Source organism: Silvimonas soli, from assembly GCF_030035605.1.
GTDB lineage: Bacteria > Pseudomonadota > Gammaproteobacteria > Burkholderiales > Chitinibacteraceae > Silvimonas > Silvimonas soli.
Map to the genome: position 1 here is coordinate 173,015 of NZ_CP106736.1, position 57,671 is coordinate 230,685.

General features: G+C 56.8%; 55 protein-coding genes (2 of these 55 running past the window's edge). 26 read left to right on the plus strand and 29 right to left on the minus strand.

Translation table 11 applies throughout. The annotated features are described in order from the left end of the window. From N7220_RS00710 to apaG, 3 genes are all read right to left on the minus strand, one after another. Positions 1-336, minus strand: the 5' portion of a protein-coding gene (locus tag N7220_RS00710; protein WP_283149554.1) for a protein-L-isoaspartate(D-aspartate) O-methyltransferase. The gene continues 324 nt to the left of window position 1, outside the view; only the first 336 of its 660 coding nucleotides appear in the window; it begins with the start codon at positions 334-336; its stop codon lies beyond the left edge, outside the window. After that, a complete protein-coding gene (gene surE / locus N7220_RS00715; RefSeq protein WP_283149555.1) occupies positions 333-1,076 on the minus strand; it encodes a 5'/3'-nucleotidase SurE in 744 nt (247 codons plus the stop codon). Before surE ends, N7220_RS00710 begins: the two co-directional genes overlap by 4 nt. A 223-nt stretch (positions 1,077-1,299) precedes the next feature. After that, positions 1,300-1,683, minus strand: a complete 384-nt coding sequence (gene apaG / locus N7220_RS00720) for a Co2+/Mg2+ efflux protein ApaG (RefSeq protein ID WP_283149556.1) — start codon at positions 1,681-1,683, stop codon at positions 1,300-1,302. 118 nt (positions 1,684-1,801) lie between these two features. Between apaG and rpe the strand changes: the two genes are divergently transcribed. Then, positions 1,802-2,488, plus strand: coding sequence for a ribulose-phosphate 3-epimerase (gene rpe / locus N7220_RS00725; RefSeq protein WP_283149557.1), 687 nt, complete (start codon positions 1,802-1,804; stop codon positions 2,486-2,488). A 17-nt stretch (positions 2,489-2,505) separates the two neighbouring features. Beyond that, positions 2,506-3,165, plus strand: coding sequence for a phosphoglycolate phosphatase (locus N7220_RS00730; protein WP_283149558.1), 660 nt, complete (start codon positions 2,506-2,508; stop codon positions 3,163-3,165). A gap of 88 nt (positions 3,166-3,253) precedes the next feature. On the opposite strand, the gene N7220_RS00735 is transcribed toward N7220_RS00730, so the two are convergent. Both N7220_RS00735 and N7220_RS00740 read right to left on the minus strand, forming a co-directional pair. Then, positions 3,254-3,751 carry a dihydrofolate reductase gene (locus tag N7220_RS00735; RefSeq protein ID WP_283149559.1) on the minus strand — a complete coding sequence of 166 codons (498 nt, stop codon included), beginning with the start codon at positions 3,749-3,751 and terminating at the stop codon, positions 3,254-3,256. 129 nt (positions 3,752-3,880) lie between these two features. Further along, positions 3,881-4,618, minus strand: coding sequence for an SDR family oxidoreductase (locus N7220_RS00740; RefSeq protein WP_283149560.1), 738 nt, complete (start codon positions 4,616-4,618; stop codon positions 3,881-3,883). Positions 4,619-4,718: 100 nt separating this feature from the next. Between N7220_RS00740 and N7220_RS00745 the strand changes: the two genes are divergently transcribed. The 3 genes from N7220_RS00745 to serB all read left to right on the plus strand — a co-directional run bounded on the left by N7220_RS00745 (position 4,719) and on the right by serB (position 7,394). Then, positions 4,719-5,660, plus strand: a complete 942-nt coding sequence (locus tag N7220_RS00745) for an AraC family transcriptional regulator (RefSeq protein WP_283149561.1) — start codon at positions 4,719-4,721, stop codon at positions 5,658-5,660. Positions 5,661-5,736: 76 nt separating this feature from the next. After that, the gene (locus N7220_RS00750; protein WP_283149562.1) at positions 5,737-6,438 is read left to right on the plus strand and encodes a UPF0149 family protein; all 702 of its coding nucleotides are present in this window, start codon (positions 5,737-5,739) and stop codon (positions 6,436-6,438) included. A 116-nt stretch (positions 6,439-6,554) separates the two neighbouring features. Beyond that, positions 6,555-7,394: a phosphoserine phosphatase SerB gene (serB, locus tag N7220_RS00755; RefSeq protein ID WP_283149563.1), complete on the plus strand. Its 840-nt coding sequence runs from the start codon at positions 6,555-6,557 to the stop codon at positions 7,392-7,394. A 104-nt stretch (positions 7,395-7,498) separates the two neighbouring features. Here serB and N7220_RS00760 read toward each other — a convergent pair whose 3' ends face one another. Next, positions 7,499-9,124, minus strand: coding sequence for an EAL domain-containing protein (locus N7220_RS00760; RefSeq protein WP_283149564.1), 1,626 nt, complete (start codon positions 9,122-9,124; stop codon positions 7,499-7,501). 338 nt (positions 9,125-9,462) lie between these two features. Between N7220_RS00760 and N7220_RS00765 the strand changes: the two genes are divergently transcribed. Further along, complete coding sequence (locus N7220_RS00765) at positions 9,463-9,822, plus strand: translation initiation factor Sui1 (protein WP_283149565.1); 360 nt, start codon at positions 9,463-9,465, stop codon at positions 9,820-9,822. Here N7220_RS00765 and N7220_RS00770 read toward each other — a convergent pair. After that, a complete protein-coding gene (locus tag N7220_RS00770) occupies positions 9,819-10,694 on the minus strand; it encodes an EamA family transporter (RefSeq protein WP_283149566.1) in 876 nt (291 codons plus the stop codon). The genes N7220_RS00765 and N7220_RS00770 overlap by 4 nt on opposite strands. Positions 10,695-10,811: 117 nt before the next feature. Here N7220_RS00770 and N7220_RS00775 point away from each other — a divergent pair, with 117 nt between their 5' ends. The 6 genes from N7220_RS00775 (at position 10,812) to N7220_RS00800 (ending at position 18,468) form a co-directional block, all read left to right on the plus strand. Continuing rightward, positions 10,812-11,210, plus strand: a complete 399-nt coding sequence (locus tag N7220_RS00775; RefSeq protein WP_283149567.1) for a DUF2946 domain-containing protein — start codon at positions 10,812-10,814, stop codon at positions 11,208-11,210. Positions 11,211-11,361: 151 nt separating this feature from the next. Further along, on the plus strand, positions 11,362-11,853 hold the full coding sequence (locus tag N7220_RS00780) for a copper chaperone PCu(A)C (protein ID WP_283149568.1): 492 nt from the start codon (positions 11,362-11,364) through the stop codon (positions 11,851-11,853). A gap of 188 nt (positions 11,854-12,041) precedes the next feature. Beyond that, positions 12,042-12,872 (plus strand): iron uptake transporter permease EfeU, encoded by an 831-nt coding sequence (gene efeU, locus N7220_RS00785; protein WP_283149569.1) that lies wholly within the window; start codon positions 12,042-12,044, stop codon positions 12,870-12,872. A 92-nt stretch (positions 12,873-12,964) separates the two neighbouring features. After that, on the plus strand, positions 12,965-14,158 hold the full coding sequence (efeO, locus tag N7220_RS00790) for an iron uptake system protein EfeO (RefSeq protein WP_283149570.1): 1,194 nt from the start codon (positions 12,965-12,967) through the stop codon (positions 14,156-14,158). A 169-nt stretch (positions 14,159-14,327) separates the two neighbouring features. Further along, positions 14,328-15,620, plus strand: a complete 1,293-nt coding sequence (gene efeB / locus N7220_RS00795) for an iron uptake transporter deferrochelatase/peroxidase subunit (protein WP_283149571.1) — start codon at positions 14,328-14,330, stop codon at positions 15,618-15,620. 181 nt (positions 15,621-15,801) lie between these two features. Then, a complete protein-coding gene (locus N7220_RS00800; RefSeq protein ID WP_283149572.1) occupies positions 15,802-18,468 on the plus strand; it encodes an MGH1-like glycoside hydrolase domain-containing protein in 2,667 nt (888 codons plus the stop codon). Here the strand turns inward: N7220_RS00800 and N7220_RS00805 are convergent. Then, entirely contained in the window at positions 18,465-19,133 is a 669-nt protein-coding gene (locus N7220_RS00805; protein WP_283149573.1) for an HAD hydrolase-like protein, read from the minus strand. The two genes, N7220_RS00800 and N7220_RS00805, sit on opposite strands and share 4 nt — an antisense overlap. 590 nt (positions 19,134-19,723) lie before the next feature. On the opposite strand from N7220_RS00805, the gene N7220_RS00810 reads away from it, so the two are divergent. Genes N7220_RS00810 through N7220_RS00830 form a run of 5 tightly spaced genes read left to right on the plus strand, consistent with a single transcriptional unit; the run spans position 19,724 to position 25,035 of the window. Beyond that, positions 19,724-20,857 carry an AI-2E family transporter gene (locus N7220_RS00810; RefSeq protein ID WP_283149574.1) on the plus strand — a complete coding sequence of 378 codons (1,134 nt, stop codon included), beginning with the start codon at positions 19,724-19,726 and terminating at the stop codon, positions 20,855-20,857. Between the two features lies 1 nt (position 20,858). Beyond that, entirely contained in the window at positions 20,859-22,400 is a 1,542-nt protein-coding gene (locus N7220_RS00815; RefSeq protein ID WP_283149575.1) for an efflux transporter outer membrane subunit, read from the plus strand. Further along, positions 22,400-23,545 carry an HlyD family secretion protein gene (locus N7220_RS00820; RefSeq protein WP_283149576.1) on the plus strand — a complete coding sequence of 382 codons (1,146 nt, stop codon included), beginning with the start codon at positions 22,400-22,402 and terminating at the stop codon, positions 23,543-23,545. Before N7220_RS00815 ends, N7220_RS00820 begins: the two co-directional genes overlap by 1 nt. Continuing rightward, positions 23,535-24,590, plus strand: coding sequence for a DUF2955 domain-containing protein (locus N7220_RS00825; RefSeq protein WP_283149577.1), 1,056 nt, complete (start codon positions 23,535-23,537; stop codon positions 24,588-24,590). Before N7220_RS00820 ends, N7220_RS00825 begins: the two co-directional genes overlap by 11 nt. Position 24,591: 1 nt before the next feature. Then, complete coding sequence (locus tag N7220_RS00830; RefSeq protein ID WP_283149578.1) at positions 24,592-25,035, plus strand: ion channel; 444 nt, start codon at positions 24,592-24,594, stop codon at positions 25,033-25,035. 44 nt (positions 25,036-25,079) lie between these two features. On the opposite strand, the gene N7220_RS00835 is transcribed toward N7220_RS00830, so the two are convergent. The 6 genes from N7220_RS00835 to dcd form a co-directional block, all read right to left on the minus strand. Next, positions 25,080-25,481, minus strand: coding sequence for a gamma-glutamylcyclotransferase family protein (locus N7220_RS00835; RefSeq protein ID WP_283149579.1), 402 nt, complete (start codon positions 25,479-25,481; stop codon positions 25,080-25,082). Beyond that, positions 25,468-26,925, minus strand: a complete 1,458-nt coding sequence (locus N7220_RS00840) for a chitinase N-terminal domain-containing protein (protein ID WP_283149580.1) — start codon at positions 26,923-26,925, stop codon at positions 25,468-25,470. The genes N7220_RS00835 and N7220_RS00840 overlap by 14 nt, the downstream gene beginning before the upstream one ends. Positions 26,926-26,966: 41 nt before the next feature. Further along, on the minus strand, positions 26,967-28,652 hold the full coding sequence (gene recJ, locus N7220_RS00845) for a single-stranded-DNA-specific exonuclease RecJ (protein WP_283149581.1): 1,686 nt from the start codon (positions 28,650-28,652) through the stop codon (positions 26,967-26,969). A 61-nt stretch (positions 28,653-28,713) separates the two neighbouring features. Beyond that, on the minus strand, positions 28,714-29,709 hold the full coding sequence (locus N7220_RS00850; RefSeq protein WP_283149582.1) for a hypothetical protein: 996 nt from the start codon (positions 29,707-29,709) through the stop codon (positions 28,714-28,716). A 62-nt stretch (positions 29,710-29,771) separates the two neighbouring features. Further along, positions 29,772-30,815, minus strand: coding sequence for an L-glyceraldehyde 3-phosphate reductase (mgrA, locus tag N7220_RS00855; RefSeq protein ID WP_283149583.1), 1,044 nt, complete (start codon positions 30,813-30,815; stop codon positions 29,772-29,774). A gap of 324 nt (positions 30,816-31,139) precedes the next feature. Continuing rightward, positions 31,140-31,715: a dCTP deaminase gene (gene dcd / locus N7220_RS00860; RefSeq protein ID WP_283149584.1), complete on the minus strand. Its 576-nt coding sequence runs from the start codon at positions 31,713-31,715 to the stop codon at positions 31,140-31,142. A gap of 228 nt (positions 31,716-31,943) precedes the next feature. On the opposite strand from dcd, the gene N7220_RS00865 reads away from it, so the two are divergent. The 3 genes from N7220_RS00865 (at position 31,944) to N7220_RS00875 (ending at position 34,626) form a co-directional block, all read left to right on the plus strand. Beyond that, positions 31,944-32,402, plus strand: coding sequence for a peroxiredoxin (locus tag N7220_RS00865; protein ID WP_283149585.1), 459 nt, complete (start codon positions 31,944-31,946; stop codon positions 32,400-32,402). Between the two features lie 81 nt (positions 32,403-32,483). Next, complete coding sequence (locus N7220_RS00870; protein WP_283149586.1) at positions 32,484-33,893, plus strand: PhoH family protein; 1,410 nt, start codon at positions 32,484-32,486, stop codon at positions 33,891-33,893. Between the two features lie 433 nt (positions 33,894-34,326). Beyond that, on the plus strand, positions 34,327-34,626 hold the full coding sequence (locus N7220_RS00875) for a hypothetical protein (protein WP_283149587.1): 300 nt from the start codon (positions 34,327-34,329) through the stop codon (positions 34,624-34,626). Between the two features lie 93 nt (positions 34,627-34,719). On the opposite strand, the gene N7220_RS00880 is transcribed toward N7220_RS00875, so the two are convergent. Next, the gene (locus tag N7220_RS00880; RefSeq protein WP_283149588.1) at positions 34,720-35,082 is read right to left on the minus strand and encodes a cupin domain-containing protein; all 363 of its coding nucleotides are present in this window, start codon (positions 35,080-35,082) and stop codon (positions 34,720-34,722) included. Positions 35,083-35,364: 282 nt separating this feature from the next. On the opposite strand from N7220_RS00880, the gene N7220_RS00885 reads away from it, so the two are divergent. Beyond that, a complete protein-coding gene (locus N7220_RS00885) occupies positions 35,365-36,432 on the plus strand; it encodes a type II asparaginase (protein ID WP_283149589.1) in 1,068 nt (355 codons plus the stop codon). A gap of 366 nt (positions 36,433-36,798) precedes the next feature. On the opposite strand, the gene dnaB is transcribed toward N7220_RS00885, so the two are convergent. Continuing rightward, on the minus strand, positions 36,799-38,211 hold the full coding sequence (dnaB, locus tag N7220_RS00890; protein WP_283149590.1) for a replicative DNA helicase: 1,413 nt from the start codon (positions 38,209-38,211) through the stop codon (positions 36,799-36,801). Positions 38,212-38,363: 152 nt separating this feature from the next. Here dnaB and N7220_RS00895 point away from each other — a divergent pair, with 152 nt between their 5' ends. The 4 genes from N7220_RS00895 (at position 38,364) to N7220_RS00910 (ending at position 40,241) form a co-directional block, all read left to right on the plus strand. Further along, complete coding sequence (locus N7220_RS00895) at positions 38,364-38,792, plus strand: type II toxin-antitoxin system RatA family toxin (protein ID WP_283149591.1); 429 nt, start codon at positions 38,364-38,366, stop codon at positions 38,790-38,792. 30 nt (positions 38,793-38,822) lie between these two features. Continuing rightward, a complete protein-coding gene (locus N7220_RS00900; RefSeq protein ID WP_283149592.1) occupies positions 38,823-39,140 on the plus strand; it encodes an RnfH family protein in 318 nt (105 codons plus the stop codon). Beyond that, positions 39,137-39,358 carry a DUF1737 domain-containing protein gene (locus tag N7220_RS00905; RefSeq protein WP_390901537.1) on the plus strand — a complete coding sequence of 74 codons (222 nt, stop codon included), beginning with the start codon at positions 39,137-39,139 and terminating at the stop codon, positions 39,356-39,358. Before N7220_RS00900 ends, N7220_RS00905 begins: the two co-directional genes overlap by 4 nt. 214 nt (positions 39,359-39,572) lie before the next feature. After that, the gene (locus tag N7220_RS00910; protein WP_283149593.1) at positions 39,573-40,241 is read left to right on the plus strand and encodes a YiaD family glycine zipper/OmpA-like lipoprotein; all 669 of its coding nucleotides are present in this window, start codon (positions 39,573-39,575) and stop codon (positions 40,239-40,241) included. A 70-nt stretch (positions 40,242-40,311) separates the two neighbouring features. Here N7220_RS00910 and N7220_RS00915 read toward each other — a convergent pair whose 3' ends face one another. Next, positions 40,312-40,737 carry a DUF4124 domain-containing protein gene (locus tag N7220_RS00915; protein ID WP_283149594.1) on the minus strand — a complete coding sequence of 142 codons (426 nt, stop codon included), beginning with the start codon at positions 40,735-40,737 and terminating at the stop codon, positions 40,312-40,314. Between the two features lie 244 nt (positions 40,738-40,981). Between N7220_RS00915 and N7220_RS00920 the strand changes: the two genes are divergently transcribed. Continuing rightward, positions 40,982-42,163 (plus strand): AGE family epimerase/isomerase, encoded by a 1,182-nt coding sequence (locus tag N7220_RS00920; protein WP_283149595.1) that lies wholly within the window; start codon positions 40,982-40,984, stop codon positions 42,161-42,163. An 89-nt stretch (positions 42,164-42,252) separates the two neighbouring features. Here the strand turns inward: N7220_RS00920 and N7220_RS00925 are convergent, their stop codons facing one another. The 12 genes from N7220_RS00925 to N7220_RS00980 form a co-directional block, all read right to left on the minus strand. Next, a complete protein-coding gene (locus tag N7220_RS00925; RefSeq protein ID WP_283149596.1) occupies positions 42,253-43,275 on the minus strand; it encodes an adenosine deaminase in 1,023 nt (340 codons plus the stop codon). A gap of 254 nt (positions 43,276-43,529) precedes the next feature. Next, complete coding sequence (locus N7220_RS00930; protein ID WP_283149597.1) at positions 43,530-44,324, minus strand: thymidylate synthase; 795 nt, start codon at positions 44,322-44,324, stop codon at positions 43,530-43,532. 57 nt (positions 44,325-44,381) lie between these two features. Further along, on the minus strand, positions 44,382-46,457 hold the full coding sequence (locus tag N7220_RS00935; protein ID WP_283149598.1) for a sensor histidine kinase: 2,076 nt from the start codon (positions 46,455-46,457) through the stop codon (positions 44,382-44,384). A 38-nt stretch (positions 46,458-46,495) separates the two neighbouring features. Further along, positions 46,496-47,071: a transcription elongation factor GreB gene (gene greB, locus N7220_RS00940; RefSeq protein WP_283149599.1), complete on the minus strand. Its 576-nt coding sequence runs from the start codon at positions 47,069-47,071 to the stop codon at positions 46,496-46,498. A gap of 42 nt (positions 47,072-47,113) precedes the next feature. Continuing rightward, on the minus strand, positions 47,114-48,370 hold the full coding sequence (gene rluB / locus N7220_RS00945; RefSeq protein ID WP_283149600.1) for a 23S rRNA pseudouridine(2605) synthase RluB: 1,257 nt from the start codon (positions 48,368-48,370) through the stop codon (positions 47,114-47,116). 156 nt (positions 48,371-48,526) lie between these two features. Further along, positions 48,527-48,976, minus strand: coding sequence for a hypothetical protein (locus N7220_RS00950; RefSeq protein ID WP_283149601.1), 450 nt, complete (start codon positions 48,974-48,976; stop codon positions 48,527-48,529). 164 nt (positions 48,977-49,140) lie between these two features. After that, entirely contained in the window at positions 49,141-51,675 is a 2,535-nt protein-coding gene (gene mutS, locus N7220_RS00955; protein WP_283151463.1) for a DNA mismatch repair protein MutS, read from the minus strand. 289 nt (positions 51,676-51,964) lie between these two features. Beyond that, positions 51,965-52,999, minus strand: coding sequence for a threonine aldolase family protein (locus N7220_RS00960; RefSeq protein ID WP_283149602.1), 1,035 nt, complete (start codon positions 52,997-52,999; stop codon positions 51,965-51,967). 217 nt (positions 53,000-53,216) lie between these two features. Next, on the minus strand, positions 53,217-54,686 hold the full coding sequence (gene xylB / locus N7220_RS00965) for a xylulokinase (protein WP_283149603.1): 1,470 nt from the start codon (positions 54,684-54,686) through the stop codon (positions 53,217-53,219). 48 nt (positions 54,687-54,734) lie between these two features. Next, a complete protein-coding gene (gene dalD / locus N7220_RS00970) occupies positions 54,735-56,132 on the minus strand; it encodes a D-arabinitol 4-dehydrogenase (RefSeq protein WP_283149604.1) in 1,398 nt (465 codons plus the stop codon). A gap of 122 nt (positions 56,133-56,254) precedes the next feature. Next, complete coding sequence (locus N7220_RS00975) at positions 56,255-57,358, minus strand: ABC transporter ATP-binding protein (RefSeq protein WP_283149605.1); 1,104 nt, start codon at positions 57,356-57,358, stop codon at positions 56,255-56,257. 263 nt (positions 57,359-57,621) lie between these two features. Continuing rightward, positions 57,622-57,671: the 3' portion of an HAD family hydrolase gene (locus N7220_RS00980; RefSeq protein ID WP_283149606.1), read on the minus strand. The gene runs 616 nt beyond the window's last position; the window shows 50 of its 666 coding nt (coding positions 617-666); its start codon lies off the right edge, out of view — the gene reads right to left on this strand; the stop codon is at positions 57,622-57,624.

Genomic DNA, 57,671 nt, shown 5'->3' on the forward strand with positions numbered 1-57,671 from the left:
GACTGTTTTAAAGAACTGCGCCAGCACCGTGGTCTGATAACCGCAACCCGTACCAATTTCGAGCACACGTTCGCGCTGTGCCACGCCAATCGCCAATTCGGTCATGCGCGCCACAATATATGGCTGGGAGATGGTCTGGCCATGACCGATAGGAAGCGACATATCGTCATACGCTTTGTGTGAAATCGCTTCATCCACAAAGGCATGCCGCGGCACCTCGCCCATGATGCCCAGCACTTCGCTACTGACAATCCCCTGGCTTTTCAGCCGCTCGATCATGCGGGTGCGCGTGCGGGCAGAGGTCATGCCCATGCCAGGGACATTACTGAAATTCATGCGCATAGCCATTTCGATACCGTATCCAGTTCCGAATATGCAGTGAGATCAACAGAAAGCGGCGTAATCGAGACATAACCATTGGCCACAGCGTGAAAATCGGTGCCTTCCCCCGCCACCGCCGCACTGCCCACCGGCCCGACCCACCAGATCGGGTCGCCGCGCGGGTTCTGGTCCTTGATGACCGATGCGGCCCGATGGCGACGACCCAACCGGGTTACTTTGCGGCCCAGAATGCGGTCGTATGGCAAATCGGGGATATTGACGTTCAATAACGCCGGTGTCTCAAACGGGTGCGCCAGAGTATGGGCGATCAGTTCGCTGGCCACTTGCGCGGCGATCTCGAAATGTTGTGGATTGCGTGACGCCAGCGAAAACGCAATGGCCGGCACACCCAGCAGATAACCTTCAGTGGCCGCGGCGACCGTGCCGGAATAAACAGTGTCGTCGCCCATATTGGCGCCGTGGTTAATACCGGACACCACCAGATCGGGCAGTTGATCCATCAGGCCGGTTGCCGCCAGATGCACGCAATCGGTCGGGGTGCCATTCACGTAAAAGAACCCGTTAGGCGCCCGCCGAACATTCAGCGGTCTATCCAGCGTGAGCGAATTACTCGAACCACTGCGGTCACGCTCGGGTGCGCAAACCATTACCTCGTGCTCGTCCGCCAGCGCCGCAGCCAGAGCTGCGATACCGGTGGCGAAATAACCATCGTCGTTGGACACTAATATGCGCATGCGGCCTCCACTGCGCCGTATTCTAGCTGCATGGGACGTTACGGCGAAGCAGCGCAGGCATGAGCGTTGCGTATTCCGGCTTTACCGGAAATCGCCAGCATGCATTACAGGCCAAAACGGATAGATATTGCACAAATGTGCAGCAGATAATCTGCAGTGACTGGCCCGCGTAGCACGTGGTTTACCTGCGCTGCGGGCTGGCTGATTGTGGGGTGATAGTTGATTAATGCAGCGTGCGTGGCACCGACAGCAAAAACTCGGGGATCTGCGCATCAAACAAGGTGCCGTCGGCGGTGCGCATCTGATAAGTGCCGCGCATGGTGCCCACCGGCGACTCCAGCGTGGTACCGCTCATATATTCAAAGGATTGCCCCGGTTCCAGCACCGGCTGTTCACCGATAACGCCCAAGCCGCTCACTTCCTGCTCGCGCCCTTCCATGTCACGGATGATCCAGTGACGTGAAATCAACTGGACAGTGGCTGTGCTGCGATTGGTGATGGCAATGCGGTAGGCAAACACGTAGTGGTCTTCCGCTTCGTCCGATTGCTCGGCCACGTAAGACGCGTTGGGGACTATTTCAATGACAAATTCTGGCTTTTCGCTCATGGGTCCAGCCTGCAGTTGAGTTCTTATTCAGGCACATCTTAGCAGCCTGGCCCAACGGACGGCATGCCGAATGAGATACAATCCGGGCCATAGTCTCATAAATCTCACGGAGTTCTTCATGGCCGAATACCGCATTGCCCCCAGCATTCTATCCGCCGACTTTGCCCGACTGGGTGAAGAGGTGCGTAACGTGTCGGAAGCTGGCGCCAGCCTGATCCACTTCGATGTCATGGACAACCATTACGTCCCCAACCTCACCATTGGCCCGATGGTGTGTGAAGCCATTCGCCCGCATACCAATCTGCCCATTGATGTGCATCTGATGGTGCGTCCGGTTGACCGCATCATTCCTGATTTTGCGAAAGCCGGTGCCAATATCATCACTTTCCACCCGGAAGCCTCCGATCATGTTGACCGCTCGCTCGGACTGATTCGCGAGCACGGCTGCCAGTCCGGTCTGGTGTTTAATCCGGCCACCTCGCTTGATCATCTGGATTACGTGCTGGACAAGGTCGATATGGTGTTGCTGATGTCGGTAAACCCGGGCTTTGGCGGTCAGGCGTTTATTCCGGAAATGCTGGAAAAAGCCCGCCAGGCGCGCGCCAAGCTGGATCGCTACAAAGATAAAACCGGTCGCCACATCCATCTGGAGATCGACGGTGGCGTGAAGGTCGACAATATTGGCGAGATTGCTGCTGCGGGCGTCGATACCTTTGTAGCGGGCTCGGCCATTTTTGGCCACCCGGATTACAAAGCCATCATCGCCGCCATGCATGGCGAGATTAACCGCCACGTCGGCAAGTAAGCAGTAAAGGTTCTGGTATGGACATCAAAGCCTTTGCATTTGATCTGGACGGCACGCTGGTCGATTCGATTGCCGACCTCGCGCGCGCTGCCAACGCTGCCCGCGCCGATATGGCGTTGGCACCGCTGGCGCAAGCCACAGTGGCCAGTTATGTCGGCGATGGTGCCAGTTCTCTGGTTGCCCGCACGCTGGCCGACAGTCATGCCGCCGAGTACACCGGCACCGCGCTGCAAAAAGAAGCCATGGCACTGTTTGATCGCCACTACAAACAAGGCTTGTCGATCGACACCACGTTCTACCCGCAAGTGCAGATGACGTTGTCACGGTTGCATGAGCTGGGATTTCCGCTGGCCATTGTTACCAACAAACCTGAGCGCTATACGCTACCGCTGCTACGTGAGCTGGGCGTGAGCGAACGGTTTGAGGTGGTGGTTGCGGGCGACACGCTGACCGAAAAAAAACCTTCGGCCATGCCGCTGCTGCATGTGGCGCAGGCGCTCAATATCAGCCCGGAAGAAATGTTAATGGTCGGGGATTCCAAAAACGACGTCCTGGCCGCACACGCCGCTGGTTGCCCCGTAGTTGCCGTGAGCTATGGCTATGGCAGCAATCTGGACGATCTGGGCGCGGATCGGGTGATCCATCATTTTGCCGATCTGCTGGAATTTGTGGATTAAGCCACCGGCGCGGGCTGCAAAAACAAAAAGCACCGATTTAACGGTGCTTTTTTAATATCCAGCGTATCGACTTGCCAATGACGAGGCGTCAGCCTTTGCGCCGGTAATCCACCCACGCGTAGGTCACGCCGCTAGCCTCATCCACGCCCTCTTCACGCTGCGTCGGCTGCCACACGGCACGGTCGAACTCCGGGAAAAACGCATCGCCTTGCGGGGCCAGTGCGACCTCGGTCAGATACAGCACGTCCGCTATCGCCAAGGCTTGGCGGTAGATTTCGCCACCGCCAATCACAAATACGCTTTCAACGTCAGGGCACGCCGCCAGGGCCGCTTCGATGCTGGGGTAGGCTTCAGCGCCCGCAGCTTGCCAATCCGTCTGGCGCGTTACCACCAGATTGCGACGCCCCGGCAGCGGGCGACCCAGTGAATCCCAGGTTTTACGGCCCATCAGAATCGGGCGACCCAATGTCAATGCCTTGAACCGTTTGAGATCATCCGGCAAGCGCCATGGCAGGCGGTTTTCAATGCCGATGACACCATTGGTGCCCAGCGCGGCGATCAATGCAACTTCTGGCTTGTGGCTCATATACAGCTCCGGGCAGGCAATGCGGTTCTCACAGACAAGGCGGCATTTTGGGGGAAGCCGCCGCTCACGGCAACGCTCTGCCCTTTTTTAAACCGCACCACCCAGCCCAAGGGCACTGCGGTTTTGAGCTTACCCGGCCAATGCCAAGGCATCTGCGCCCGCCGCGATCCGCATCGGGCTGGCCGGATCAGTCGCTGCCCGCCATATCGCTTTCGCCACATCCTGCGCGCGCGTCACTGCCGATGACTGCGCCCATTGGGCAAACACCTGCTGTGCCAGCTCGGCGTAGGCCTGCGGGATGCCATCCTTCATCCGTGATTGAGCGTTTTCACCAAATCGCGTTTCCGGAGCCCGACCAGGAAGCACCAGGCCAACCCGGATATTGAATGGCTGCAGTTCCAGCGCCAGCGACTCAGTAAACGCATTTACCGCGGCCTTGCTGGCGGTATAAACCGCAAGCAGCGGCAGTGGCAGCAATGTCACGCTCGACGTCACATTGACGATCACGCCGGCCTTGCGTTGCCTGAACTGCGGCAGCACGGCCTGCGTCATTGCTATCGTACCCAGGGTATTTGTTTCGAACACCTCACGAGCGGTTTGCATGGCGATGCCCTCAAGCGCGCCTAACACCCCGATCCCGGCGTTATTGACCAGCACATCAATTGGTCCGGCTGCTTCAACGGCATGGCGAATGCTTTGCGGGTCGCTGACATCAAGGGCGATTACCCGCAGGTTCGCGCTGGCTGGCAACAGGTCTGTGCGTGGCGTACGCATGGTGGCGATAACGGTCCAGTTGCGGTCCAGAAAGTAGCGAGCGGTTTCAAGGCCAAAGCCGGATGAACATCCGGAGATCAGAATGGTTTTCATGGGGGATTCCAGAGAGTGGTTGGCAGCACCAACACGATAGATCGCAGCAACCGGACTTGCTACACTCATAAATCCAGATTTCATTTGCAAGAGTCCAATCATGGTTGATCCTCTCACCCAAGTCGTTGCGCTACTGCAACCAGCCGCAACCGCAGCAAAAATGGTCAGCGGCAGCGGACGCTGGCGGGTCCGGCGCACGGAATCCGGCCAACCGTTCTACTTCGTCATTCTTGAAGGGTCTTGCCGCCTTGCGTTTGATGGCAGTGAACCTCTCGCCCTGCAGGCAAACGACTTTGTGCTGATCCCGGCGGCGTACGACTTCACCATGTCCAGCCTTGAGCCCGTGACCGCTGAAGACGCGCAAGCTGCACCCGTTGCCTTGGCCGACGGCAGGTTCAGACTTGGCCCGCCCGATGCCAGGCCAGATGTGCAATTACTGGTGGGTCACTGTGTTTTTGGTTCGCCAGATGCAGCCTTGCTGGTATCGCTGCTTCCGCAGCTGGTGCATGTTCGGGGCGAGAGTCGGCTAACGACCTTGGTGCAACTGGTGGGCGAAGAATCCCGCGCGCAAAGACCAGCACGGGATGTCATTCTGTCCCGCCTGCTGGAGGTGCTGTTTATGGAAGCACTACGCTCCACAGCGGGCACGGCCGCATCGCCCGGACTGCTGCGTGGGCTGGCCGACGAACGCCTGGCAGTTGCGATCCGGCATATGCACGAAAGCCCTGCCCAGGCATGGACCGTTGCCCAACTGGCCAATGAGGCCGCGCTCTCGCGCTCTGCCTTTTTTGAGCGCTTCAGCCACACCGTGGGGGTCACACCGATGGATTACCTGCTCTCCTGGCGCATGGCCATGGCCAAAAATCTGCTTTGGCGCCAACAACTCGCCATTGCCGAAATCGCCGACCGCGTGGGTTATAGCTCCGCCAGCACATTCAGCGTTGCTTTCACCCGCCACGTCGGCCTGTCGCCAGCGCGATATGCGCGCGAACAAGCGCAGTCGCCAGTCACACCAGAGCCCGAAGCCGTAGCGCTGGGCTGAAAACGCGCCCGCAACGCGGAAACTGCCATTGGCGCTGGTACAATGGCGGATTGAATGAGCTTCCTGGATGTTTGTGATGACGCTGCAACCGCTTGACGATACCGAATTCGACCGCCTCGATACCTTTTTGATGTGCCCGCGCACGCCAGAAGCCACCATGGATCTGGAAATGCTGGACGGTTTCCTGGTGGCGCTGACCATCGGGCCGGAAGAAGTCCCCGAGGATGAATGGCTGCCCGCGGTATTTGACGGCCATGTACCCGAGTTTTCGGATCAGATTGAAGCCGACGACATTCTGGATCTGATCCGCCGCCACGCTGCCACAATTCGTCAGGCGTACTCGGTGAAAAGCCGCAGCAATATGGGCGAAGAGCCGCTGTACTACCCGTTGATCCTGAACGACGAAGGGATGGACGAAAAGTGGCAAGACACCGTTGGCCAGTATTGGGCTGCAGGTTTTCACGCCGGGATCGCCGTGCGCGAAGAGCCTTGGCAAGCCTTGATGGACGAAAGCGATGATTTCTATGATCTCATCGCTAAAATCCTGGTGGTCGAACTGGGCCATGACCCGGATAACGAAGACGAAAAATTCACCATCAAACAGCGCGAAGAACGGCTGGATGAACTGCCTTGGCTGGTCGAAGAACTGATGTTCCTGTGGCTGGAAAAGAAGTTTGGCAAGGTAGAAACCGTCAAACGTGATGACGCCAAGGTGGGTCGTAACGACCCTTGCCCTTGCGGTAGCGGCAAGAAATTCAAAAAGTGTCACGGCGCCTGATTGGTGTCGGCCTGCGCCCCGGCGATGACTCGTCGGGGCTGCGCATGACGCAAAGTACGCATCTGTTTTATCGGTAATCCAAACTTTTCCATCCTACTTTTTCAGACCGGCTGCCCATGTACCGTCTCGTGATTCAGGCTCCAGAAGTCGACACCCCCAACCTCAAGCAACTGGCTCGCCTCTCTGGCGCAGGTGAAATCCAGGCTATCCATCAGCAGGCTTTCCGGCTGATCGGTGCCGATATCGCCAACGAAGAAGCCGTCGCCGATTTCTGCGAATCCGCTCAATACGATTGGGCGTTTATTCCGGAAGACCATGGCGTACGCGATATTGGTCTGGTGGTGATGGATATGGATTCGACGCTGATCACCATCGAATGTATTGATGAGATCGCCGATATGGTCGGCATCAAGCCACAGGTTTCGGAGATCACCGCCGCCGCCATGCGTGGCGAAATTGATTTCCGCGAAAGCCTCACTCGCCGCGTGGCTTTGCTGGCCGGGCTGGACGCCAGCGCCTTGCAGCGCGTTTACGATGAGCGCCTCAAGCTCATGGCTGGAGCCGAGGCCATGCTTAAGGGTTTTCAGGCCGCTGGCGCCAAGACCTTGTTGATCTCCGGTGGCTTCACGTTTTTCACCGAAAAACTGCAAGCCCGGCTGAAGCTCACCCAGACCATTGCCAACGAGCTGGAAATTGTCGATGGCAAGCTCACTGGCCGCGTGCTCGGTGACATTGTCGACGCCGAGCGCAAAAAAACCGAGTTGATCCGCATGCGCGATGAACTCGGTTTGCGGGCCGACCAGGTTGTGGCCATGGGCGACGGTGCCAACGATTTGCAGATGCTGCACGCAGCGGGTTTTGGGGTGGCATGCCATGCCAAGCCGAAAGTCCAGGCCGAAGCGCCGTACTGCATTAACCATGTCGGGCTGGACGGCGTACTTAATTATTTCTTGTGATGGCCGGACATTTGATGGCTCGCCTGTAGTCGATATGGTCCGAAAAAAGCACCGCGTTGTCGGTGCTTTTTTCATTGCAGCTGATTAACCTCACCGCTTGGGTTCTAAGTCTCAGGTGTGACGCGCACATCGCCGGGTGTGGCCATCGTCTTTTCTCTACCCAGAAAAGCCAGAAATTCGGTTGCGGGCAGCGCTCTGGCAAATAACCAGCCCTGCCCGTATTGCACACCGCGCAGAGCCAGCCAGTCCGCCTGCGCCTGGGTTTCGATGCCTTCAGCCACCAGTTTCAAATTCAAACTGCGGCCAATCTCGACGATGTGCGGCGCCACGCTGGCGGAAACCGCCTCAGTCCCCACCGTATCGATGAACGATTTATCAATCTTCAGCGCATCCACCTGAAAACTCTGCAGATAAGACAACCCGGAGTAACCGGTGCCAAAGTCATCAATGAATACCTGGTGGCCAGCATCCCGAAAGGCCTGAATAACAGAACGAGCCGTTTCTGCATGCATAAACCCGCGCTCGGTTGCCTCGATGCAAATCTGCGCCGGGCCGATTTCAAATGCAGCAAGTTTTGGGGTCAATAGCTTCAGAAACCGGGTGGATGCCAGATCAATGGCGGCCAGATTGATCGAGATATACAAGTCAGTGCGGGTCTGCAGCAAGGTGGCCATCTCGGCGCAGATGATCTCCAGAATTTCATCGGTCATCGGCTGGATCAGGCCAGACTCCTCAGCGACCGGTACAAACAAGTCCGGGCGTACCAGATTGCCGCCCGCCTGGCGCCAGCGCACCAATGCCTCTGCGCCGATGCAACGGCCAGTGCCCAGTTCAATGATGGGCTGATAATGCACTTGTAGTTGCTTGCGCCGGATTGCATCGCGCAACTGCCCAGGCAACGAGAATCGCCTGCGCACGATCCACAGCAAAATGGCTGCCGCCAACAGGCCGCACGCCACGCCAACCGGCAACCAGATTGTCAACGTGCCATACCAGTGCCGCAGCAGGTTAACCGAGGGTTCGCCAGCCACGACGGCAATCGGCAACACGGAGGACTTCGCCACGACGTAGTAGTTACCGTCCTCCAGATTCGTAGAGGGATGGCTAAACGCCCGCAGCAGATAGACGTGATTGGCATTGCGCCACGCCGCTACCACCTCTGTGCCATCCCGATTGACCACGCCGAGCGATAAATCGGCATAGTCGCTGATCACGTCTACCAAAGATTCCGGGTCGATCAGGATCGCGGTTTTTTCGGTCGCCACGACCATCATCGGGTTGCCGGTGCGCTCCAGATCTTTGGCTTGCAGCCAAACCCGGTAACGGGTGCCTTTCCAGGTTTCCGGCCCAAGAATAACCTCGTGTTGCAGGTGCCCCAGCATGGCGCTGCATTCAACTCCGCGCTTTTTGTCCAGGTCCATGATGTCCCGAACGTAGCGATGGTTAATGGCAATTCGCCGCATATCAAAGAGGTATTCATCACTGCAAGGCTCGGAGGTGAGCCCATCCATTTGCACCAGTGCCTTGCGTGCGTTGTCGAAAACCACCTCCACGCGCGCCAGGCCGCGCTGGGCATAAAGATTGAGCGCGTCGTATTCTTTTTGCTCGGCTCGCTGCTCTGCCACCAATGTCGCAATAGCTACCGGCACAATGGCCACGGCAATCGCGCCCAATATCACCAGAACTACAAAGGAGTGGCGTAATCCGCCCGGAGTCGACAATTTCAGCATGAACCTGGGTTTCTCAAAATGTGCCTGCGCATCGAAACGGACGCGTCCACAGCAAACCAGATAAATACCGGTTTCCCACGCCCCTTACATTCATAGCCAGCCGCGGGCCTCCCTGCCTGGAAAATGCAGCCTCCGGGAGCAGTGCCAATACCCTTGAGGTTCGATAAAGGTCGGTACCTTTTGCGCTTGCCCGGCATGACTGCGGAATGGCTGGAGGGCTTACCTGCCAAACTTCACAGGTACCATTGCGGCGCAAGATGGCCTCAAGCCGCAGGGCGACGTATCATGCGCACGCTGGCATTGCGCCATCTGAACAACACAGCACAAACGAGCTTTTGATGAAAACACCCTCATCCAGCGGCCTGGTTTATTCGACCGAACACGGCAGCATGTGTCCGGACTGCCGCCAACCCCTAGCGCAGTGCAGCTGCGGCAAAGCCACACCCACTGGTTTTGCTGATGGCGTGATACGCGTGTCGCGGGAAACCAAGGGCCGTAAAGGCAAAGGCGTGACGCTGGTCAAAGGCGCGGTGCTGGACGAAGCGGCACTCACCCAATTGGCCAAGCAACTGAAAACAGTCTGCGGCTCAGGTGGCACCGTTAAAGACGGCGTAATTGAAATTCAGGGCGATCATTGCGATCAGGTGTTGGCGCTGCTCAAGAAACAGGGCTTGGCCGCCAAGCGCGCTGGCGGTTAAACGGCCATGCCCCGCAAGCGCGGGCCAAAGACGTTGACCAGCAAACCGAGCATGACCACCGCACCGCCGAGCCATTGCATCGGCGCCAGATGTTCTCCCAACGCCACGGCAGCCGAGATCACGCCGATCACCGGCACCAGCAGGGTTAATGGTGCAATCTGCCGCACCGGGTGATGCGCCAGCAATTTGCCCCACAAGCCGTAACCCATGCAGGTGGCAACATAGGCGAGATAAAAAATTGCCAGCACGCTACTCAAGCCAGGATTGGCCAAGCTGGCAGAGATGCGTGCGGGGCCTTCCAGACACAGCGACAACACAAAGAACGGAATCGGCGGCACCAGTGCGCCCCACACCACCAAGCTGAGCGGATTAACCTGACCAATCCCCTTGATCACCAGATTGCCGCCAGCCCAGGACAATGCTGCCAATAGCGTCAGCACAAAGCCAAACACGGATACACTTCCCGCCACACCGCCCAGCCCGATCAACGCCAGCCCCACTGCTGCAACGATCATGCCCAACAGGTTATGCCAGCGCACGGGCTCGCTGAAGATCACTGCCGCCAGCAGCACGGTAAAAAACGCCTGTGCCTGCAAAACCAGCGAAGCCAAGCCAGCGGGCATGCCGACATACAGCGCTGAAAACAGAAATACAAACTGTCCCAGGCTAATGGTCGCGCCATAAGCCACCAGGCGGGACCACGGAATCTGCGGGCGCGGAATAAACAATACGGCGGGGAAAGCCACCAGCGTAAAGCGCAAGCCGCCCAGCAGCATCGGCGGCACGCCGTGCAGGCCCACTTTGATGATCACAAAGTTGATGCCCCACACAAACACCACCACCAGCGCCGATAGCCAGTCTTTTACAGACATACCGCAAATTCCGGAAAAAAGGCGTCCAGTATGCGCCGCCACCGTCTGCACCACTATCCCGCAAATGCAGGTCCGTCTAGAATCCGCAACACCGTTGGCATTCGCAGAATTCATCTCATGCAGCACTCCGCTCGCTGGCACGCTCCTTCGCGGTGGCTCTACGCCATCCGGCTAGCGCTGTTCGCGATTTTGCTCAATGCCGTTGGCCCAACCTTCAGCCAGCTACACGCAGCGCGCCAGCCAGACCTGGCCGCGACGCTGACCATTTGCAGTGTCGATAGCACCCGGGCGGTTCAACTCACTCAGCGTGGCCGGGCACTGAATCTGCTACAGCTGTTGAGCAAGCCTTGCCCGCTATGCGCATTGCAATTGGGGCCGGGTTTGTTGCCCATGATCTGGCAGTGGCCTGTTTTGAGCCTGCAAGCGCTGGTGCTGGCGCAGCCGACCGTATCCAATGCGCCGCAAGTATCCATCATTGCCTTGCCACCAGCGCGCGGGCCGCCAGCGCAGAACTGATTGCCCAGAGTGGCACGCTCAGCCATCACCCGTTTTCATGGATTGGCTTTGCTGATTGCCGACTACCGCAGCAGATGCGGAGACCTGACACATATCGTGATGCCTAGCCGTGACCTTGATCCCCGCCGGCATCTCAAACTGGAATCGACCCATGTTGAACTTCGTCAGACAAATTCTGCGCCCGCTGCTACTCAGCACCGCGCTTTGCGCGTCTTTCGCGGCCACCGCTGCACAACCCGCTGCTACAAATGCAATCCAGGTCGAACACGCCTGGTCTCGCGCCACACCACCTGGCGCCGCTATCGGAGCGGCCTACTTCGAGATCACCAATAACAGCAAAACCGCCGACACCCTCATCGGCGCCAGTAGCCCGGTGGCCGCCACAGCCAGTGTGCATGAAATGAAAATGGCCAATGGCATGATGCAAATGCGGGCCGTACCGCAGTTGCCCCTGCCCGCCCAGGGAAACATCAGTTTCAGCCCGCAGGGATATCACGTGATGCTCAACGGACTTAAAGCGCCGCTTAAAGAAGGTAGTCACTTTGCCCTGACCTTGCAGTTTGCCAAGGCAGGAGCGATCAGCGTTGATGTAGTCGTTCAAGCGATGGGCGCAGCGGCAACGGATATGTCGCACCAGCACTAGTTACGCAGCCTGCGTTTTAAATGTCGATCTGACTGATGGCACACAAAAAAGGGCAACCAAACTGGCTTTGGTTGCCCTTTTTTTGCGCCCGCCACCACACACCTGAAAATGTAATGAGAATGATTTGCATTTTTAAAATATTCTGAATAATATTTCGCGATTATTACTCCCTTGCGGAATATTGCTCGATGCTGGTCCCTTTTCTCATCATGCTGCGCGAAGGCATGGAAGCCGCACTGATCGTCGGCATCATTGCCAGTTATCTCAAGCAGTCCGGGCGCGGCCGGTGGATGTCTATGGTGTGGGCCGGCGTGGGTCTGGCATCCGTGCTTTGCCTGGGCGTGGGCTTTGCCATCAACGCCGCTGAAGGCGAATTTCCGCAAAAACAGCAAGAGCTGTTCGAAGCCATTGTCGCCGTGATTGCCGTGGGCATCCTCACCTCTATGGTGTTCTGGATGAAACAAGCGGCGCGCTCCATCAAAGCGCACTTGCATGACTCCATTGATGCCGCGCTGAACAAAGGTAACGGCCAGGCGTGGGCGCTGATCGGCATGGTGTTCTTTGCCGTCGCACGTGAAGGCCTCGAATCTGTCTTCTTTTTGCTGGCGGCATTTCAGCAGGATGTCGGCATCGCGGCACCCATCGGCGCCTTGCTGGGGCTGGCTGTCGCCATTGGCTTGGGAGTAGCCCTTTACCAGGGCGGCATCCGGCTGGATCTGCGCAAGTTTTTCCGCTGGACCGGCATCTTCATCATTTTTGTAGCGGCGGGTTTGTTATCCGGAGCGGTCAAGGCTTTTCACGAAGCGGGTTTGTGGAATGGCCTGCAAGACACGGCATTTAATCTGACCGCCATTCTGCCTTCGGGCAGCACGCTAGGGGTGATTCTGGGTGGCGTTTTTGGTTATCAGGATGCACCGGCGGTAGGCGAACTGCTGGCTTGGGTACTGTTTCTGGTTCCCGCTTTGTATTTCTTCCTGGCTGGCAACAGGCAGCCAAAAACCGCAGCGCGTCCGGCCTGAGCCCGGTGCCAGCGGCTGTAATTTGGCAATAAATCGTTAGCAGTCATTAAGTATCAATATCAAAACAAAATAAACTCGCGAAGGAAATCAGCATGAATGCCCGTTCCGCTCTTAAACCGTCTGCGCTGTGCATGTTGCTCGTTGCCGCAGCTCTGACTGCCTGCCAGAAAACCGAAACCCCTGCGCCTGCTGCCGAGGCGTCTGCCCCAGCATCGGCAGTGGCCGCAGCGCCTGCCAAACCAGCTGAAATTACGGTAACGATTACCGATGCAGGCTGCGATCCCGCCAACCTGACTGTGCCTGCTGGCAAAAGCACATTCAAGATTATCAATAACAGCAAGCAAGCCGTTGAGTGGGAAATCCTCAAGGGCGTGATGGTGGTGGAAGAGCGCGAGAACATTGCACCAGGCTTTACCCAAAGCTTGACGGGCGATCTGGAAGCCGGTGATTACGACATCACTTGCGGCTTGTTGACTAACCCCAAGGGCAAGCTGACCGTAACACCAAACGGCACCCAGGCCGCATCCACCACGCACCCGTCGGTAGATCAGCTGGCTGGTCCGCTTGCTGACTACAAAGCGTATGTAACTGCCGAAGTCACGGCGCTGACCGAAGCCACGACCAAGTTCGTGGCCGCAGTTAACGCTGGCAAGCTGAAAGAAGCCCAGGCGCTGTATGCACCGACCCGCGCCCATTACGAGCGTATCGAACCGATTGCCGAACTGTTCAGCGATCTGGATAAATCCATGGATTCGCGTGCTGACGATTACAAGCAAAAAGAAGCTGATCCAGGCTTTACGGGTTTCCACCGTATTGAATACACACTGTTCGAGAAAAAATCGACCAAAGACCTGAAACCGATTGCCGACAAACTGCTGGCCGACACCCAGGAACTGCAAAAGCGTGTTGAAACGCTGGCCTTCCCGCCCAAGAAGCTGGTGGGTGGCGCGGCAGAACTGATCGAAGAAGTCGCCAAGACCAAGATCAGCGGTGAAGAGGATCGTTACAGCCATACTGATCTGTGGGACTTCCAGGCCAATGTAGACGGCGCGAAGAAGATTTATGACCTGCTGCGCCCATTGGTCGACAAGGCAGACCCGTCACTGTCGCCTAAAATCGACGACAACTTCAAGCAGGTGGACGATTTGCTGGCCAAGTACCGTAAAGGTGACGGTTTCGAGAGCTACGAAAAGGTCAGCGAAGCCGACCGCACAGCACTCAAAGGCCCGATTACCGCTTTGGCTGAAGACCTCTCCAAGCTGCGCGGCACGCTCGGTCTGGATTGATCGCCAGTTATTGATATGACCCGGGCCGTTTCGGCGGCCCGCCCTGCCCGGCCCGTTTTGCCTCGCTTTCCGCTCACGGAAAAAACGGCAAAATATCGCCGGGTTTGTGCCGTTCCAGGCTTGTCTAGCGGCCTGCTTTAGAATCACCTGAAACACGAGATGCACGATCATGAATGACCAGAAACCCCTCCCGCCAGACGCCATTGCCGCTGCCGACGCCAAACCGGCGTCACCTTCCCGTCGCCGACTGCTGTTTGGTCTTGGCGCAGGTGGCGGCGCAGCGGCGCTGGGTGGGCTTGCAGGGGCTGCGGTAACGTTGAACCGGAAACAACCGGAAACAACCAACGAACACCAGCCGTTCTTTGGCGAGCATCAGGCAGGGATCATCACGCCGCAACCGGCGGCAGCATTGGTGGTGTCATTCGATATTCTGGCGCGCAATAAAGCTGAACTGGAACGATTGCTGCGCCTGTTGACTGACCGGGTGGATTTTCTCGCGCGCGGCGGCCCCGCCCCGGAACTGGACCCGCGCCTGCCGCCGCCCGATAGCGGTTTATTGGGGCCGGATATTTTCCCCGACAACCTCACCATGACTGTGTCGCTGGGCGCAGCGGTGTTCGATCAGCGCTTTGGCCTGACTGCACACAAGCCGCTGCATCTGGTCGAAATGGATCAATTTCCCAATGACCAGCTCGACAACGAACTGTGTCATGGCGATTTGCTGCTGCAGATTTGCTCCAACACCGCAGAGACCAACATCCACGCGCTGCGTGACATTGTGAAACACACGCCAGACCTGCTGGCCGTGCGCTGGAAAATGGACGGATTTTTGCCGCCGCATACCCTGCGCAAGATCGGCAAAGAATCCGTGCGCAATCTGCTGGGCTTTAAAGATGGCACTGCCAACGTGGATGCGCAGAACCAGCAATTGATGAATGAACTGGTGTGGGTGAGTAGTAATAGCAAAGAACCGGCATGGGCTGTGGGTGGCAGTTATCAGGTAGTGCGCGTGGTGCGCAATCTGGTCGAACAGTGGGATCGCACGCCGCTGAAAGAACAGCAGCAGATCATCGGCCGTGACAAAGCCACCGGCGCGCCACTGGGCATGGACAAAGAGCATGATGTGCCGGATTTCGCTGCCAACCCGCACAGTGCGCAGGTGCCGATGGACGCGCATATCCGCCTGGCCAACCCACGCACTGAAGCCACCCAGCGCAACCTGATTTTGCGCCGCGGTTATAACTATTCGCGCGGGATTACCAAATCGGGCCAGTTCGATATGGGTTTGCTGTTTGTGGCCTACCAGGCCGATCTGGCGGCCGGGTTTATCACTGTGCAAAATCGTCTCAATGGCGAACCGCTGGAGGAATACATCAAACCGATTGGTGGCGGGTATTTCTTTGTATTGCCCGGGGTAAAGAAATCAGGCGATTTTCTGGGGCAGAGTTTGCTCAGCGCGTGAGCTACAGCCAAGGGCCGCGCACCTTCATCGTCCAACTAAAAAGGTCACCGCAAGGTGGCCTTTTTTAATGGCTTCGCCTGCTCTACCCCGCGCATACATGCCACAAGTCATCAGCGAGTCTGCTACGGTATGAGCACAGCCATGCGGCTGCCAGACTCTTTTTATTGTGCAGGCATGAACCATGACCACCGACGCAAACCCCAATATTTTGACCACTGCCGAAGGGCAACGACTCGCCGGTGACGAAGCCGCATGGCGACGTTGGGGGCCCTATCTGGCCGAGCGGCAATGGGGTACGGTGCGCGAGGACTACAGTGCCGATGGCGATGCCTGGCGTTACTTCCCGCACGAACAAGCACGCAGCCGCGCTTATCGCTGGGGCGAAGACGGCATTGGCGGTTTTTGCGATGAACAAATGCGCTGGTGCCTGTCGGTAGCGTTCTGGAACGGTCAGGACGAAATCATCAAAGAGCGCTTGTTCGGGTTATCCAATCCACAAGGCAACCACGGCGAAGACGTCAAAGAACTCTATTTTCATGAGGATGGCACGCCATCGCATGCCTATATGCGCATGCTCTACCGCTATCCGCAGCGCGCGTTCCCTTATCAGCAACTGATAGCAGAAAACGCCCGGCGCGATGCCAGTCAAGCCGAGTTCGACCTGCTGGATACCGGCATCTTTGCCGAGAACCGCTATTTTGATATCACCATCGAATACGCCAAAGCCGGCCCGGACGATGTGCTACTGAACATCACCATCCACAACGCTGCGGATGTGCCAGCGACACTGGATGTGCTGCCGCAGCTTTGGGCGCGCAACACCTGGTCCTGGGACGAGCCCAACGGGGCCAAACCTGGTTTGCAGCTGGGCGAGAACGGCGTTGTCGCTACCCACGCCGAATTGCCAGCCATGCAGCTCAATGCCGAAGGTCAGCCGCAATGGCTGTTTTGCGAAAACGAAACCAATCCAGCCCTGTTCAACAAGCCAGTCCCCGGCATCTACAAAGATGGCATCAACGACTTTGTGGTCCATAGTGCAGCCGATGCCATTCGCTCCGATCAAGGCAGCAAATGCGCGGCGCGATATCACCTGGATATCCCAACTGGTGGCGACGTTACACTGCGCTTGCGCTGGCGCCCCGCCCAGGCCACCAATCCGCCCTTTGCTGATTTCGGCCAGATCATCACCTCCCGGCAAAACGAAGCGGATGAGTTCTACGCGGTTCTGCAGCGTGGTATCGCCGACGAGGATGCGCGGCTGGTGCAACGCCAGGCGTTGGCGGGGATGCTTTGGTCCAAGCAGTTTTATCTGTTTGACGTGCGCCGCTGGTTGCAGGGCGACAGCGAAGACACGCCACCGCCCGCCCGCTGGCAGGGACGCAATAAAGACTGGCAGCACCTGAGCTGTGCCGACATTCTGTCGATGCCTGATACGTGGGAATACCCATGGTTTGCTGCGTGGGACCTGGCTTTTCATGCAGTGACCTTTGCGCTGGTTGATCCGGCTTTTGCCAAATCACAACTGCTGGCGCTGGTGCAGGAACGCTATATGCATCCCAATGGGCAGATTCCGGCCTATGAGTGGTCTTACGGTGACGTCAATCCGCCGGTTCAGGCATGGGCGACGTGGCGGGTGTTTCAGATGGACACCGCGCTCACCGGCCAGCCAGACCATCTGTTTCTGGAGCGCATCTTTCACAAGCTGCTGCTCAACTTCACCTGGTGGGTAAACCGCAAAGATGCTCAAGGTCGCAATGTGTTCCAGGGCGGCTTTTTGGGGCTGGATAACATCGAGATTTTTGACCGTTCCGCACCGCTGCCTGATGGTGCGGCGCTGGACCAACCCGATGCCACCGGCTGGATGGCCTCCTACGCGCTGACCATGATGCGCATTGCGCTGGAACTGGCTTGCGGCAACCGCGCGTATATCGATATGGCAGTGAAATTCTTCGAGCATTTCTTGTATATCGCTGCCGCCATGTCCGCCCGCGGCGATAACGATCATGATTTGTGGAACGAAGAAGACGGGTTCTTTTACGATCTGCTGCATCTGCCAGATGGCAGCGCTAAACCATTGAAAGTGCGATCATTCGTCGGCATTGTGCCGTTGTTTGCAGTGCATATCCTGGAGTCAGACGTACTGCAAAAACTGCCGGAATTTGCCGAGCGGCTGGACTGGTTTCTCAAGCAGCGCCCCGATCTGACCAATCTGATTTCGCGCTGGACCGAACCCAACGGCAAGGAATTCCGCCTGTTGTCATTGCTGCGCGGCCACCGCACCAAGTGTCTGCTGCGCCGTATCCTCGATGAGAGCGAGTTTTTGTCGGACCACGGCATTCGTTCGGTTTCGCGCCAGTATCTGACGCAACCGTTCCAGTTCAACTTTGGCGGCAAGCAACTGGAATTGCGCTATCTGCCCGCCGAATCCGATTCGCGGCTGTTTGGCGGCAATTCCAACTGGCGCGGGCCGGTGTGGATGTCACTCAATTATCTGCTGGTGGAATCCCTCTACGAATATCACCGCTATTACGGTGAAGACTTCAAAGTGGAATGCCCCACCCGCTCCGGCCAGATGCTGACATTGCGCCAGATCGCCGACTTGCTCTCGCAACGGTTGGCAGGCTTAACGCTGCGCGACCAGAGTGGACGCCGCCCGGTGATGGCGGCGTATCCGGCGCTCTATGCAGATCCGGCGCAATCCGGACGAATACTGTTCCATGAGTATTACCATGGCGACAACGGCAGCGGCCTGGGCGCGGCCCACCAAACCGGCTGGAGCGGTTTGGTGGCGTTATTGCTTCAGCCGCGACGGGAACATGCGCGCGCGGATATCCCGTCTTGTCATTAAGCGTGAAGGTGCTCGGGGGCCGCTAATTGCAGCAGTTGCATGGGCGTCTCGAAGATATGTCGGGGTTGTTCGGCGGCCAGTTCGGCGCGCGAACCATAACCCCAAAGCACGCCAACGCCTGTTAGACCGTTGCGATTGGCCGCGATCAGATCGACCCCGCGGTCGCCCACCATGGCCGAACGCTCGGTGACGATGCCCTGCTCGCGCAAAGCGGCAATTTGCTGCCATTTATGCGTGCCGATTTCTGCGCCGTTCACAAAGCGGAAGAAATCGCTCAAACCAAAACGCTGCACAATCATCTCGGCAAAATCGCCGCGTTTCGAGGTGCACACCGCCATGGGTATCCCGGCCGCTTGCAATGCCGCCAACGCAGCGGGAATCTCTGGATAAAGCATGTTCTCGGCATAGCCAACATCGCCGTAGCGCTCGCGGTACTTGGCCACCAGCGCATGAATATGCGCGCTATCGCTCGAACCCGTTTCGGCAATAAAGCTTTGGTCCAGCGGCGGCCCGATATAGCGAGCGAGTTCGGCCAGCGGTTTGGTGGGATAACCAAAATGCGCGAGCGCGTAGTTCAGGCAATTGCCGATGCCTTCCAGCGGGTCACTTAAGGTGCCATCCAGATCAAACAGAATGAAATCATGCGGGTTTTGCGATGTTGGCATTACTGAGATTCCACAGAAGATTACTGAGGTGATATTGCCGCCTTGGGCGGGCACTAATTTAATCGTGGCAACTTAGACTTCCTGCAGGAGTTTGTAAACGCCAGTGTCTTGCAGCGCCGCCCAGCGCAGCGGTAAGCTGGGCATTGACGCCTCCAGCATGGTCGGAAAAATCTGCAGGTCTCGGGCTTGGGCCGAATGCTATCGAGCTAATCCGGCAGACTCAGATGGGCAGAAATTCCACCAATCAAGCCCGGTCAGGTTTTCCATTTGTCTGAAACTGAATCAGCGACCAACTCCATTTTGCGGGGCAACCCATCCCGACAAAAACACGTAAAGGCTGAAGCAGAAAGGATCACCTCAGGAAGAAACCATCATTTATTGACAAAATCATCCAGAAAAACTGACAGCAAGCTTCGAAAAATCTGGTTGTAGACTGGATTACCTGGCGATCCCCTTCTAGTCTAAAGGCTGTGATTTCTTGTAGCCAGACGGCAAGTGCGTCGCAAACACCGGTCGACCAGGTTGGCCACGATGATTCCATATCAGCTGCATCGTAGCCTGCATTGCAATGATCTTTTGGAGTATCCAGCATGCTAAATAATATCAATTTGCAAAAAGTATTATCGCGGCGCTTGCTCGATGTATTCATTCAAGCGGGCTTGATCGCTGCCCTGGTTGCAGTCTGCTATCAAATTTTTGGCCCTTTCATGACCTTGATGTTGTGGGCGGTCATTCTGGCAGTAACGCTATTTCCGTTGCACCAGAAACTGGCCAATAAACTGGGAGGCAACCAAGGTCGAGCTGCCACGATTATCGTGATTTTGGGCATTTTGCTGATTTTTGTGCCCATGGTCCTGCTTGCCAATTCTCTGGCCGATGCAATTACCAATTCCATTCAAACACTCAAAGAAAACACGGTAACTATTCCGGTGCCGCCGGATTCAGTTGCGGGATGGCCAATCATTGGTAAAAAGGTATACGGGCTATGGAACGCCGCAGCAACCGATCTTCCAGGCTTGATCCAGTCATTTCAGCCCAAAATTGGCGATCTGGCCAAAGCCGGGTTGGGTTTTGTCGCGGGCATAGGTGGCGGCCTGCTGAAATTCCTTGCTTCATTCATTATCGCCGGCGTGATCATGGCGTTTGGACGTGAAGGCCACAAAACCGCGCGAGCCATTAGCCGCCGTTTTGTTGGGCCTGAAAAAGGCGAATCATTTGCAATTTTATCAACAGCAACGATACGTGCGGTGGCACAAGGCGTAATCGGTATCGCGTTCATCCAGGCGACATTGCTCGGCGTGATTTTGATGATTGCGCACGTCCCTTTTGCTGGCGTGCTGGCCATTATTGCTTTGGTACTGGGTATCGCTCAATTACCGGCTTTGCTGATCAGCATTCCCGCAATTGCTTATATCTGGATGAGCGGCAATTATTCAACGGTGCCCGCCATTATCTATTCCATTTTGCTGATTGTGGCGGGCGCTGTCGATAACGTGCTCAAACCCTTGATGCTCGGGCGAGGGGTCGATGCGCCCATGCCGGTGGTGTTGATGGGGGCTTTGGGTGGCATGGTCGCTGCGGGGATTCTGGGGATGTTCGTTGGCGCGGTGCTGCTGGCGCTGGGTTATCAGATATTTATGGACTGGGTGGCCATGCAGCCAGATACCCCGGCTGAACTGGTGGTGCCGGTGGTCGTTGAGGTAAAAGCGGCCGGACAAGAATAAGGTGGCTGAAATTGTGAGCGCAACGGCCAAGCCACTTGCCCGGCGCTGCGCCAGCCTGCTGGTCGCGTTCAGCGTCTCGGCCTGTACAGTGGTGGGGCCGAACTACGTACGCCCCGCTAGCGATATTGCCCCGGACTGGCAGAGCAGCAGCATGGTGCCCGTGCCAAAACAAACGGGCGACATGGCGCAATGGTGGAAGCACTTCAACGACCCGGTCCTCAATGGCTTGATCGACGAAGCATTACGCAAAAACCATTCCGCCAAAATTGCGGCTTTACGAGTCATGGAAGCACGCGCCCAATTGGAAATCGCCGGGAGCAACCTTTACCCGCAACTACAGCAAGCTACCGGCAGTGCGCTCTATGCGGCGCGGCGCCCGTCTGGTGGCGTGACCTCAAGCCAATGGAATTACAGCGCTGGCGTGAATATTGGCTGGGAGCTGGATTTCTGGGGGCGCTTTCAACGCGGTATTGAAGCGGCAGATGCCAATTATCTGGCTTCGCTGGATAGCTACGACGATGCGCAGATTTTGCTGGTAACGCAAACCGCAACGATCTATGCGGCGATTCGTACCCTGGAATCACGTCTGAATATCGTGCATGGCAATGCCGATATTCAAAGACGCAGCCTGGAGATTACCGAGCATCTTTTTAAAAGCGGCAATGAATCCGAACTCGATCTGCAACAAGCCAAAACCCAATACTTGAGCACGGTTGCCAGTATTCCGGCGCTCGAAGCGTCTTTGCGCACCACGCAAAATGCCTTGGCCGTCATTTTGGCCAGGCCGCCGGGCCCGTTACCTGAAATGGCGAGCGGTGTGGGCGTCATTCCGCAAGCAAACCTTTTGATGGTGGCTGACCTGCCCGCCGATTTGCTGCGCCGCCGCCCGGATGTACGGACGGCTGAAATGCAATTGATGGCGCAATCTGCATTGATTGGCGTGGCACAAGCCGATTTGTATCCGTCACTCACTCTGCTCGGGTCATTGGGTGTTTCTGCCGCTTCGATTTCAGGATCACCCACCACTGCAGCTTTGAGTGCGGGTCCAAGCTTTACCTGGAATATCTTTGACTATGGCCGCATCCGGAATAACGTCCGGGTGCAGGACGCGCGTTTCCAGGAACTGGCCGAACTGTACCAGGACAGCGTGTTACAAGCCGCAGGCGAAGTGGATAACGCCGCCGTTTCTTATGCCAAAAGCCTGGAGCAAGTCAGCCTGCTGGACCAAGGCGAAGTGGCGGCCAAGCGCGCGCTGGCTATCGCCAATATTCAATATCGCGAAGGCATGGCGGATTTTGAACGCGTGCTGGATGCCCAGCGCGCCTTGTTTAGTCAGCAAGAACGCGTCGTGACCAACCGGGGCGATGTCGTCGGTAATCTGATTGCGGTTTACAAGGCAATGGGCGGTGCGTGGCAAGTCGCCAGACCAGAGCCGTTCCTGGACGATGCGACGAAAAAGACCATGAAAGAGCGGACTAACTGGGGCGACTTGCTGGATGTGCCCTTGCCTGCCACTGACGCAGATCCCATGACGAGAAAATGATGAGTGACTCAAGTCCTTCACAAGACACCGCGCCTGCAGCCCCAGCGCCACCGGTAATTGAAGTGGCAAAACCCGGGCGCGCCGCACGTCTTGCTCCGCTATTACTGTTGCTGCTCATCATCTTGAGTCTGCTTTGGTATTTTGCGGCCGACCGCATTACGCCTTATTCATCGCAGGCGCGAGTCCAGGCATTCGTCATCCCGGTGGCGCCTGAAGTGGCCGGAATCGTCAAAAAAGTGTTGGTGAAAGACAACGACGACGTACAAAAAAATCAGCCCTTATTTGAAATTGACCCGGGCGAATATCAAATCGCGCTGGATCGCGCCAAGTCTGATTACGAGTCGGCGCGCAAAGGCGTTTCCGCCGCCGCTGCGGGCGTTGACTCAGCCAAAGCCTCATTGCGGGCCGCGCAAGCCAACCAGCTCCAGGCCGAGCAAGACGCGCATCGCCAGGAAACCTTATACGCCGAAGATCCGGGCGCCATTTCGGTCCGTCGGCTGGAAACAGCCCAGGCGGCACGCGAACAGGCCAGAGCCAAAACCGTTGCCGCAGCCGCCGAAGTGGTGCGGGCACAGGAAAGCATGGGTGGTGAAGAAAGCGTCAATGCCAAGATCGCCAGCGCGCGTTCAGCCGTCGCCAAAGCCGAACTAGACATGAAGCAAACCACGGTCTTTGCCCCATCGCGCGGTTTGGTCACGGACTTGCGTGCCGACGTGGGCCAGTTCGCCCAGGCGGGCGCGGCAACCATGACGCTGATCGCCATTCATGATTTATGGATCAGCGCGGAAATGACCGAAAACAACCTGGGGAATGTCAAGGTGGGTGATGCGGTTGGGATCGTTCTTGATGTAATGCCAGGAGAGGTTTTGAAAGGCCGCGTGCGCAGCATTGGTAACGGTGTCAGTTCGGGTAAATCGACGCCAGCCGGAAGCTTGCCGACCATAGAAAACAACCGCGACTGGCTGCGACAAGCGCAGCGCTTTCCCGTCGCGATTGAGTTCTTACCTGAGGAATTAAAACGGATTCATGGCATGCGTGTTGGCGGCCAAGCCGACGTAATGATCTTTACCGGCGAGCGCGGTCTATTGAGCGGCCTTGGTTCAATCTACCTTAGCCTGATGAGCAAGCTGTCGTATGTTTATTGATTCGACCATGCGGCGGTTCGCCATTGATCAACCCAGTCGCTTCGTCTTGCGCTTCGGCCTGGGCGGCGGGCTTGCCCTGGCAGCGGCGTACGGGATGGCCTTGGCGGTGCCGCACGTATCGCTGCTGATCGCCATGCTCTTGCTCAGCAAACCTGGCCCGGCTCTCTCGCCGGTAAAGAGTATCGTCCTTGCCGGTGTGCTGATTCTGCTTATGGGTTCGGGGGTCTTGCTGGTCCCCTTGCTGCAACACTACGCCGTTGCTGCAGTGTTGTTGATTGCGCTGGGGCTGTTTGTCATTTTCTATGTGGGTACCAGGAAGTCGCATCCTTTATTGAGCTTGCTGATTGTTACTTTCACGCTGATCCCGGTTGCTGGAATACAGGAACAGGCGCTTGCCCTGGCGGTGGTTCACGCATTGGCCGGTGGCGTAATTCTGGGCGCGGCCATTGGCACGCTTATGCATGTAGTTCTACCCAACCTTCGCGTTTTGGCGCCACCCAAGCCGGTGAAGCCCGACGTCGAGGCTGCGGTATGGCTTGCGTTGCGCGGCGTAATCATCATTTTGCCGGTGCTGATATTGGCTTTACAAAACCCTTCGCTTTATATGGCCGCGATTATGAAAACGGCGACCTTGGGGCAACAGGCAGAATCGCTGCACGCAAAAGAAGCCGGACGAGAATTGCTTGGGTCAACTTTTCTTGGCGCGCTGCTGGCCTTGCTGGTCTGGTGCGGCTTGAGCCTGTGGCCATCGTTATGGATGTATACGCTGTGGATGACACTGGCTTTTTGCTGGTTGGGCTTGCGGCTATATCGCATCCATCCGAGCAGTTATCCGCCCTCGTTCTGGATGAACACGATGATTACGCTGGTCATTTTTTTGGGTCCGGCCGTGCAAGACAGCGCTAATGGCAAGGATGTGCTCACTGCGGCATTGATACGCCTGGCCCTATTTGCCGGAATTGCACTGTATGCCTGGGGCGCGATTTATGTCCTGGAGCAAGGCCGAATGAGGCTTCGTCCAACATTAAAACGCACTGGAGTTTGATATGTTGCTGAATTTGCTGGTCGGTTTGCCAATGGTGTTGCTGTGCCTGATATTGCAGGTTGCCGTAATGGGTTTCTGCGTGCGCTATTACTTTCAACACGTAGCCAGACTAGGCAGGGCCCAATTAATGAGCGGCGGGTTAAAGGCATTGTTTGTATTGATGATATTGCTGATGATTGGCAATTTTTTCCAGATATTTGTCTGGGGATTACTATTTGTGCAGTTGGGCGAATTCACCGATCTGTATGATGCCGTTTTCCATTCGGGCGTCAATTTCACTTCGCTGGGATATGGCGATCATGTCATGAGCAAACAGTGGAAATTGCTCGGCCCGCTTGAAGCCGGCAATGGCATTTTAATGTTTGCCATGACTGCCTCAATGATTATGGTGGTATTGCAGGACATGATAAAAACCAGCGTTAAATATCCCGGCTCAAATGAATAATGCCGCCTGACCAATAAATCCGCTTGCCGTTGCTGCCAATACAATTAATCGGCAAATACTTCCTGATATAGCCCTTGCGCCAGCAAGGTACCAATCGGTACCGGGCAGAAATAGGCCCATGCCTGAACCACGGAGCCATCGCCTCTCTGCACCGCAATCTGCTGGCGCATATACCACTCTGGATGGCGCTCCAGTACGTCCAGATGCGCTAATTGGGCTGCATCGACATGGTACAGCTCGCCTTGCACCGGATAACGCGGCTCGCTCTTGTACAGAAACGGAATGCGCTGATCCAGATAAAGGGCATAACTTGCCACCGTCTGCGCCTGCCCCAGGCAAGGTGTGCCGCGCATCCAGTGATGATTGCGACAGCCTTGTTTGAGCGTGCCATAGACAAATACATAACCCGCTTCCGCGATGGTGGATGTTGCTTCAGTATCTGTCATGGTTTTTGGCGGGGAGGTTGCTGGGTAGATCGAACGGCTTGTTGTCCATATCGTCGCTGTTTGTGGACGAGGCGCCAGTGGTCTTGTCAGCGTTGACGGCGGGTTGCGACGACATGCCAGTGTCTGCAGAAGTGGCCGAGGTGCTCGTAGCTGCAGCCTTCGGCGAAGCTGCAGTGTCATCCGCGGTTACCGGCACCTGACTCACCGGCGGCACATCCGCCGTTGCCATAACCAGCGGCGAGCTGGCGCGGCAATCGCCATCGGCAAAACACACTTCAACCGCCACGCGAGCTGGAGTCTGGTCGCGCAAGATACGAATCTGCCCGCAATAACTGCGCGTACTGACTACGCTCTGCCGCGATTCCACTACGCCTTGATTGCAAATCGCCGCCTGCTTTTGCACTCCGCCCAATGGCGCGTTAGCATCGGCATCCAGCAATTGCCAGCTCACCGGTGCATTGGTCGCGGCAGCGAGCGGTAGCGACCAAGCCAGGATGTAGGAGTCGGCCGTGCCGCTGTTAATAGCCAGTTGCGGCATGGTGGGCGATGGCGAAGTACTGACCACTTCCAGCGGGTACGGGTCGCTCGAAGCGCAGGCCAACTTGCTGCACAAACGCACACTCAACACGTGCTTGCCCGGTGCCAGACCACTGATCGTGGTGCTTGCGGACTGACTGTTGGGGGTGTCTTCGGTAAACGATGCGGATTCATACAGCACTTTGCGCTGATCCAGCACCTGCCAGTAATGACCAGGCGTGCCCCACCACAGATGCCAGTCAATTTTCACCGGCTCACCGGTAGTCACAGCGGGTAACCAGTCGATAGCGGGCGCCGAAGGTTTTTCGTCTTTTTTCTCGGCACCAACCCAGGTACTGGCATGAAGTGGCGTGCAAGCGGGCTCGCCGTCAGGGCCGGTATTGCATAAGCGCACCAGCAGATCGTGCCGCCCGGTAGCCATATCGGTAAGGGTATAGACGCCGCTTTGGACAGAGATCGCCTTGGCCGCGCTGTCCTTGCTGGTGAGCAGCGTGCGCTGGGTAAACGTCTGGCTGCGCATGCGCAGTTCGCCGTTGTCCCAGACTTCCCAATACTGGGCAGTGGTCCCGAAGTTGATATCCCAGCCTAGCGTGACGCGATTACCTGGCAAACTCGCTGGGACTTCATCCAGCGCCGGGCGGATTGGCGGCTCTACCGACGCTGCCGGGTATTGGTCGCCCGAATACTGCATAGTCGGCAATGGCTGAATGGATGGATCGTTGGCGGGCGCTGCCGGCGTGGTGTCTATGTCAATGCAATCGAGCATGCCGCCAGTGGCCGGCTTGCAGGCGCGCTCACCCGCAGCGGCGGCCTCTTGTGGCGTCATGATCACGGCCCGCGCTGGAGCGGCACTCAGCGCCACCAGGACCAAAGGGACAACGGAAAGCAGCGGCGAAAGCTTGGGCAAATCCACAATCTCCTTTGCGTCAGCGTCAGCGCTGACCGGGTTTATTCGCAGTGATCCAGTTGTAGTTGCAAAGTCCGTTCGCCACGAAACTCATTGATCGAGATCGAAAACACGGCGGTGACCGTGGCAGGCAGCGGGTCCGCATGTTGAAAACGGATGCCGTCCAGCACCAGACCGAACCGCGTAGCCAGCTTGACCTTGAGATGTCGTTCGCCCACCACGCGCTGTTCCAGCACACGAAACTCGTCATGAAAACGTGGCGCCGGAAAACCTTGCCCCCACACCTGGCTATCGAGTTTGGTCACGATATCCATGTTGTAGCTTTCTTCGGGCAAAGCGCCATCGGTTTCGATAATGCGTTCCAGCGCCGAAGATGGCATCAGTTCACGACACACGGCCTCAAACGCCTGCTGGAAGCGGCCAAAATCCTCGGCGCGCAAGCTCAAACCGGCGGCCATGGCGTGGCCGCCGAATTTCAGAATCAATCCTTCGTGGCGCTTGGAAACCAGGTCCAGCGCATCGCGCAAATGCAAACCGGGAATGGAACGCCCCGAGCCCTTGATCTCGCCTTCGCCGCCATCTGCGAACACCAGCGTGGGCCGGTGAAACCGGTCTTTCACGCGTGAAGCCACAATGCCGACCACGCCTTGATGCCAATCGGCTTGATACAGCGAAATGCTCCAGGCATCGTCAACGTTGACCGTGGTGAGGATCGCCTCGGCCTCGTCACGCATGCCGGCTTCGATATCGCGACGGGCGCGGTTCATCTGGTCCAGTTCTTGTGCCAGCGGCAGCGCACCGCTCTCGCTGCCAGCCAGCAAACAAGCGATACCCAGACTCATGTCGTCCAGCCGTCCGGCGGCATTCAAGCGTGGCCCCAGCGTAAAGCCCAGATCAAAACAGGTGGCTCGGCGCGGATCACGCCCAGCGGCAGTAAATAGCGCCAATACACCGGCGCAGGCCCGCCCGGCCCGCATGCGCTTCAAACCTTGTTCGACCAGAATGCGGTTGTTGGTATCCAGTTTGACCACGTCAGCCACTGTTCCCAGTGCCACCAGGTCCAGCAATTGGCCCAGATTGGGTTCCGGTTGATCGCCAAACACGCCGCGCTGGCGCATCTCGGCCCGCACCGCCATCAGTACGTAGAACATCACGCCGACACCGGCCAGATTTTTGGAGGGGAATGTGCAACCCGGCTGATTGGGGTTAACAATCAGCGCATCGGGCAGATGATCGCCGGGCAAATGGTGATCGGTAATCAGCACGTCAATGCCGCGCGCCTTGGCGGCCAGCACACCAGCCACGCTGGCGATGCCGTTATCCACAGTCAGGATCAGATCGGGCAGTTTTTGCGCTGCCAACTCAACAATTTCTGGCGTCAATCCGTAGCCATATTCAAAGCGATTGGGCACCACAAAATCGATGGTCGCCCCGAGCATGCCCAAGCCTTTCAGGCCGACGGCGCAAGCCGTGGCGCCATCGGCATCGTAGTCGGCCACGATCAGAATCCGCTCGCTGCTGGCAATGGCATCAGCCAGACGTTTGGCGGCTTCCACTATCCCCTTGAGTGAGGTAAATGGCAGCAAGCGGGCAAGATCGTGCTCCAGTTCCGCTTTGCCCAGAATGCCGCGTGCCGCGTACAGCCGCGCTTCCAGCGTAGAAAACCCGTCGGCGCGCAAAGTGGTTTCAAGGTCGGCCGGAATGGGACGGGGCTGGATACGGGGCATGGCTGGATTGATCGCTTTCTGAGTTGGGGTTGGTCGTGAATGGGCCGTTATGTGTGCTGATTTACCACGGCAATCGTGGGCGTCGCCAAAAGCGCCAACGCAGGCTGCGATTGGCTTCAACCGCGAGACCGATTTCTGGAAAGCTCAACGCCACCGAATCAAGCCGACCTGCCCGCAATTGCTCCAGCAACGGCGCAAACCAGTTGCTTTCCAGTTTTTGCCAGGTAGTGCGCCAGCCGTGCGGGTCGTTGGCGATCAATTCATCGCCCAAGACATCCAGCACCACCATGGCGTCGTGTCTGGGCAGCTCGCTGGCGTGTGCAGGCAACGCCGCAGTTTTGCCCTGCCCCGCTTTGACCAAAGCTTGTAATACCGGATCGTCGCCCAGCACCCATTGTTCCGGCACTACTGGCTTGCGTGGCAAAGGCCAGTCGCCGCCGCCCCACAGCCAGATGCTGTTAATCGACGGCTCGCCACGCGCTTCGCGCTGGTCATTGACCGGATTGGTATAAAACAGCATCTGGATTTCATTGAGCGCGCGATGCCATTGCAAGGCATCCGGCCCTTTGGGCAGGAACGGATCAATATTGCGTCCGATCACCGCGTCTATGGGCGTGCAGCGCAACTGCGGGTCCAGCGGCAAACGCAAGTACCAGCGCTGCGGTGTGGGCGCAAAAAACTCGTAACCATCGTCTTTGAACAGCCCGTTGAGACTGCTGATCAACGCATCGGCATCGGCTTGGGTAATGTCAAAACTGCGGCCATCCTGCAAAGACAATTGATCGCGCCCGACATGCAAATGCACCGGGTCAGCACGCAACCAGTAACCAGGCTCGGCACCCGGAAAATCCACGCCCAAGGTGAGCGGTGCCACCGGTAATGAGCGCAAGCCAAAACGCTCGCTCAACCAGGCGTGCCATTGCTGTTTTTTGCCCGGCAGACGTTGTCCGCGCGCAATCAGCGTCGCGAGCGCCGGCAGTTGTAAATTCGCAATGATTTGCGATTGCAGGTCGACATCCGGCCAGATGCCGTGAGGAATGACAAGGTGATAGTGCATGGCGCGGATTTTAGCACGCCATGCACCGGACTACGGCGGAGTTGCGCCGCGCGCCAAGACGCTCAGGGGCGCTGATCAGTCGAGGGTTTTTCCCACAGATTGACGCCGCTTTCTACTGCGTATTTGTCGATTTCGTTGAGTTCATCAATGGTGAACTCCAGCTTTTGCAACGCGGCCACGTTCTCTTTGATTTGCTCCGGGCTGCTCGCGCCAATCAGCGCGGTCGTCACCCGCGCATCACGCAGAATCCAGGCCAGCGCCATTTGCGCCAGACTTTGCCCACGACGTTTGGCAATCTCGTTCAGCGATTTCACCCGGGCGATGTTTTCTTCGTTCAGATGCGACTTTTGCAGCGAGCCACCACCTTCGTTATTTACGCGGGCGTGTTCAGGGATGCCGTTGAGATACTTGTCGGTCAGCAAGCCTTGCGCCAGCGGTGTAAACGCAATACAGCCGGTACCTTCGCCGGCCAATACGTTCAGCAAGCCATGTTCTACCCAGCGGTTGAGCATGTTGTAGGACGGTTGGTGAATCAGCAGCGGAATTTTCCATTCGCGCAGCAAAGCGGCCATTTCCTGGGTTTTGTTGGGCGAATAAGAGGAAATCCCCACATACAAGGCTTTGCCTTGCTGCACGGCGGTTGCGAGCGCACCGGCGGTTTCTTCTAGTGGCGTGTCCGGATCAAACCGGTGCGAATAAAAGATATCCACGTAATCCAGGCCCAGTCGCTGCAGGCTTTGATCCAGGCTGGCCAGCACATATTTGCGTGAACCACCACCTTGCCCGTACGGCCCAGGCCACATATCCCAACCGGCTTTGCTGGAAATGATCAATTCATCGCGATACGGCCGGAAATCCTCTTTGAATATCTGACCGAAATTGGACTCCGCACTACCGTACGGTGGACCATAGTTGTTGGCCAGATCGAAATGGGTAATGCCCAGATCAAACGCGGTATGCAGCATCTCTCGCTGGCGTTCAATCGCGGTAGTGCCGCCGAAGTTGTGCCACAAACCCAGCGACAACGCGGGCAGTTTGAGGCCGCTTTTACCGCAAGTGCGGTAAACCATTTGATCGTAACGGGATTGAGCAGCAACGTAGGCCATGACAAGGAACTCCGCAGAGTGATGTTGAAGGACGAAACCGGAAAAAAGTCGGTAATTGAAGCTATGCCTGCACAGACAGCCGCGGGTGCAGAATGTTGCAATATGTGCACGCGAGTTCAGCGTTGCCCAGCGCAGTGCCGTCAGCCCCTGTTGGTCTGCATGATGGCATGTGGATCGCTTGCAAATGCAATTATCTGGCCACCAATTATGCCCGGATTGCGATTCGTGCCCTGCGCCTCACGGGCAACTTGCAGCGGGTGGTGGATAAAGAAAAGGCCGCATTTAGCGGCCTTTTTCTGTCATGCAATCACACCCATCGGGCGATCAGGTTTTTGGCAAAGTCACGCCAATCTGGCCTTGGTATTTGCCGCCGCGATCGCGGTAACTGGTTTCGCACACGTCATCTTCATCGGCTTCGAAGAACAGTACCTGCGCCACGCCTTCGTTGGCGTAAATCTTGGCGGGCAGCGGCGTGGTGTTGGAGAACTCCAGCGTTACGTAGCCTTCCCATTCGGGCTCAAACGGCGTCACGTTCACGATAATGCCGCAACGGGCGTAGGTCGATTTACCCAGACACACCGTCAGCGCATTACGCGGAATGCGGAAGTATTCCACGGTACGGGCCAGCGCGAACGAGTTCGGCGGGATGATGCAGTAACCCTTGCCCGAGACATCCACAAAGCTGTTTTCATCGAAGTTTTTTGGATCAACGATGGTGGAGTTCAGGTTGGTGAACACTTTGAATTCATCGGCACAGCGGATGTCGTAGCCGTAGCTGGACGTGCCATACGAAACGATGCGCTCGCCGTTGACTTCCTTGACCTGACCTGGAATGAACGGCTCGATCATCCCGTGCTCCTGGGCCATGCGGCGAATCCACTTATCGGACTTGATACTCATCGTTGTCACACCATCTACACAAAATGGTGGTTATTGTAACTGTGCTTGGGGCCGACGTGTGAGATCAAGTCCGGATGGCACCCGAATGTTTGCCCCCGGGCAATGGCATGGCTTGATGGCGATGCGGCATTTTTACAAAACTCATTTATCTTCCTTGCTGCTTATGACTGCATTGACCAGAATGAAGTCAGAGGGGCAAGCATCCCGAAAAATAACGGAGAACTATCGATGCTCAATGAAACCTGCCCGTCTTTTGAATTGCCCATGACGGGTGGTACGACATTCAATCCGGCCTCGCTGCTCGGCGAAGCCTTTGTGCTCTACTTCTATCCGAAGGACAGCACTCCTGGTTGCACCGTTGAAGGTGGCGACTTCCGCGATCATCACGCTGCGTTTGCCGCAGCGGGCGCCAAAGTCTTCGGCATCAGCCGCGACAGCATCAAATCCCACGAAAACTTCAAAGCCAAAATGGCGTTCCCGTTCGAGTTGATCTCAGACCCGAACGAAGTCGCCTGCGCGGCCTTTGGCGTGGTGAAAATGAAGAATATGTACGGCAAGCAAGTGCGCGGTATCGAGCGCAGCACCTTTGTGATCAACAAGGAGGGGAAAATCGCCCACGAGTGGCGCGGGGTAAAGGTACCCGGCCATGTGGAAGCAGTGCTCAGCGTTGTGCAGGGCCTGAAATAAGGGGAAACGGCCTGCACGGGCCGTTTTTTATTGGTACCGCATCACCCGGTTTTCATTTCGCCCGTCTACAAGGAGAGCCTTATGGCCGCTCGCAAGTCGAAAAAAGCTGAGGATTCAAAGTTGTTCGTGCTGGACACCAATGTGATGATGCACGATCCAACCTCGATCTTTCGCTTTGAAGAGCATGACCTCTTTCTACCGATGATGACGCTGGAAGAGCTGGACGGGAACAAGAAAGGCATGACAGAAGTGGCCCGCAACGCCCGTCAGACCAGTCGTTTTATCGAAGAGTTGATTGCGGGCCGAGAAGAAGATTTGCATGCCGGTGTATCGCTGGCCGATGCCAGTAAAGGCCAGGCCAGCGGTCGTTTGTTCTTGCAGACCGAAGCCATCACCAGCGTGCTGCCCTCCCAATTGCCCATGGGCAAAGCCGACAACCAGATTCTGGGCGTCGTGCATCACCTGCAGCAAATGCAGCCCAAGCGTCAGGTCATTCTGGTGTCCAAAGACATCAACATGCGCATCAAGGCGCGTGCGCTGGGCCTGGCCGCCGAAGACTATTTCAACGACAAAGTGCTGGAAGATACCGACCTGCTGTACACCGGCATGCGCGAGATCGACCAGTCGTTCTGGGAGAAAAACGGTAAGGATCTGGAGAGCTGGCAAGAAGGCGGCCGCAGCTACTGGCGCCTGAAAGGCCCGGATGTCATCGACCTTTACCCCAACCAGTTGTTGTTCCAGCAAGGCGAGCGCCCGCTCGCCGCCCGCGTGGTTGAGCTGGAAGGCAAAACCGCCAAGATTGAAAGTCTCAAAGATTACTCGCACCAGAAAAATGCCATCTGGGGCGTAACAGCGCGCAACCGGGAGCAAAACTTTGCGCTGAACATGCTAATGAATCCGGACGTGGATTTTGTCTCGCTGCTAGGCCAGGCCGGTACCGGTAAAACGCTGCTGACACTGGCGGCAGGTCTGGTACAAACGCTGGAATCCAAGATTTACTCTGAAATCATCATGACCCGGGTCACCGTACCGGTGGGCGAGGACATTGGCTTTCTGCCCGGGACCGAAGAAGAAAAGATGCAGCCGTGGATGGGCGCGCTGGAAGACAACCTGGATGTGCTCAACCAGACCGATGCCGAAGCAGGCGACTGGGGCCGTGCTGCTACGCGTGATCTGATTCGCAGCCGTATCAAGGTCAAATCACTCAACTTCATGCGCGGGCGTACTTTCCTCAACAAGTTCCTGATCATTGATGAGGCGCAAAACCTGACACCCAAGCAGATGAAGACGCTCATCACCCGCGCCGGTCCCGGCACCAAGGTGGTGTGTCTGGGCAATATCAGCCAGATTGATACGCCCTACCTCACCGAGGGTTCATCGGGCCTGACCTACGTGGTGGATCGCTTCAAGATCTGGACCCACTCGGGGCATATCACCTTGCAACGCGGCGAGCGTTCACGCCTGGCGGATTACGCGGCAGAAACGCTGTAAACCTGGTCATTTACTTATCATCACAACAACGGGCCGCGAGGCCCGTTTTTCATTGCAAGCTTATGATTTTCTGAGAAATACTTTTATTTCAGCAAAAAAGCGCGCCTGCCAAGCCTGTTGCAAGCATTGTGATTACACCAGGAAAAGCCTTCAGCGCTGTTTCTTTATGCTGCAACACAGCAATTTTTCAGTTACATGACAGTTTCACTCCATCGCCTTTCGCAGCTGACGAACGGTGATAACCCGACTTTCGCAAAGCAAGCAAATTGGCCGATTTACTTGCCAAGGCAAACAAGTCGGGGACTAGCCCCGCAACATACCGGCGTGTAGGCTTTGCGCTGATCAGTCGCACCGATCCAGAACCCAGGGGGGTATTCATCGAAAAGATGAATAACCGGTTCCGCGACTGGCACAACAACAAGGTGGGAGATCAATGCCAACGATCAAGATTCATCGTCAAGGCGCGCTGGGCCGTCAGCCGCGCATGTTGCTGGATGGACATCCACTCGGCCATACCATGCCGGGCAATTGCCTGAGCGCCCCGCTGCCACCCGGGCGCCATACGCTGCAAGCGCAACTGGATTGGGGTAAAACACCGCCGCTGGTATTTGATACCGATGGCGAAGAAATGCATTTCACTGTCAAAAGCAATATGCATGGCTGGAAGTTGCTGTTCGCACCGTTCTATCTGTTTGCGCCATACAACGCGTTGGTGGTTGAGCAGCGCCACTAAGCGGTTTGATGCATCGCATCATGCGTACAGATAACGAAAAGGCCCGGTTTTCCGGGCCTTTTCTGTTGTTGGCTGCTACTTCGCCTGGCCTGTTTAGCCCGCGTTACGTTCCAGCACCACAAAATACTTTTTCACCGGCTCGACCACTTCAAACTGGCCTTTGAAGCCAGCCGGGATAACCAGCGCCTCACCCGCCCGCACTTCCACCACCCCGCCGTTTTCATCATGCACGCGGGCCAGGCCTTCGATGATGCTGAAGAACTCTTCTTCATTCGGGCCAAACTCAATCCGCCAACTACCCGGCTCGGACGCCCAGATTCCGCTCGAAAATTCTTTGGATGCATTTTCGTAGTGCAGCCAGGTGGTGCGCTGTGGGTTGCCAGACACCAGACGCTCCGGCCGGGGATGATCAACGATGGCTTGCGGCGACTGCTGGGAGAAGGCGATGACTTTCACAATTATTCCTTTTTAATCAAAAAATTAGATCAGAAATCAACCACTGGATATGCAATTGGTATTAACGTTTTCCCTGACAGTACTTTCGACAATGTTGTCAGCCAAGGGCACGGATCATGCTTTTAATCACCCATATAAACTGCCACGTGCCTTGCTGCACCATGTTTTATCAACGGTCTGCAGTCCTGGCTGAGCATGCCGCAAGCGCCGACAGTTTATTGAGTTGATCGATGTTTGACCAAAAGCGTCACCCTACCTGAAAACCCATGTCTGGAGATACGCATGCTCACCAAGATGCTGCAACGCGCACTATTTGTCGCCATCACGTGTAGTTCTGTTGTGGTTTACGCCGCCGACAAACTGCCCAATGTGGTGATCCTTGCCACTGGTGGCACCATCGCCGGGACTGGCGCCACCAGCACGACCACGGTGGGTTATACCGCAGCCAAGGTCGGCGTGGAAAAGCTGATCGAAGCGGTGCCAGAATTAAAGCAAGTGGCCAATGTTTCTGGCGAGCAGGTATTCCAGATTGCCAGTGAGAACATGACCAACGAGAACTGGCTGGTGCTGGCCAAGCGAGTGAACGAATTGCTCAAGCAAAGCAGCGTGGATGGCATTGTCATCACTCACGGCACCGACACCATCGAAGAAACGGCGTATTTCCTCAATTTGACCGTGAAGAGCAAAAAGCCAGTAGTGATTGTGGGTTCCATGCGCCCTTCCACTGCCATCAGCGCCGACGGCCCGATCAACCTGTATAACGCGGTGGCCGTTGCTGGCAGCCCGGACTCGGTCAATCGTGGCGTGCTGGTGGCCATGAACGACGAAATCCTCGGCGCTCGTGATGTCACCAAGACCAACACCATGCTTGCCAACACCTTCCGCTCGCCGGAACTGGGCGACTTGGGCTATATCGTTTCCGGCAAACCGCAGTTTTATCGTGCCACCACCAAAAAGCACACTTGGGAAACCGAGTTTGACGTATCAAAGATGGAGCATCTGCCCGCCATCGACATCGCCTATGGTTCGGCCAACGCCAATACCATCGCAATTGATGCGTTTGTTGCCGCTGGTGATGTCGGTATCGTTTATGCCGGTACCGGTGACGGCAGTCTGTCCACGCCCGTACGCGCCCGCCTGACCGAATTGCGCCAGAAAGGCATTTACATTCTGCGCTCATCCCGGGTCGGCAACGGCCCCACCCTGCGTAATGGCGAGAACGATGACGACAAGACTGACTTCGTCGTCTCCGACACCCTCAGCCCGCAAAAAGCCCGCATCTTGCTGATGCTGGCGCTGACCAAGACCAAAGATACCAAGGAGATTCAGCGGATGTTTTATACGTATTGAGTGGAAGAGTATGGCGCGAGAGCGAGGTTGTCTCGCTCTTGCTGGCTGAAGTGAGGAGATACGGGTTAGCTTGGTCATCATTGCCACCCCGGATTCTCGCTTCGCTTCATCCGGGCTACGTGCTCTTCGCATTCCCAGCCTTGGCGGCCCACGGTGAACGTCGCCGCTGGATTCCCGCCTTCGCGGGAAGGACGATGTAATTGGTGTGCATGGCGGCTCTGCTGTTGCTGGGGCAACTAACTCTGGCATTCCACACCGCAAACCACGCCGACCAAGAGCCGGAGACCCAAGCTCCGGCCGACGGAGGGAACGCGGGTTGCTCCCGCCTTACCCGCCAGACTCGAACAACCACTGCGTCAAACCCACTTACTCCAGATCCCCCGACCACCCATCCGGCTTCACCAGCGCATTATCAAAGCGCGAATACTTGCCGATAAATACCAGCGGCACCTTGCCGGTCGGGCCATTCCGGTGCTTGCCGACGATACATTCCGCCAGACCTTTGAATTGCGAGTCCGGGTTGTAGTACTCATCCCGATACATAAACATGATGATGTCGGCATCCTGCTCAATTGCGCCGGATTCGCGCAAGTCAGACATCATGGGGCGTTTGTCGGTACGTTGCTCCACCGAGCGCGACAACTGCGAAAGCGCAATAATCGGACATTTGAGTTCTTTGGCCAGTGACTTCAAACCGCGTGAGATTTCGCCCAGTTCGGTTGCCCGGTTCTGGTCTTTGGCCCCTGCCCGGCCCGCCATCAACTGCAAATAGTCGATCACGATCAAACCCAACTGACCATGCTGTCGCGCCAGTCGTCGTGATTTGGTGCGGATGTCCAGCGCGGTCAAAGCGCCGGTTTCTTCAATGAAGATGGGCGCCTCGGACAAGCGATTGATCGCGTAGGTCAGCTTGGTCCAATCTTCATCCTCGAACTTGCCGGTCTTGAGCTTGTGCAGGTCGATCTTGCCGATCGAACCCACCATCCGCATGCCCAATTGCGCCGCGCCCATTTCCATGGAGTAAATCGCCACCGGCAAACGCAATTCGGTGCCTACGTGTTCAGCTATGTTGACCGAGAACGCGGTTTTACCCATGGATGGACGACCCGCCACGATCACCAGATCGCCCGGTTGCAGACCGGAAGTCATTTTATCCAGATCAAAAAAACCGGTCGCCACGCCGGTGACCTCAGACAGGTTGTCTTGTTTGTAGAGGTAGTCGATCTTCTCGACGATTTCTTTCAAGATCGGCGGCATGGCAATAAAGCCCTGCTGCCCTTTAGCCGACTGCTCGGCGATCTGGAATACGCGTGATTCAGCTTCATCCAGCAACGCTGAGGCTTCTCGTCCACCCGGATTGTAGGCCGCATCGGCGATCTCAGTGGCGACGCTGGCGAGCTGTCGCATCACCGATTTTTCGCGCACGATTTCACCATAACGGCGAATGTTGGCGGCAGAAGGTGTGTTTTGTACCAGCGCGCCCAGATAAGCCAGGCCGCCGATATAAGAAAGCTCGTTATTGTTGTCCAGCGACTCGGACACGGTAATCACGTCGGCGGGACGGTTGTGTTCGATCATCTTGACGATGTGTTGCCAGATGCGGCGATGGTCGTCGCGATAGAAGTCCTGCTCGTTGATAATGTCGGCAATCCGGTCAAACGACGGGTTGTCCAGTAACAGGCCACCCAGCACGGATTGCTCAGCTTCTACCGAATGCGGCGGCAGGCGCAGGCTATCAAGTTGCGTGTCATTCTGTGGGGCGGTAGGATGCTCGGTCATTTTGTAAATCGCCGTTCCTCTGATTTGCGGTTTTTCATTCGATTCCAACTACAGACACCAGGCAAAAACAAAACTGGCTGGCCTGATGCGATGATACGTTTCAGCGTTGATCGCTTCTCGTAAAAAGCCCGTTAGTTTACGCCGCAATACAGATGCAGTGCATACGAAAATCCCTGCTGGTACCGCATAGCGCCGAGCGCATGTTCAATCTGGTCGAACGGGTTGAAGACTACCCCAAATTTCTGCCCTGGTGCGGCGGTGTGGAGGTGCACGAGCATACCGATACCGTGCTGGATGTCACGGTACGGATAGAGTTCATGAAGGTCAAAACCTTCTTTCGCACCCGTGACATCAAAACCACCAATACCATCGACATGCATTTTGTAGACGGCCCGTTCAAAACGCTGCACGGACTGTGGACATTTACGCCGCTGGACGAAGATGCCTGCAAAATCGAATTTGCGCTGGATTACGAGTTCTCCAATCGCGTGATTGAAGCCGTGATTGGCCCGGTGTTCAGTAAAATCACTTCTACTTTTGTCGATGCGTTTATCCAGCGCGCCGACAGACTCTACGGTTAATACCATCAGGTAACTCAGGAACGCGCCATCATGAGCCATGACATTAGCGTCGAAGTGGTCTACGCCACGCGTGACAAGCAAAAACTGGTCAGTATCAAAGTGCCTGAAGGCACTACCGCAGAAGAAGCCGTACGTCGCTCCGGCATTCTGGCCGAGTTTCCGGAAATTGATCTGGCCGTGAACAAGCTGGGGGTTTTTGCCAAGGCGGTGAAATCCGATACCGTGCTGCGCGAAAAAGACCGGGTAGAAATCTATCGCCCGCTAATTGCCGATCCTAAAGAAGTGCGCCGCCAGCGCGCAGCAGAAGGCAAGGTCATGAAAAAAGGCGGCGGTACCGGCGAAGAATGAGTCCGCTGCTCCCGCCAGACAATCTGCCGGTTTATCGCTTGCTAACCGGCCCGGACGACGCCGCCTTCTGCCGCCGAGTAAGTGAGGCCTTGGCGCTGGGCTATGTCTTGTATGGATCCCCCGCAGCCACCTTCAATGGCACCAGCGTGATTGTGGCGCAGGCCGTTGTCTGGCCCGCAGCCCGCGACTTCCGCGGCATTGGTGAGTCCGTCCGCTAAGCAAGCGCTGCATCTGCCAGCAAGATGACGACTCGCATAAATTCGTCCGGGCTTAAGTCACTCAAGCAGATATGCACAGGTCAAGTCAGTCACCCCACTTTTCGCTCTTGCTGGCAGGTAAATCCTCCACATAGGGCATCTGGCAACGACGGGGGATAATCCGCACCACCGCTCATTCATCACTTCAAAACATCCCTTATAAACGGAGAACCGCATGCGTAAAGTTGTTATTCCCGCGCTGATCAGCGCTTTGCTACTGTCTGCTTGCGCCAATGACCTTGGCGACAAACGCAGTATGAACAATACCGAAAGCGGTGCCGTGATTGGCGCCGTGGGTGGCGCCGCTATCGGCGCACTGGTCGACAAGAACCATCGCGGCAAAGGTGCGCTGATTGGTGCGGTGGGCGGTGGTCTGGCTGGCGGCGCCGTCGGCGCATACATGGATAAACAAGCCAAAGATTTGCAAAAACAACTGGCTCCGGAAATTCAAGCTGGCAATATCATTTTGCAAAAGCAAAGTGATAGCCAGTTGATTGTAACCATGACTTCGGCCACTGGTTTTGACACCAATTCCAGCACGGTTAAATCGGGCTTCACGCCAACGCTGAATAAAATCTCCAGCGTGGTCAATCAATACGGCAAGACCACCATTGCCGTGATTGGCTACACCGACAACGTCGGCAAGGCCGATTACAACCTGGCATTGTCGCAACGCCGCGCACAAGCCGTGAACGACTATCTGGTTGGTCGCCAGGTCAATCCGGTTCGGTTGACGTCGGAAGGTCGCGGCGTCGCGGAGCCTCGCGCCACCAATGCCACCGAAGCTGGTCGGGCGATGAATCGACGCGTTGTGTTAGTGATTAACGCGGTGACAGCCAGCTAATGCAGCCGGGCGCACGCCAACAGAAAAGCCCCCGAATTCGGGGGCTTTTTGTTGGGTAAGAAAGCCCGACTTATTCGCAAACCTTCTTGATCGTATCGTTCATCTTGTCGATTTCCGCCTGCTTTCTGGTGGAATCCAGCATCTCCACTTCCCCTTTTTCATTGATAGAGGAAAGTTTTGTAGCATTCTGCAGGAACGATAGCCGGGTTCTAGCGGCATCGCAGGCTTTGGGGTCTTTTTGCGACGCAGCTTGGCCGTTGGCCGGAGCAGAAGCTTCAGCAGCAGAACCAGTATTGCTCTGAGACTGGTACTTGCTTGCAGGCAAAGCGCTCACCGGCATGCTTTTAACATTAACCACCTGGGCTTTACCCTGGGCTGCAGTCGGTGGCGTATCCGAATACTGGGTGTTGCCGTTCGCATCTTTCCACTTGTAAATCTGGGCCTGCGCCAGTGCAGCGCATCCGCACAACACGGCCAATGCCAACAGATATCGCATAGTCCTGCTCCCAACAGTTATTGGTTTAATTCTCATATTGAAATCTAACTCGCTTACAGATTAACGGCAAGCGTGGGGGGATACTGTACAGACTGGGTGTACCATCCACCGTAAAATTGCTGCTGATTTCAACTCGGACGCAAGTATAGGTGGCAACCGTGTGCATCGGGCTCGTGCCGCGATGGACGCCCAGTTTCCGCCGCCGTCCGTATCCCCTCTTCCCCATTTTTTGGCTGGAGACGCAATGAGCATTGATCAACCCGATTTTCGCAGCCGCCCTTTTTTGCTGGACCATATCCGTCACACGATGTCGTTCTACGACCCGCGTTCGGTTGATGCCAACGGCGGCTTCTATCATTACTACAAAGATGACGGCACGATTTACGACAAATCGACGCGTCATCTGGTCTCGTCCACCCGGTTTGTTTTCAACAACGCCATGGCATGGCTGCAATTTCAAAAGCCGGAATATCAAGAACGCGTCAAACACGGTCTGGACTTCATCCGCAATGTACACCGCAATCCGCAAACCGGTGGTTATGCCTGGGTGCTGAGCGACGGCAAAGTGGTGGATGCTACTAACCAATGTTACGGCCTGGCGTTTGTGATTCTGGCCTATGCCTGCGGCGTGCGCGCCGGGTTTAGCGAAGCCAAAGCCTGGCTGGCCGAAACGTTTGATCTGATGGAACAGCATTTCTGGCTGCCAGAACATGGCATGTACGGCAGCGAAGCCAGCGCCGACTGGGTGCTGACTGATTACCGCGGTCAGAACGACAACATGCACGCCTGCGAAGCCATGCTGGCGGCATTTGAAGCCACCGGCGAGGCGCGCTACCTGGAACGGGCCAAGACCCTGGCCAAGAATTTCACCATCGTGCAAGCCGGGCGCACCGGCGGGCAAGTCTGGGAGCATTTCCGGACCGACTGGACCCCTGACCTGGAATACAACAAGGGCGACCGCACCAATATCTTCCGCCCGTGGGGTTTCCAGACCGGGCACCAGACCGAATGGGCCAAGCTGCTGCTGATTCTGGATCGCCACGCCCCGGCAGAATGGCACCTGGACCGCGCCAAAGAACTGTTTGATCGCGCCATGGAACATGGCTGGGACGAAAAGAACGGTGGTCTGGTCTATGGCTACGACCTGCAAGGCCAGCTCTACGATGGCGACAAGTATTTCTGGGTACAGGCCGAATCGTTCGCCGCGGCCGCCTTGCTGGCCCAGCGCACAGGTGAGGCCAAATATTGGCAGTGGTACGACCGCATCTGGGCCTACAGCTGGGAGCATTTTGTTGATCACCAATATGGCGCCTGGTATCGCATCTTGACACCAGAAAACGCCAAAGTGGATGACGAGAAATCGCCCGCCGGCAAGACGGACTACCACACCATGGGTGCGTGCTACGAAGTGCTTAATGTAGTTTGAGCTTGCTCGTCTTGTGGGCAACCAACAAAAAACCGCCAGTTATTCCTTGGCGGTTTTTTGTTGGTTCAGGCAATCACTAATGCGCTGGATTACTCGCCGCGCCAATCCCGATATACATCGTCGATTTCTGCCAGCAATACGTCGCGACGCGCCGAATCCAGCCAGCTGGCTTCAATGCTATTTCTAGCCAGCTTGACTACTTCTTGCGCGGTCAAACCCAGTGCACCGACACACGCCACGAAGTTGTCATTCACGTAGCCCCCAAAATACGCCGGATCATCCGAATTGATGGTGACTTTCAGCCCGCGAGCCAGCATCTCGCGCAGCTTGTGCTCGCGCATATCCTGGTAGACCTTGAGCTTGACGTTAGACAGCGGGCACACCGTCAGCGGCGTTTGTTCCTGCGCCAGCCGCGCCATCAACGCTTCGCTTTCAATCGCCCGCACGCCGTGGTCAATCCGTGTTACCTGCAGGATATCCAGCGCTTCTTCGATGTATGCGGGTGGGCCTTCTTCGCCCGCATGCGCTACCACCGGCAAACCTAGCTCTCGGCATAGCGCAAACACGCGAGTGAACTTGGAAGGTGGATGACCCATTTCGCTGGAATCGAGCCCAATGCCGTCAATGCGGTGCAAAAACGGCTTGGCTTCCTCTAATGTGGCCAGTGCGTCAGCCTCGGACAAGTGCCGCAAGAACGACATGATGATGCGAAAGCTGATGCCCCACTCACGCTCGGCCTGCAGCATGGCGCGGCGAATGCCACCGATCACGTCACCAAATGCCACACCGCGTTCGGTATGCGTCTGCGGATCAAAAAAGATTTCAACATGACGCAAGTTATCGGCGTGCGCGTGTTCCAGATAAGCCCAGGTCAGGTCGTAAAAATCGGTTTCAGTCAGCAAGACGCTGGCACCGGCGTAATACAGATCCAGAAACGACTGCAAATCCGAAAAATCATAGGCAGCGCGCAATGCCTCAACATTGGGCCAGGCCAGTTTCACGCCATGACGCTCGGCCAAACGAAAAGCCAGTTCGGGTTCGAGCGTGCCTTCGATGTGTAGATGTAGCTCGGCTTTGGGCAAGGCGCAGGCTAGCGCGGCAATATTGGACATCCAGAACTCCTGTGTCGTCAGTCGGGACCGACACGATCAAATCAACAAAGAAAAAATGATACGCCAACCGTAGGGCTAAGCTGATTTCCCATTTTTCGCCGCAGATACCTGGCGGGATTTGGGGGAACGATCAGCAATGTAACCGGCGGCACTTCCATCAAGATAGTTGTAAAGCGTGGCTGTCACACAATGCGCTATGGGTGCCAAATGAAAAGCCCGCCATACGGCGGGCCTGTGCCAGAGAAAGTCAGCGATTACACGGCTACAGCGCCTTTGAGCGCCGGATGCGGGTCGTAACCTTCCAGCGTGAAGTCTTCGTATTCAAAATCGAAAATATCGCGCTTGGCTGGATTGAGCTTCATGGTCGGCAAGTTGCGCGGATCGCGACTCAACTGGGTTTTGACTTGTTCGAGGTGGTTCAAATAAATATGGCAATCCCCGCCAGTCCAGACAAAGTCGCCCGGCTGCAGATCGCAGGCCTGAGCCATCATCAGCACCAACAAAGCGTACGAGGCAATATTGAACGGTACGCCCAGGAACAGATCTGCCGAGCGCTGATACAACTGGCAAGACAATTTGCCGTCAGCCACATAAAACTGGAAGAACGCGTGGCATGGCGGCAAGGCCATGTTTTCGATCTCACCCACGTTCCAGGCGGACACGATGATGCGCCGCGAATCCGGGTTGGTCTTCAGTTGCTTGACGACCTGACTGATCTGGTCGATATGGCGACCATCTGCGGTTGGCCAACTACGCCATTGCGAGCCATATACCGGGCCCAGCTCACCATCTTCACGCGCCCACTCGTTCCAGATGGTCACGCCATGCTCTTGCAGCCAGCGCACATTGGTGTCGCCACGCAAGAACCACAGCAGTTCGTAGGCAATCGATTTGAGATGGGTTTTCTTGGTGGTGACCAGCGGAAAACCTTCCGCCAGATTAAAGCGCATCTGATGCCCAAACACGCTCAGGGTGCCGGTGCCGGTGCGGTCTTCTTTCTTTACGCCATGGTCAAGAACGTGTTGCAGCAAGTCGAGATACTGGCGCATGAATCAAAAGCTCCACGAGAAAACGGTATTCACAAAGACGGGCATTTTACCCTTAAATCACCCCTGACTGGATAGCGGCAATGCAACCGAGAACGTCGCGCCGTGCCCTAACTGGCTCTGGCAATGCACGGTGCCCTGCATACCTTCGGCCAAGCGTTTGACGATGGATAAACCCAAGCCAGTGGCATGCTCACCACCCGTTGGCACGGCAGAAAGACGGCTGAATTTAAGGAACAGTTTGTCCATTTCATGCAGCGCGATCCCCGGACCTTGATCCGACACACGGATTTCCACGCAGTCGCCACGCGGCACAGCAGTAACGGTAATGGACGACTGCGCGGGTGAATACTTGGAGGCATTCGACAGCAAGTTATCAAGGATCTGCCACAGCGCCTGGCGATCTGCCAGCACCGACATGCCACAAGGCAACCAGGCCACAGTTTGCGATTTATCCTGCAGCCGCGCATCCCAGCTTTGCAGCAACTCGGCCATCAGCGGGTCAATCTCGACCGGGTCAACCTCGATGCGAAACTGCCCGGATTCCAGCGCATGGATATCCAGCAAATTGCCGACAATCTGCTGCAAGCGTTCGGCCAGCTTCTGAATGCCCAGCAAGCGCCCTTTTACGCGCTCGGCTGGCCACTCGCCCAGCTTGCCTGCAACCAGCCCAGCCATGCCGCCAATACTGGCGACGGGGTTTTTGAGGTCATGCGCGGCAATGGCCAGCAATTCGTTCTTTTCATCATTCAAATGGGTCAATTGGCGGTTAGCGCCTTGCAATTCCTGATTGCTCTGCGCCAGTTCGGCCGTGCGCTCGGTTACCTGGTCTTCCAGCTGTTGGCGGTGATTGGCCACTTTGTGTGCCATGGCATCAAAACTGCGCGCCAGCTCACCCAGTTCATCATCCCGATGCACATCCAGCTGATCAGTTGTATTCCCGTGAGCCAGAGATTGGATAGCCGTTTTCAACCGGGCCAGCGGCCGCGCTACGTCGACTTTGAGCACCCACGCCAGCAAGCCCAGCTCCACCAGCAAGGCCACTAGCCCCAGCAGCAACACCATGCTGGCGGCAATGGCCGCTTTTTCCTGCAACAATCGTTTGGGATAAACCACCACAAACATCCAGTTGGCACCGGAGATATTGGACACGCCCAGCCACGAACGCCCGTCAGCGGATTCGACAAACGGCTGCGTGGTGGTCGCCTTGAGTGCGGCGTAGTACAAATCGCGTAACGATGGATCATTAGCGGTACGCAGATCGTATTGGCCTCGTGCTTGGTGTATCTGCGTCATGCGGTCGGCATGGGCAATCAACGAGCCCGCACGGGTGACGATAAAATTGTAAGTGCCCGCAATGCTGACGCTATTGGTGCGCTGGATTAGTTGATCCAGCAACACGTCCTGGCCCGAACCACCAATGTAGCGGCCCATGTAGTCGATGGGCGTCACCACTGACACCATCCATTCCATTGCCTGTTTGTCGAAGTAAATACCGCTCCAGAATGTTTTGCGGTCCGGATTACGCGCGGGGGTTTCGTCCAGTTCAACATCCAGATCCACCGCAAAATCCGCCACCGAACCATTACGGCCGTAGTTCAGATCGGGCAAAAACATGATATTGCCGTCTGACACATTCAAATCAACGTAGGTGTCGTAATAACGGTTGCGATTGGCCTGACCAAACTGGCCAGCCAGTTCGTACGCCAGCAAGGTCTGGCGCATGAAATCGTCAGTGAGCTGAACTCGCGGCAGAATCGCCACGGTGGCTTTATATTCGAAATCATCCAGCTCGGGGCGCACTCGCCACATGCCATCCCGATCTTGCTTGATTAGACGGTGGAACTCGGGGGATGGATCGTAGCTCTGCATCAACGCGTAACGCCGCACAAATTCGTTACGCAGCAGTTTGGTATTGGTTTCCGCTTGCAAGAACAAATTGCTCTCAAGCTGGCTGCGCGCCTCGATGTACTTGCCCAGATTGGCCAGCGCTTCGGCCTGATAACGGGTGTAGCTGTAGTAATAACCGAGGGCGGAAAGAATCAGCGATGCCAGCGCAATGCGGCAGGCCATATTGCGCAATACGCGGCGAAACAGGCTGGCGGAGGAAGATGTAAGTTGGTCTGATCCTGTCATGCCAAGAGCATACAGAGCCAGCCCAACCCGGGCAAAGCTTACGGCTGTCGGTCAGGGAAAACTGTATCCACCGCGACATACATCACCGACAGGATTTCCAGTTCTTCCACGCCGGCTGGCGTACGCAACAAAACGGCGTCGCCTTCGCGCGCCTTGAGCAAGGCCCGGGCGACCGGGGAAGTCCAACTAATGTGGTTCTGTTTGAGATCGGTTTCGTCTACGCCAACAATGCTGACGGTTTCTTCTCGACCATCTTCCCGCGCGTAACTCACCGTCGCCCCAAAGAACACCTGATCGGTGTCTTCGCGGGTTTCCGGATCAACCACTTCGGCGTTTTCCAGCCGCTTGGTCAAAAAGCGGATGCGCCGATCAATCTCGCGCAAGCGCCGTTTGCCATACAAGTAGTCACCGTTTTCCGAGCGATCACCGTTACTGGCCGCCCAGTTCACCACTTGCGTGAGTTCCGGGCGCTCTTTGTTCACCAGCTGATGCAGCTCTTCGCGCAGGTTTTTCCAGCCACCGGGCGTGATGTAGTTCTTGCTGCCCGCCGGAACCTGTAGCTCTGGCGGCAGATCATCATCGTCATCGGATTCTTTGGTAAATGCCTTGTTCATATTGCGACCTTCAAACCAGGCCAGGCGGGCATACCGTCTGGCTTAGAATTCCTTGGCAACACCATTCAGACGCAAGTCGGCCCATTTGAGCGCCGTCAACACTTCGGTTTCGTTCAGTTCATAGAACTGGCCGCGTTTGAGACGCGCTGGCAACACGAACATGCCAAAGCGCACACGCATCAAACGGCTGACTGGGATCTCGAAGTGCTCGAACATGCGGCGGACTTCGCGGTTACGCCCTTCTTTGAGCACCACACGATACCAGCGGTTTTTACCTTCACCACCAGAATCGGAGATATGGTCAAAGTGAGCCGGACCGTCATCGAGCTCGATCCCGGCGGTCATGGTTTTCATTTGCTCGCCGGTCAGTTCACCCATCACCCGCGCGGCATATTCACGCTCCACCTCAAAACTGGGGTGAGTCATGCGGTTGGCCAGATCACCGGAAGTTGTAAACAGCAGCAAACCACTGGTGTTGAAGTCCAGACGGCCAATGGCCACCCACTTGCTGGATGCCAGCTTGGGCAGGCGCTCGAACACGGTGACTCGACCTTGTGGGTCATCACGCGTTACCAGTTCGCCTTCTTGTTTGTGGTACATCACAATGCGCGGCAGGCGATCCGGCCAGCGCAGACTGACGCGTTTGCCGTCCACGCGAACATCGTCGCCTTGCTTGACCTTGGTACCCAGCTCAGCAATTTTGCCATTCACCGAAACGCGCCCTTCTGAAACCCAGGTTTCCGCTTCGCGACGTGAACCCCAACCGCTGAATGCCAGCGCTTTTTGCAGGCGTTCTTCGCCCACTTGATCCGGCGTCAGGCGTTTGGCGCGCAATTGCTTTTGTTGTTCAACCTGCTTGGCCGAGCCGTGGCGTACCGCCAGCTTCTTGGCCTTGGCCACAGTACCCCGTGGCTTGCGTGGCTTGCTGATGCCTTCTTGCTCTGGTGTCGTTCCGGCCGCTGCGGCGGCGGTCGGCGGACGGGTGTTCGCTGGTCGCGCTGTGGTGGCATTGCGGATACGGGCACCTGCGGCCTTGGCCGCCGGCTTGTCGGTCGCTGGCATGCCGGCCTGAATACGGCTACCACCCGACTTGGGCGCACGCCCCACTCCCGCCGGCTTGGCACCGGTCTTGGCCGTGGTGCGGCTGCTGCCTGCCGTCTCGTCGCGTGGCCCGCTGTGCCAGTTATCGGAGGCGTCTTTGCTACGAACCCGCTTGGCGCGCGTGGCGGCCTGCAGATTCCCCTCTGATTTTTGTTCGCGAATAGCGGGTTGCGGCCGGCGGGCGCGAGTGGTTTTCATGCGATGCTTCCTGAAGACAATCAGTGATTATATCCTGCTGCGGCCCTTCTCCGGGCTTTTGCACTCTTAATGCAGGCAGGATTAGCGAGCCAGCAAAAACAAAAACCGCCAACTGGCGGTCTTTGTTTTATCCAAACCTGGTCCAATCTGGCCGAATCACTCGCCGGAAAAAAAACCAATGCTGCCCAAACTAGTCAGTCCCAGATTGAAATGCTGCCCCTCAGTCGTCTGGCCAGTGCCGCGCAATTCAGCCCGGCGCAAGATTTCATGCAGCACTTCTACTTCTTTAAACCACTTCAGCAGTCGGGTATCGGCGTTGATGAACGATTCGATCTTTTCCTTACCGAAATGGTCACCTAACACCACAATCTTGCCACCTTCATCACTGCGTAGCTGAATGGCCGGTGGAACCGTCAGGCCTATCCGGGCCAAGTGGTCACCCACGTCATCACCAAAACGCTTGAGTTCAGAGGCTGCTTTGGACCGAATATCGTTGAGCTTGATGCCCTCTTCTGTATCCGTCAGTCCAAGAAACCGCGCAATTCCTACATCCAGTGCATCGTCGCCACCCGCCGATTGGTTCACCGGCTCACTTGCAATGTTCACAATCTACTCCTCAAAGTCTGTTTTTATTGGTCTTTGCTGGAACAGCTATCTGTAGCACGAATCGAATCGTAGCAAACGACCCTATAAACGATAGGGGAAATAGACGGACGGTCCAATGCACAAAACGCCCTATATCGGTGCGCTTACGAATGTAATAAATGCGCTTACTGGGAGGTTTGCAACGCTTTTAAAGCATACAAAGCTTGCAGCGCTTCTCGCGGGGTAAGATCGTCTGGGTTGATTTTTGTCAAAGCCTCAACCAACTCGTCAGGCGCTGCCTCAGGCGCAGGCTCTTCTACGGTTGGCGCAGCAAACAGGTCGCCCTGGAGGCCATTAGAGATGCTACTTTGCTCCAGCTCTAGCAGTTTACGTCTCGCTTGGCGCACCACATCACGCGGCACCCCAGCCAGACTGGCCACCGCTACGCCATAGCTTTGCGACGCCGGGCCTTCTTGTACGGCATGCAAAAACACAATCTTGTCTTTGTGCTCAACGGCATCCAGATGCACGTTGGCCACCTGCAAATAATCTTGCGCCAAGCGGGTCAGCTCAAAATAGTGTGTGGCAAACAAAGTATAAGCACGATTCTTTTCGATCAACGCCCGGGCGATCGCCCACGCCAGCGCCAGACCATCAAAAGTCGAGGTGCCACGACCAACTTCATCCATCAACACCAGCGAATGCTCGGAAGCATTGTTCAGAATATTGGCTGTTTCGGTCATTTCCACCATAAAGGTTGAGCGCCCGCCCGCCAGATCATCTGACGCACCAATGCGGGTGAAGATGCGATCCACCTTGCCGATCACCGCTTTGTCTGCGGGGACCCATGAGCCGACGTGCGCCAAAAGCACGATTAACGCGACCTGGCGCATATAGGTTGACTTACCACCCATATTTGGCCCGGTAATCAGCAGCAATTTGCGTGTGTTATCAAACTGCACTCCATTGGGGATGAAATCGTCGATCTGCGCTTCAACCACCGGATGCCGGCCGGATTCGATATTCAGGACTGGGTCATCGATAAATTCCGGCGCCACATAATTACACTCAACCGCGCGCGATGCCAGGCACGCCAGCGTATCGGCAGTTGCAGCGGCATGAGCGGCCAAGCGCAGTGCAGGCAGGTGTGGCTGCAACTGTTCAAGCAAGTCTTCGTACAGCTGTTTTTCCAACGCCAGCGCCCGGTCTTGAGCGGACAGCGCTTTATCTTCAAATTGCTTAAGCTCTGGCGTAATAAAGCGCTCGCAATTTTTCATCGTCTGGCGGCGGCGATATTCGGGCGGCACCTGGTCCAGATACGAATTGGTGACTTCAATAAAGAAGCCTGCCACACGGTTGTACTCCACGCGCAGATTGGCAATGCCGGTACGCTCGCGCTCTTGCGCTTCCATTTGCGCCAGAAACTCGCCACCACCAACCTGGATGGTACGCAGTTCGTCCAGATCGGCCGAATAGCCATCTGCCACTACCCCACCCTCACGCAACACGACCGCTGGCTCAGGCTTGATGGCCGCTGTGAGCAAAGCATGTAGCGCCGGATCGGGTTGCAACGCCAAAGCCAGGCTGCTGAAAAACGGGGTTTGCGGCAAGCTGTCAGGCAGAGCCGTCAAGGCGCCCAGACTATCGCGCAAACTGGCAAGATCGCGCGGGCGAGCGCTGCGCAACGCAATACGGCTGGCGATACGTTCAATGTCAGCGACTTCGTTGAGCGCACGGTGGATATCAATATAAGCGCCACTTTCCACCAATGAGCCAATCGCGCTTTGGCGCTCCAGTATCTGCCCATGCCCACGCAGTGGGTGATGCAGCCAGTGTCGCAGCAGCCGCGACCCCATGCCGGTAGCGCAACAATCCAGCAACGAGAACAGCGTGGGCGAGGCCTCGCCGCGGATCGTCTCGGTGAGTTCCAGATTGCGTCGGGTGGCGGCATCCAGCTCGATAAACTGGGTATGGCTTTCCACGCGCAGACCCGCCAGCTGCGGCACCGTACCACCTTGCGTGGTGCGTACATATTCCAGCAGCGCCCCCGCCGGACCCAGCGCCAACGTGGTGTCGGTAACGCCAAACCCCGCCAGATCGTGCACATTGAAATGCCGCGCCAGATTACGACTGGCGCTTTCCCGATCAAACTGCCAAGGCGATAAACGCCGGACCGGCGCACTGATCTGATCAAACAGAGCCAGCGCAGCGCCGTCCGGAATCAAGATTTCAGCCGGACGCAATCGCTCCAGTTCGGAGATCAGCTTCTCGACGGTGGTATCCATCAAGGCGAAATCACCTGAAGCCAGCGACAACCAAGCCATGCCCAGTGCGCCTTTCTCCAGCGTCAGCGCCAGAATACGGTTCTCTTGTTTGTCATCCAGCAAGGCAGCATCAGACAAGGTGCCCGGCGTTACCAGACGCACCACCCGACGCTCCACCGGACCTTTAGTCGTAGCGGGATCACCAAACTGCTCGCAGATCGCCACCGACTCACCAAACTTGACCAGCTTGGCCAGATATTGCTCCACTGCGTGGTACGGTACCCCCGCCATCCGGATCGGCTCCCCCGCCGACTGCCCGCGAGTGGTTAGCGTGATATCCAGCAACTTCGAAGCCTTCACCGCATCATCGTAAAACAGCTCGTAAAAATCGCCCATGCGATAAAAAACAAACTTGTCCGGATGATCTGCCTTGAGCGCCAGGTATTGCGCCATCATCGGTGTGTGATGAGTGGACGAATCCACCTTGGTACTTTTGGTCTTCGGTTTGGTTGGATCTACAGCCATTTATTCCTCTTCAAGCGGCCTGATGCCGCCATATTGCATATTCTGTAAGCAGCGGGGGCGCTGCGGCTTGGGCGCTATTTTAGCGTGAGTGAGACGGACTAGCTGAACGACCTACAGCTCAAAATGAAAAAAGCTGGCAAGTGCCAGCTGTATTTCTCCGCTGAGGCTAAGGACACCATTTCTTTAGCCTCAGCGCGTCCTCAATTTGTCGTCGCTCTTTTCAGGATGCAAGGCTGCCTTCCACATCCCCCACCAACTCATCCACCTGCTCCACGGTCGTCGCCCAAGAACAAACAAACCGGGCGCCACCGGCACCGATAAAGCTGTAAAACGCCCAGCCCTTGTCCTTCAGTCCATCCACTGCCATTTGCGGCAGGCTCACGAATACGGCATTGGCTTGCACGGGGAACATCAGGCCCACGCCAGGCAGGCGAGATAATGCGTCTCCAAGGCGGGTGGCCATGGCATTGGCGTGTGCGGCGCGGGTTAGCCAGGCGTTTTCTGCCAGCATGCCGACCCATGGCGCTGTCATGAAGCGCATTTTGGATGCCAGTTGGCCGGCTTGTTTGCAGCGATAAGCAAAGTCTTGCGCCAGTTGATGGTTAAAGAACACCACGGCCTCGCCCACTGGCATGCCCATCTTGGTGCCGCCGAAGCTGAGTACGTCTACGCCTGCACGCCAAGTGATATCGGCGGGACTGACACCCAAATGCGCCACTGCATTAGCAAAGCGTGCGCCGTCCATATGGAACGACAAGCCCATCTCGCGGCAGGCGTGGCCGATGGCTTGTACTTCTTCCAGCGAATAAACAGTGCCGACTTCGGTGGATTGGGTGATGGTGACGGCGCGGGGCTTCGGGTAATGGATATCCGTACGGGCGGCGATCAAGCGGGCGATGCCTTCAACATCCAGCTTGCCGTGCTCGCCATCTGCCAGCAGCAGCTTGGTGCCGTTGGAGAAGAACTCCGGGCCGCCGCATTCGTCGGTTTCTACATGCGAGAGCTTGTGGCAAACAATGCTGTGATAACTCTGGCACAGCGAGGCCAGCGCTAGCGAATTGGCCGCGGTGCCATTAAATACAAAGAACACATCACAGTCGGTTTCAAAGACATCACGAATGGCATCACAGGCGCGGCGAGTCCATTCGTCGTTGCCATAAGAAGCCATATTGTCGCGATTGGCTTCAATAAATGAAGCAAGCGCTTCGGGGCAAATGCCTGAGGTATTGTCGCTGGCGAATTCAGTACGTTGCATGGGCGGGATATCCATTCTCAAGTGGTCGAGCGGGCTTGTGGCCAGCGGTGCCGTGATTGACGTCAAGTAGCATCAACTAGCAATTAGACCAGACCGCAATGGCAGCACTCAACCCGTTTCTGCGCTTATATGAGAGGGATTCATGCAACAAAAGGGCGACGCCCGCCCGACACTGCGCTACACCAAACGATTCCACAATTCTTCAACCCGATGCAGATCAACCCTGCACTAACTGCTGCAGCGGTCGCTGCCGGTAAACCGCACGGAAAAATTCCAGCCGGTGGGCGAAAGCGTCCGCCCGTTGGCTTTGCGGCAAATACTCCGCCCGTACTGGTGGTTTCTGGCAAATATCTGCCTCGTTGCCACCTGCGCACAACCAGCCCAGCCGAGCAGCACCCAATGCCCCGCCCGCCTCGCCGCCGTGGTGAGTAATGATGCGGATGTCCAGCACATCGGCAATCAATTGCGCCCAATACGGGCTACGCGCACCGCCGCCCATGAGCGACAGCATATCAACGCTGGTGCCTGCCGCACTGAGCGCGTCCAGCCCGTCCTTGAGCGCAAACGTCACGCCTTCCAGCACCGAATATCCCAGCATCGCGCGATCTGTGGCGTGGGTCATGCCGTGAAATACACCTTGGGCGAACGGATCGTTGTGCGGTGTGCGCTCCCCAGACAGGTATGGCAAGAACACGGGGGATTGGTCGAGCATGCTGGCAGACAGCGCGGCCACCTCGGGCAGCAGCGTGGCCTCATCGGTGCCCGTCAGCTTGCACAACCAGCGCAAACAACTGGCGGCAGACAGCACCACACTCATCTGATGCCAGCGATTGGGTAGCGCGTGGCAAAACGCATGGACTGCCGACGCCGGATTGGGCCGAAAGCGGTCGTTCACTACAAACATTACGCCTGAGGTGCCCAGTGAGATAAAGCCATCACCCGGCGCGGTGGCACCAATGCCCACGGCGCTGGCCGCATTGTCACCACCGCCACCAGCCACCATCACGCCTGCGGGCAGGCCCCAGCGTTGAGCCAGTTCCGGGCGCAGATGGCCAGATACCGCATCACCTTCCACCAGCTTGGGCATGTGTTCGCGGCTTAATCCGGTGGCAGCGAGCAGTTCGTCGGACCAATCCCGTTTGGCGACGTCCAGCCACAGCGTACCGGCGGCGTCAGACGGGTCACTGGCTTTTTCGCCGGTCAGTTGCAGGCGCAGCCAGTCTTTGGGTAGCAACACCGTGCGGATGCGCGCGTAGATGTCAGGCTCGTGCTTGCGTAGCCATAATAGTTTTGGAGCGGTGAAACCCGGCATGGCCAGATTCCCGGCAATCGCGTGCAGATTGGGCGCGCGCTCGGTCAGTTCGCGGCATTCATCGGCGCTGCGCATGTCATTCCACAAAATGGCCGGGCGCATGACTTTGTCTTGCGCATCCAGCACCACTGCACCATGCATCTGGCCCGACAAGCCAATGGCGCGAATCTCGGCAAACTGGTTGGGATGGGCCGCACGCAAGTTATCGATGGCATCGACCGTGGCAGTCCACCAGGCCGCCGGGTCTTGTTCAGACCAGCGTGGATGCGGACGGCTCACCGTCAACGCCGCGCCAGACGTCGCAATCATGTTGTTGCGGTTATCCAGCAACACCACTTTGACTTCCGACGTGCCCAGATCAATGCCCAGATACATGGCTTTTCCTTATGTGTTCAAGTCGGGATTAGCTGCCCGACAACCGCGCTAAGCCAGCACGCTGACTTGCCAGGCTTGTACCCGTTGCACCGATTCGCGCATCAGCGCCACAAATTCCGGCTTGCCCGCAATGGCGCCCCACAGCATCGGGTCGGCGCAAAAAGTGGCCAGCGGATCAGCCGCCGCAAGCATGGCCCGGGTGGCGGCTTCATCCAGAATGCCGTCCTGGTATTCATATGGCAATTGCCCTTGGCCCCAACGCTGCAGAAACACAAAGAACAAGGCGGGCAGCATCGCGGTAGCTTGCGGCGTCACACCACGTTTAAAGCATTCGTTGAGCGTGGGTGCGATGAAACCAGGAATCTTGGAGAAACCATCCGCCGCCACGCGCTGGTTGCTGTCCTGAATATGCGGATTGCTAAAGCGGTCCAGCACCACATCGCGGTATTTGCCCAGATCAAGCGGGCTGGGCGAGAGGCACGGAATCACGTCCTCAGTCACGTAGGCATATGCCATCTGGCGGATCGACGGCACCGTCGTGCCTTCATGAATGTACTTCAGTCCGATCAATGTTCCGGCCCACGCAATGCAACTATGCGTGGCGTTCAGAATACGGATTTTGGCTTCTTCATACGGCAAGACAGATCCAACCATCTCCACGCCGACGTTTTCCAGTGCAGGCCGTCCGGCAATAAAGTGGTCTTCCACCACCCACTGGATAAAGCTCTCGCCCATCACCGGCACTTCGTCATTGATACCGGTTGCGGCCAGCACGCGCTCACGCACAGCGGGCACCGGGCGCGGGGTAATGCGATCCACCATGCAATTCGGGCTCACAGTATTGATGGTGACCCAAGCGGCCAGATCAGCCTCTTCGCGCAGCGCCAGAAACTGCAACAAGCCATCACGAAAGCGCTCGCCGTTGTGGCGCAGGTTATCGCAGTTGAGCAGCGTGACCGGGCCGTGATTAGCCTTGCGCCGGGCGCTGAGAATGGCGTGGATGGCACCATAAATGGTGCGCTTCTCACCTGCCAGATCGGCCGCCAGATCCGTATTGGCCACGTCCAGTTTGAAATGATGATCCAGGTAATACCCGGCCTCAGTCACCGTAAACGAGATCACCCGCGTATCAGCTGCGGCGCCCACTGCCACTAGCGCGGCCAGTTGCGCATCCCACGGCACAATCTGGCCGATGGAGCGCACGGTTTCGTATTCTCGCTTGCCTGCCGGGTCGACGGTTTCCAGCACGTACTCGCCCTTTTGCCGCTCCAATGCCTGGAGTAATGGCGACATGTCTTCCCGGATATTGGAAAGCGCCAGCGTCCAGCTATGGTCGCCACTTTCCAGCAAGCGATGCAGATACCACGCCTGATGCGCACGGTGAAACGATCCGGCACCGATATGTAGCCAGGTGGAACGCCCGGCCTGATTGGTATTTGCCGTCATGATGAAACTCCTTTGTATGATTCTTGCGGCCGAGCCGGTCCTTGCCGGGCGCTGCAATACGCTGGCTGGATGGGGATAGATAACAAACCGGGAAGGCGTTAACGCGTTAGTCGATTATTCGGTCATGCGGCGGCCAGCAGGCGTACGCGGGGCAAGGCAGCCCCTTCGGCGTTAAACAGGTGGCAGCGCTGCGGGTCGGCGCTCAGCTTGATGCTGCTGCCGGTGTCAAACCGGTCTTCATCAGGCACCCGCAGCACCAGCCCTTCGGGCGCGGAAGGATTGGTGGCGTACACAAAAGCGTGATCGCCAAGGAATTCCTGCGCGGTCACAGCGGCCAGAATCTGGCCGGATGGATCAACCTGCAGATGTTCCGGTCGCACACCCAGCGTGACTTTGTCGCCCACTTTGAGCGTGCTGCCATCAATGGCCGTCACCTGGCTGCCACCGGCGTTGAGCTTCACCGTAACCAGATCGTGTTCCAGCGCGGCCACCTCGCCTTCCAGGAAATTCATCTTGGGCGAGCCAATGAACCCAGCGACAAACTTGTTTGCGGGATGGTGATACAGCGTGTGCGGCGAACCAACTTGTTCGATATGCCCAGCCGACAGCACCACAATTTTGTCGGCTAGTGTCATGGCTTCGACTTGATCGTGGGTCACGTAGATCATGGTGGTTTTGAGATCGTCATGCAGCTTGGCGAACTCCAGCCGCATCTTCACCCGCAAGGCCGCATCCAGATTGGATAGCGGCTCATCGAACAGAAATACCGAGGGCTCACGCGTAATGGCGCGGCCAATGGCCACGCGCTGACGCTGGCCGCCCGACAACGCCTTGGGCTTGCGATCCAGCAGATGATCAATGTGCAGGATTTTGGCAGCGCGCTGCACGGCGACATCGATCTCAGCCTTGGATTTACCGGCAATCTTCAGCCCGAACGCCATGTTGTTGTACAACGTCATGTGCGGATACAACGCATAGCTCTGAAACACCATTGCGATGCCGCGTTTGCTGGCGGGGACTTCGTTCATGCGCTGATCGGCAATGCGCAACTCACCACCGGTGATTTCTTCCAGCCCGGCAATCATGCGCAATAGCGTGGATTTACCACAGCCGGACGGGCCAACAAACACCACAAATTCGCCATCGGCGATATCCAGATTGATGTCGCGCAGCACTTCGGTGGTGTCATAACTTTTTTTTACGTCTCGCAAGGTCATGCTGGCCATATCGGGCTCCTTGTTGAATCAGGCTGGGGTCTGGCTGGGCCAGACCAATCAATCACTCACATCAAACTGACCTAGCGGCGGGTTACACCCGCCCTCTGCCAGAAATGCCAAATTAGTAGTTCGTAGTCCGGATGAAGGCCGTTTCACGGCATAAACGTGAGCGGGAATCCGGGGTTGCAATGTGTCCATACGCACCTGTATTGAAATTTTCCGATGTGGCATCCCGGATTCTCGCTAGCGCTTCATCCGGGCTACGAGGCTGTTCATTTACCCCACGCCGCCAATCGAGCGGGCAATGTGGTCATGTCATCAA

Bases quoted from the DNA above. Each gene is read 5' to 3' on its own strand.
- surE (WP_283149555.1), bottom strand. From the start codon at position 1,076: ATGCGCATATTAGTGTCCAACGACGATGGTTATTTCGCCACCGGTATC.
- apaG (WP_283149556.1), bottom strand. From the start codon at position 1,683: ATGAGCGAAAAGCCAGAATTTGTCATTGAAATAGTCCCCAACGCGTCT.
- rpe (WP_283149557.1), top strand. From the start codon at position 1,802: ATGGCCGAATACCGCATTGCCCCCAGCATTCTATCCGCCGACTTTGCC.
- N7220_RS00730 (WP_283149558.1), top strand. From the start codon at position 2,506: ATGGACATCAAAGCCTTTGCATTTGATCTGGACGGCACGCTGGTCGAT.
- N7220_RS00735 (WP_283149559.1), bottom strand. From the start codon at position 3,751: ATGAGCCACAAGCCAGAAGTTGCATTGATCGCCGCGCTGGGCACCAAT.
- N7220_RS00740 (WP_283149560.1), bottom strand. From the start codon at position 4,618: ATGAAAACCATTCTGATCTCCGGATGTTCATCCGGCTTTGGCCTTGAA.
- N7220_RS00745 (WP_283149561.1), top strand. From the start codon at position 4,719: ATGGTTGATCCTCTCACCCAAGTCGTTGCGCTACTGCAACCAGCCGCA.
- N7220_RS00750 (WP_283149562.1), top strand. From the start codon at position 5,737: ATGACGCTGCAACCGCTTGACGATACCGAATTCGACCGCCTCGATACC.
- serB (WP_283149563.1), top strand. From the start codon at position 6,555: ATGTACCGTCTCGTGATTCAGGCTCCAGAAGTCGACACCCCCAACCTC.
- N7220_RS00760 (WP_283149564.1), bottom strand. From the start codon at position 9,124: ATGCTGAAATTGTCGACTCCGGGCGGATTACGCCACTCCTTTGTAGTT.
- N7220_RS00765 (WP_283149565.1), top strand. From the start codon at position 9,463: ATGAAAACACCCTCATCCAGCGGCCTGGTTTATTCGACCGAACACGGC.
- N7220_RS00770 (WP_283149566.1), bottom strand. From the start codon at position 10,694: ATGTCTGTAAAAGACTGGCTATCGGCGCTGGTGGTGGTGTTTGTGTGG.
- N7220_RS00775 (WP_283149567.1), top strand. From the start codon at position 10,812: ATGCAGCACTCCGCTCGCTGGCACGCTCCTTCGCGGTGGCTCTACGCC.
- N7220_RS00780 (WP_283149568.1), top strand. From the start codon at position 11,362: ATGTTGAACTTCGTCAGACAAATTCTGCGCCCGCTGCTACTCAGCACC.
- efeU (WP_283149569.1), top strand. From the start codon at position 12,042: ATGCTGGTCCCTTTTCTCATCATGCTGCGCGAAGGCATGGAAGCCGCA.
- efeO (WP_283149570.1), top strand. From the start codon at position 12,965: ATGAATGCCCGTTCCGCTCTTAAACCGTCTGCGCTGTGCATGTTGCTC.
- efeB (WP_283149571.1), top strand. From the start codon at position 14,328: ATGAATGACCAGAAACCCCTCCCGCCAGACGCCATTGCCGCTGCCGAC.
- N7220_RS00800 (WP_283149572.1), top strand. From the start codon at position 15,802: ATGACCACCGACGCAAACCCCAATATTTTGACCACTGCCGAAGGGCAA.
- N7220_RS00805 (WP_283149573.1), bottom strand. From the start codon at position 19,133: ATGCCAACATCGCAAAACCCGCATGATTTCATTCTGTTTGATCTGGAT.
- N7220_RS00810 (WP_283149574.1), top strand. From the start codon at position 19,724: ATGCTAAATAATATCAATTTGCAAAAAGTATTATCGCGGCGCTTGCTC.
- N7220_RS00820 (WP_283149576.1), top strand. From the start codon at position 22,400: ATGAGTGACTCAAGTCCTTCACAAGACACCGCGCCTGCAGCCCCAGCG.
- N7220_RS00825 (WP_283149577.1), top strand. From the start codon at position 23,535: ATGTTTATTGATTCGACCATGCGGCGGTTCGCCATTGATCAACCCAGT.
- N7220_RS00830 (WP_283149578.1), top strand. From the start codon at position 24,592: ATGTTGCTGAATTTGCTGGTCGGTTTGCCAATGGTGTTGCTGTGCCTG.
- N7220_RS00835 (WP_283149579.1), bottom strand. From the start codon at position 25,481: ATGACAGATACTGAAGCAACATCCACCATCGCGGAAGCGGGTTATGTA.
- recJ (WP_283149581.1), bottom strand. From the start codon at position 28,652: ATGCCCCGTATCCAGCCCCGTCCCATTCCGGCCGACCTTGAAACCACT.
- N7220_RS00850 (WP_283149582.1), bottom strand. From the start codon at position 29,709: ATGCACTATCACCTTGTCATTCCTCACGGCATCTGGCCGGATGTCGAC.
- mgrA (WP_283149583.1), bottom strand. From the start codon at position 30,815: ATGGCCTACGTTGCTGCTCAATCCCGTTACGATCAAATGGTTTACCGC.
- dcd (WP_283149584.1), bottom strand. From the start codon at position 31,715: ATGAGTATCAAGTCCGATAAGTGGATTCGCCGCATGGCCCAGGAGCAC.
- N7220_RS00865 (WP_283149585.1), top strand. From the start codon at position 31,944: ATGCTCAATGAAACCTGCCCGTCTTTTGAATTGCCCATGACGGGTGGT.
- N7220_RS00870 (WP_283149586.1), top strand. From the start codon at position 32,484: ATGGCCGCTCGCAAGTCGAAAAAAGCTGAGGATTCAAAGTTGTTCGTG.
- N7220_RS00875 (WP_283149587.1), top strand. From the start codon at position 34,327: ATGCCAACGATCAAGATTCATCGTCAAGGCGCGCTGGGCCGTCAGCCG.
- N7220_RS00885 (WP_283149589.1), top strand. From the start codon at position 35,365: ATGCTCACCAAGATGCTGCAACGCGCACTATTTGTCGCCATCACGTGT.
- dnaB (WP_283149590.1), bottom strand. From the start codon at position 38,211: ATGACCGAGCATCCTACCGCCCCACAGAATGACACGCAACTTGATAGC.
- N7220_RS00895 (WP_283149591.1), top strand. From the start codon at position 38,364: ATGCAGTGCATACGAAAATCCCTGCTGGTACCGCATAGCGCCGAGCGC.
- N7220_RS00900 (WP_283149592.1), top strand. From the start codon at position 38,823: ATGAGCCATGACATTAGCGTCGAAGTGGTCTACGCCACGCGTGACAAG.
- N7220_RS00905 (WP_390901537.1), top strand. From the start codon at position 39,137: ATGAGTCCGCTGCTCCCGCCAGACAATCTGCCGGTTTATCGCTTGCTA.
- N7220_RS00910 (WP_283149593.1), top strand. From the start codon at position 39,573: ATGCGTAAAGTTGTTATTCCCGCGCTGATCAGCGCTTTGCTACTGTCT.
- N7220_RS00915 (WP_283149594.1), bottom strand. From the start codon at position 40,737: ATGCGATATCTGTTGGCATTGGCCGTGTTGTGCGGATGCGCTGCACTG.
- N7220_RS00920 (WP_283149595.1), top strand. From the start codon at position 40,982: ATGAGCATTGATCAACCCGATTTTCGCAGCCGCCCTTTTTTGCTGGAC.
- N7220_RS00925 (WP_283149596.1), bottom strand. From the start codon at position 43,275: ATGTCCAATATTGCCGCGCTAGCCTGCGCCTTGCCCAAAGCCGAGCTA.
- N7220_RS00930 (WP_283149597.1), bottom strand. From the start codon at position 44,324: ATGCGCCAGTATCTCGACTTGCTGCAACACGTTCTTGACCATGGCGTA.
- N7220_RS00935 (WP_283149598.1), bottom strand. From the start codon at position 46,457: ATGACAGGATCAGACCAACTTACATCTTCCTCCGCCAGCCTGTTTCGC.
- greB (WP_283149599.1), bottom strand. From the start codon at position 47,071: ATGAACAAGGCATTTACCAAAGAATCCGATGACGATGATGATCTGCCG.
- rluB (WP_283149600.1), bottom strand. From the start codon at position 48,370: ATGAAAACCACTCGCGCCCGCCGGCCGCAACCCGCTATTCGCGAACAA.
- mutS (WP_283151463.1), bottom strand. From the start codon at position 51,675: ATGATGGCGCAATACCTGGCGCTCAAGGCAGATCATCCGGACAAGTTT.
- N7220_RS00960 (WP_283149602.1), bottom strand. From the start codon at position 52,999: ATGCAACGTACTGAATTCGCCAGCGACAATACCTCAGGCATTTGCCCC.
- xylB (WP_283149603.1), bottom strand. From the start codon at position 54,686: ATGTATCTGGGCATTGATCTGGGCACGTCGGAAGTCAAAGTGGTGTTG.
- dalD (WP_283149604.1), bottom strand. From the start codon at position 56,132: ATGACGGCAAATACCAATCAGGCCGGGCGTTCCACCTGGCTACATATC.
- N7220_RS00975 (WP_283149605.1), bottom strand. From the start codon at position 57,358: ATGGCCAGCATGACCTTGCGAGACGTAAAAAAAAGTTATGACACCACC.